This window comes from Paenarthrobacter sp. NPDC057355 (assembly GCF_042667405.1).
GTDB lineage: Bacteria > Actinomycetota > Actinomycetes > Actinomycetales > Micrococcaceae > Arthrobacter.
The window spans coordinates 1-53849 of the sequence record NZ_JBHVAL010000017.1 but is presented as its reverse complement, the minus strand read 5'-3'; the positions used below and the strand labels follow the sequence as shown (position 1 = coordinate 53849).

Genomic DNA, 53849 nt, shown 5'->3' with positions numbered 1-53849 from the left:
CTGGATCTCACACACTGGCGAGTATCCCCGTAGGGCAAGTCCGATGGCAGTGCCCACGATGCCGGACTCAGCCAGTGGGGTGTCAAGGACGCGGTCGTCGCCGAATTCCTTGATGAGGCCATCGGTCACCCGGTAGACGCCACCCAGGTGGCCGATGTCCTCGCCCATCAGGAGCGACTTGGGGTTCTTCGTCAGGGTTGCGCGGAGGCCCTCATTGACGGCCTTGGCAATGGTCATTGTCGCCATCAGTTGGCTGCCTCCTGGTCGCTCTCGAAGCCCGCCGAGTACTCCTCGAACCAGGCCAATTCCTCTGCAATCAGCGGATGCTGCTCGGCGTAGACACTGGCAAACGCTTGGCGGATGTCCGGAACTTCCAGCCCGTGCGTGGTGCTGCGAACGTACTTGGCCAATTCGTCGCCGTCGGCCTTGACCTGGTCGAAGAACGCGTCGTCGGCAAGACCTTCGGCACGAAGGTACTTTTCCAGGCGGTCCAGCGGATCCTTCTCGCGCCAGGCAGCTTCTTCGGCAGATTCCCTGTACTTGGTGGGATCATCCGCCGTGGTGTGTGCGCCAACCCGGTAGGTGTAGGCCTCAATCAGGACCGGGCCCCGCCCTTCGCGAGCGTGCTCGAGGGCCCACTCAGTGACTGCATGGACAGCTATGACATCGTTGCCGTCCACACGAATACCGGGGAAACCATAGCCCTTGGCGCGGTTGGACAGCGGGACCTTGGTTTGGACCTCAGTGGGTACCGAGATTGCCCAGTGGTTGTTTTGGCAGAAGAACACAACCGGTGCGTTGTAGGAGGCTGCGAACACCATGGACTCGTGGACATCGCCCTCGGAGCTGGCGCCATCGCCGAAGTAGGCCATGACGGCGGCTTTGGGGTCGGTTGAATCCGCAGCTGCCGCTGATTTCTGGTCGCGCTGGACGCCCATGGCATAGCCCACGGCGTGAAGCGTTTGCGCTGCGAGTACCAGCGTGTACAGGTGAAAGTTGTTTTCGCGCGGATCCCAGCCGCCGTTGGACACGCCACGGAACTGCTTCAACAACTCCGCCAGGTCCACGTTGCGGACGAGGGCCACTCCGTGCTCACGGTACGTGGGGAAAATGTAGTCCTGCGGTTGACTGGCATGACCGGAGCCGATCTGCGCGGCTTCCTGGCCCGTCAGAGGAACCCAAAGGGCGAGCTCGCCCTGGCGCTGGAGCGCGGTGGATTCCTGGTCGAAGCGACGGATCTTTGCCATGTCCGTATAGAAGACGCGGAGCTTTTCCGGATCGATCCGCTTGGCGTAGTCAGAGAAGATTGGGTCCGAGCCCAACGTCCCGTCGGGTCCGAGCAACTGCACCATGTCCGTAGCTTCGCCTGGCGCGGCTGCCAACGCGGTGGTGGCCGCGAGAGATTCTTCCGTCCCGGGGGGCAGTTGTGTCGAGCCCATTCCGTCTCCTTGCTTTGCCATGGCTGGCCGCCGGGCAATGTCTGTCGCTGGGATATATGCCCGTTCCGGAATGCATTCCGGAACGGGCATACTTTTGGCTTTCGTCCCTTACTTTATCGGCAGTAAGTTCGGATTCCGCATTTGTTAACCGCTAGGAACCCAGCGGCGCCTTTGTATAACCTGCACAGAGATTCAGGAATCGGGTGTTGGCTTCCACCTCACCGATGCTGACACGGACCCCCTCATTGGCGAAGGCACGCACAGACAACGCCTGCTCAGCAGCCAAGGCTGCAAACTCGGCACTGTTTTCACCCAGATTCAACCAAATGAAGTTGCCTTGGGCCTCGGGGACAAACCATCCCAGGTCCCGCAACCCAGCCGTTACCCGATCCCGTTCAGTCACGAGGCTTTGTACCCTTTCCACAACCTGGTCGAAATTCTCGATCGAGGTAACAGCGGCGCGTTCCGCGATTTGCGATACCGCAAAGGGCGTAGCCGTCACCCGGAGGTGTTGGGTGAGAGCCGGGCCTGACACGCTGTATCCCACGCGCAGCCCAGCAAGCCCGTGGGCCTTGGAAAATGTCCGCAGAACTATCACGTTGGGGTATTTCCGGTACAGCTTAATGCCGTCCACAGCTTCAGGGTCACGGACGAATTCCTGATAGGCCTCGTCGATAACCACCACCACATGCGGCGGAACGGAGCGGATAAAGCGCTCCGTTTCCTCAGCGGCGAGGATGGGCCCGGTGGGATTGTTGGGCGTACACAGGAGGATCACCTTTGTGCGGACAGTAACTGCCGCTGCCATGGTGTCGAGATCGTGCCGGCCGTCTGCCAGCAACGGAATCTGCACGCTGGCAGCGCCTGCGAGGCCTACACAGATGGGGTAAGCCTCGAACGAACGCCAGGCATAGATCACTTCATCGGCTTTGCCATCGTCATTTTGACCGGCGAACGTGGCAAGGATCTGGTTCAGTGCCCCGAGGCTACCGGCGCCGGTGACGACATCGTCAGCCGGGACATCCAGAAATCCTGCAAGGGCGGTCCTGAGCTTCGTCGCCAAGGGGTCGGGGTAGCGGTTGATATCGGACTGGTCCGCGATTGCCTGCAACACTGCAGGAATCGGGGGCAGCGGGTTTTCATTGGACGACAATTTGTAGCTGGTGAGGCCTTCGATGGCTGCTGGCGGTTTACCTGCAGCGTATTTGGGAAGCCTGTCCACGACCGGTCGAGGGAGTACGCCCTCCGGTGCGTTGTCAGTAGTAGTCATGGCTTCAAGCCTACTTGTACCCTTGCCGCCAGCGGAGTGGCCTGCAAAGCCGCCCAGCCACGGCACAGGTGCATGTGGAACGATGGACCCATGGGTTCATTCATCATCCGCGTCCTCATTAATGGGCTGGCTCTCTGGGTTGCTACCTGGTTGCTGCAGGGCATGGACATTACTACCAGCGCCACGGAGTCAGCCGCGGCAAATGCAGGGCTCACGCAGGGCGCCGACACCGCCGGCATCATTTTGGCGTATTTGTTCATCGGGCTCATTTTCGGCGTGGTCAACGCATTCGTTCGCCCCTTGGTGAAGATTCTTTCGCTGCCGGTGACGATCCTGACCTTGGGCCTTTTTACGATCGTGATCAACGCGGCAATGTTGTACCTCACTGCATGGTTGAGCAGTTTCACACCGGTGCACCTGACCCTTGACTCCTTCTTCTGGACTGCGATCCTGGCATCGATCATCATCAGCATCATCTCCATGGTGGCGGGACTCATTCCGGGCGCACGCAAGCGGTAGGAATCATCGGGAACCAGCCGTAGACCGTGATTCGGGAAGGCCGGGCACCGTCATGCTGTTCCGGCGATCAGGGAGCGGATCTCGGGTGAGCTTGAACCTGGTGACCTTCGCTGCGCCGCCAACTCCGACCACGCCGGCGAACGCCGCAGTGGATGCAACCAACGATGGATCGTCGCTGGCCGCGACCAGTTCGGCTCCCTTCGCATAGTTCTCTTGGTTGTGCCCAGGGCCCAAGCCTGGTCCTTCCCCTTCAGGCGTCTGAACGTGCTCGGTCAGCGTTACCGTCACCCGGTCCTTGGTGTCCGGGTTCATGTGGCCATCTGTTCCCGGGACCCAGTCCTGCACGTGCTCCAAGTGAAGGGAACTGATGCCGGGCTCTGGAACGATGCCCCCAACCGGCGCCCCCGCAGTAAGAACAAATTTGAGGTCGAACTCACTGAGAAACGCCTTGTCCCGGCTCAAGTTCATGGCGTGTACGCCGCCTTGGCTGTGCCCTACCGCCACCACCTGGTCCCCTGCCTCCGCCCCCGCTTCACGCAAGGCCTGCGCCACGGCAGGAGCGACATCCGCGGAGCGATAGCCGACTGCTTCGCCGATTCCCTGGATGTCGAAAGGATTGCTTGAGGGCGTATTGGGTTGCGTGCCCGGAATCAGGACCATCCAGGAAGATGAACCGCTGTTGTCGAACCCAATAACCTCAATCTCACCGTTGTTCCTGTCGTAGACCTTCTCAAGGCGGCGGAGACTCCCGGCCATGGAAGGCTGCACGTCCTCGGCGGTTTCTCCGACCTTCGTCACGCTGACTGGACGGGGCTGAAAAGCTGCCAGCAACGGCGAGCCCACCATCAGGCCGAGTACTTGCTCCGCTTCAAGACCCGGGCTGACTAAAAGGTTCAAGATGTCCTCAGTGAGGTCACGTCCGAGGGGGAAGAGGTGACCCGGGTCCGGGAACATCATCGCCCCTGGCCCAAGAAGATGGAGTCGTGTGTTCCCCGCTTCAGTTTCCGCATAATCCCGGTGGCTGGCCCGTACGCTTGCGCTGACGTCGCCCAGGGCCTGGCGCAACCGGCCTGCGTCTTTGCGGCTTTCGGCTACCTCGTCGATGGCGAGACAGCCTGAATCGAAGGAATCGGAGAGATACGGCATGAGTGCATCCTGAACGCGACGTGCCTCTTCTTCGATATCCAGCAGCTGCCCTGCCATGGCGTCGAGCTGATCTGCTCCGCGCACCAGTTCTTCCAGCTGGAAAGAGATGCCGCCCACTCCCCCCTGAATACGGAGGCTGCCGTCCGGCGGCGGCGGTGAAGGCCTCGGCGCTGCTCCAGCCCCAATGGGAGCTGCGTCAGCCATCACTTCCCCCTCTCACCGGAGACGGAGACATTCTGCGAATGCCGCAGGACCGCAGCTGCTGCGCCGTCAAGCCCTTCCCTGGTCCGCATCAGCGCGGAGGCATGGACGGCAACCGTGGTCCGGAAAGCCCGTCCGGCCGGGGACTGCCATTCGTCCAGCTGCAGCTTCCGCAGGGATGCGAGGACACTGTCTGCCTGGTCAACACAAGCCTTCATTCGCCATGCGAGCCTCTGGACTTCGTGGCTGCGGGAGGCGCATTCCGAAGGATCGAAAGTTGGTGGGGTGGCGGCAGGCATCAAGCCGAAGCTCATGGCGGGTGTACTCCAGTGGTCGTTCTGCTGATTGGTACCCAAAACGCTACGGATGGGCAGAGACGGAAGGAAGGAACGAAGTTGCGTATGTGGATAACCTGACGGTCATCCACATAGCGCCGTCATCGACCCCGGCCTCTGCGCCGAGCATGAAAGAATAGGGACCATGGCTGAATCCCCTCGTGTGTCCCTCGCTTCCGAACCCCTGGCCCTTGGCGCCCTTGATGGCCGCTACCGTGCCGCCGTCGCACCTCTCGTTGACTACTTGTCCGAGGCCGCGCTGAACCGCGATCGCGTTCATGTCGAAGTTGAGTGGCTCATCCACCTGACCAGCCAGTCCGTTCTTCCGGGCGCCGGCCCGCTCTCCGAGTCGCAGATTGCGCAGCTGCGGGCCATCGTCACGGAATTCGATGCTTCGTCGGTCAATGAGCTCGCCGAGATCGAGGCTGTCACGGTTCACGACGTCAAGGCCGTCGAGTACTACATCGCCCGCCGCCTGCCGGCGATTGGCATCGAGAACCTGACTGCCATGGTCCACTTCGGGTGCACCTCCGAGGACATCAACAACCTCTCCTACGCCGTGGGAATCAAGGGTGCCGTGGAGGACGTCTGGTTGCCCAACGCCACTGCATTGGTGAAGCAGATCGAGGCCATGGCGGAAGAAAACCGCTCAGTGCCCATGTTGTCCCGTACGCACGGCCAGCCCGCCACCCCCACCACGCTCGGCAAAGAACTGGCCGTCATCGCGCACCGCTTGAACCGCCAGCTCTCACGCATTGCCAAGACCGAGTTCCTTGGCAAGATCAACGGAGCCACCGGCACCTACGCCGCCCACGTCGCATCCGTGCCGGGCGCTGATTGGGAAGCTGTGGCAAAGTCCTTCGTTGAAGGCTTGGGCCTCACCTGGAACCCGCTGACCACGCAGATCGAAAGCCACGACTGGCAGGCCGAACTGTACGCCGACATCGCCCGCTTCAACCGCATCCTGCACAACGTCTGCACAGACATTTGGAGCTACATCTCCATCGGCTACTTCCGCCAGATCCCGGTCGCCGGCGCCACGGGTTCCTCCACCATGCCGCACAAGGTGAACCCGATCCGCTTCGAGAACGCCGAAGCCAACCTGGAGATCTCCAACGGCCTTCTGGACACATTGGCGGCAACGCTGGTGACTTCCCGCTGGCAGCGCGACCTGACCGACTCTTCCTCCCAGCGCAACATCGGTGTGGCTTTCGGCCACTCACTGCTTGCCATCTCCAACGTCGCCAAGGGCCTCAAGGCACTGGACGTAGCCGAGGAAGTCCTGGCAGGCGACCTCGATACCAACTGGGAAGTCCTGGGCGAAGCCATCCAGATGGTCATGCGCGCCGAAGCCATTGCCGGCGTCGAAGGCATGGAGAACCCGTACGAACGCCTCAAGGACCTCACCCGTGGGCAGCGCGTGGACGGCGCCCGCATGCAGGAATTCGTCCAGAGCCTCGGGCTTTCCGCTGACGCCGAGGCACGCTTGCTTGCGCTGACCCCGGGCAAGTACACGGGCATCGCCGACAAGCTGGTGGACCACCTGAAGTAAACACGCTTCAGCGACAAACGCTCGACGACGGCGGGCGGGGCCAGGTGCCCCGCCCGCCGTCGTGCTTTAACCGGGCCGTGGTAGCTCGAAGGCTTCCACGGTTAGCGGCCGGGTCTCCCGATGTCTTGGCTCAAGGGCTCTCGTCACGAGGCTGAGGACACGGCGTGTCGGGCTGTTTCAGGACCCCGGCGGCTGATTGGCTGGAGACTACCGGGCAGAAAAGAAGCAGCACCGGGAAGAAGCATCCCCAAAGGAACAACGTTAGGAGCGGAGCACCATGAAGCTCCTGTTGATCAGGCACGGACAAACCCCCGGCAACGTCGCAGGTGAGCTGGACACGGCCTTTCCCGGTCCAGGGTTGACTGCGCTCGGGGAACGCCAGGCGGCCGCGCTGCCGGAAGCGCTGGCAGATGAAACCATCGATGCCTTGTACACCTCTATTCTCCTCCGCACCCAGCGCACTGTGCTTCCGCTGGCAAAAGCGACCGGCCTGCACCCAACCATTCTGGCCGGAGTCCACGAGATTGAGGCCGGCAGCCTGGAGAAGAAGACAGATCACGAGTCGCACCTGCGCTACATGAACACTGTTTTCGCCTGGACTGACGGCGACTTGGACGTGCGAATGCCCGGAGCTTTCAACGGTCACGACTTCTTCGCCCGCTTCGACGCATCGGTAGAGGAGGTGGTGGCCGCCGGACACCGGACGGCGGTGATCGTCAGTCACGGCGCCGCCATCCGTTGCTGGGCCGGACGAAGGGCGACTGACATCGACACCGTATTCGCCCAAACGCACCAATTACCCAACACCGGAATCGTGGCGTTGGAAGGCGACACCAAAAACGGCTGGAAGGTGCTGCACTGGGACCAGATCCCCGTGGGCGGGATGGCTTTGGTGGACCAAACCGCCGAGGACCCCACGGGCGAGGCACTGTAGGCCAACGCTGCGAGGCCCGCTCTGCGCCCCAAACGCACGGGAAGCCCCGCAAAGCAGGCCCCACAACGCACGGGAAGCCCGCATTTCTCCGGACGCTTACGCGAAGGAAACACCACGGTAACCCCGCCTGCCTAGGGTTAAGACGCATAGACACCTCCCCGAAACCCGGCGAATCGAGGCACAAATGCAGACCAACCCCCGGCTCAATATCCGGCAGGTCACGTGGGCCAACCCCGTGGGCGCCGACCTCCGGGCCGCGCAGCAGGCAGAACTGGATACGCGCTTCGGAAGCACTGACCATGAGCCCGGGCCGCCGCCGTCGGAAGCTGACACCGCAGTCTTTGTGGTGGCGTACGAAAAATGCTCGGGCCAGCCTCTCGGCTGTGGCGGTTTGAGGATGCTTGACGAAAAGACGGCTGAGATCAAGCGCTTGTACGTGGTGCCGTATGCCCGTGGATCGGGAGTCGCGAGCTCCATCCTGGCAGCGCTTGAAGCCCAGGCCCATTCACACGGCTTCAGCGTGATCGCAGCCGAGGCGGGGTCGGCCCAGTCGGACGGACGCAGCTTCTATGAGAGCGCGGGTTTTGCTGCGGTGCCCAACTTTGGTCCCTACGTTGGCGTCGAGGAATCGTATTGCTATTCGAAGCGGCTCGATTCACACAGCGCAGCGCACACCGCAATGGCCTAGGTAAGGATCTCCGGCGCAACATCCAGCGGGGAGTTGCGCCGGTTCGATAATCTCGGATTATGGAAAAAGCAGACATCACCTTCCGCACCCGCAAATGGGTGCGGCCCGAGGACCTTAACGCCAATGGCACACTCTTCGGCGGCAGCCTGCTGAAGTGGATCGATGAAGAGGCCGCGATCTACGCCATCCTCCAATTGGGCAACGGCCGCGCGGTCACCAAGTACATCTCCGAAATCAACTTCGTGAGCTCGGCCGTCCAGGGTGACCTCATTGAGATGGGATTGACAGCCAAGCGATTCGGCCGGACGTCCCTGACCATGCGCGCAGAGGTCCGGAACATGATCACCCGGCAAGCCATCCTCACCATCGACGAGATCGTGTTCGTCAACCTTGGCTCCGACGGGCGACCCCAGCCCCATGGTTACACCGAGATCACGTACGACCGCGACCGGATCCCGACGCATCACCTGACCGAAACGCTGGACCAAGACTGAACCAGCCGCCGTCGTCATCCCGGCGAATACACATCTTAAACGGGTGCTGGCGGCCGCGAATACGCGGCCGCCAGCTTGTATTTCCGGCGACGGGAGTGAGTGCCGCCGGAACCTAAGGGGCGCGGGACCAGAAGAGGTCAGCGCCGGTCGAACACCAGACCGCCGGGGACCTGGAACGTCGGCATGAGTTCGAGCATTCCAACGTTGACGTGCCGCGGAGTTTCGATCGCGTAGTCCAGGGCGTTGACGATGTCGTCCGTGGTAAGGGATTCGTAGCCTTCGTAGTAGGTCTTCCACGCTTCTTCCATGGCCTCCGGCGTGCCGCCGAGGTTGCGGCCGAAGATCTCCGTCTCCACGCGGCCCGGGCAGATCTCCGTGACGCGGATCCGCTTGCCGACGGTGTCGTTGCGGAGCTGCCGGGAAATCTGGTGCACAGCCGCCTTGGTGGCGTGGTAAACGGTGTGGCCGTAGAAGTTGTACACGCCGGCAATCGAGCTGATGTTGATCACGTGGCCAAGGTCGCGCTCCACCATGCCGGGGAGGACCAGGCGGGTCAGCTGCAGCAGTCCCCGGAGGTTCACGTCCACCAGCTCGTCAATGTCGGCTTCCGAGGAATCCAGGATATTGCCCGGGCGGGAAACGCCGGCACAGTTCACCAGGACATCCACCTTGAGTTCACTCACGACGGCGGCCAGCGCGGCTGTGTCGGTCAGGTCCACCACATGCGGGACTGCTCCGGTACGGTCGGCAAGTTCAGTGAGGCGTTCGGCGTTGCGTGCCACGGCGTGGACGGTGAGTCCGCGCTTTGCCAGGCGCTCCGCGATGGCTGCACCCATGCCGGTGGAAGCTCCGGTAACGAGGGCGGTGGTGTAGTCGGAAAAAGACATTGGTCCTCCAAAGTGGGGAATTGGGCGGGCGCAATCCGAGTGGACTGCGCCCGCCGGTGGTCGGTGCTTCAGGCGTCGCGGAGCGGTTCGTGGGCACGGTCCTTGACGGTGCTCACCGCGATGAGCGTGCCGAGGGCGGTAATGACTGCGTAGAACGCCGGCATGTAGATGTTGTTGGTGCTGCTGATCAGCCAGGTCATGAGCAGCGGGGCGGTACCGCCGAACAGGGCCGAGGAGATGTTGTAGCCCAGGCCATAGGCGGAGTAACGGACGCGGGTGGGGAAGAGCTCCACGATCAGGATGTGGATCACCGCGGTGTGGCCGGCGAAGACGATGGCCATGATGCTGGCGCCAAGGATGGCCAGGCCCATCTCACCGGTAGCGATGAGGGCGTAGGAGGGAATTCCTAGAACAGCCATGGCGATGGCGGAACCGGCGATGACCTTCTTCCGGCCAATGCGATCGGACAGGGCACCCATGAAGGGGATGGCGATGCAAATGACAACCAGGCTGCAGGCCGTGACAAGCAGTGCCTCACCGATGGTGAAGTTGAGCTGCTTACCCTTGAGGAACGTGGGCATGTAGGAAAACAGGACGTAGTAGCCGGAGCCGTTCATCAGCGGGATGAAGAGGGCCAACAGCATGGCGCGGCGGTGTTCCTTGGACTGGAAGGCTTCCTTGAGCGGGTTCTTGGAGAGACCGCCCTCTTCCTTCAGCTTCTCGAAGTTGGGGGTATCGCTGATTGCTTTACGGATGTACCAGCCGATGATGCCCATGGGGATGGCGACCAGGAACGGAATGCGCCATGCGAACGAACCGAAGCCGCCGCCGTCGATCGCTGCCTGGGTGAGCCAGGGCGACATGGAGTAGGCCACCAAAGTACCGGTGAGCAGCGCCGCGAAGGAGGCGATCTGTGCGTAGGAGGTGATGATGCCGCGCTTGCCTTCGGGAGCGTGCTCAGCGAGGAACGTCATGGCGCCGGCAGCTTCGCCGCCAACGGAGAAGCCCTGAAGCAACCGCAGGAAGACCAGGAGAATTGGTGCGGCAATGCCAATGGCGGCGTAAGGGGGCAGCAGGCCGATGCCGGCCGTCGCAACGCTGATCAGCAGGATCACAAAGACCAGTAGCTTCTGCCTGCCGATCCGGTCGCCGAGGTAGCCGCAGACCACTGCACCCAGCGGGCGGACGAAGAACGAGACCGCATATCCGGCGAACACGAAAAGCAGGGCGTTGTCCGGGTTTCCAGGGGCCAGGAAGACGAGCGCCAGGGTTCCCGCCATGAAGGCGAAAATGCCGTTGTCGTACAGTTCCACGAAGATGCCCACACAACCCGCGGTGACAACTTTGCGGGTTTGGCGGCCCGTGAGCCGCTCATGCTGCGTTGGCGCAGCGTTGGTGCTTGCGGTCATGACTTTTCCTTACTGGGATGAGCGTAGCAACGCCTACGAGGTATTACGACAGGTTCTTTAGCTGCATGCCGCAACTGGCAGGTCCTGCCATTGGGGACGGCATCCGATGCCGAGGAGTCCGAAGACGGTGTTGACGGATTCGCGGAGGGTTTCAAGCTGGGCCCGCGAGCGCCGGTGGGCGGCAGTTGCTTCTGCCACTGTGGTTTTCCGAAAACGGACTTTGTCCCCTGGCCGCGCCTGGGCCAGGACATCCAGTCCGGTGCTGGTGACTACTGCGAGCACGGGATACCCGGCGGTGACGCCGCGTCCCCGGTGCAGTACCAGCAGTTCTTCCCTTGAGGGGACCTCGACGGCGCCCACTGGCACGCCGCGGGAAAGCACCTCACCGCTGGAGGTTCTTTCCGGTAGTTCCCCTCCGAGCCGCAGGCCGATGTGGTTGCTGCGTCCGCTGACGGTGTACTCGGAAGTGAAGAGCAGATCACCGGAGGTGCCGAACTCGGCAACGTCCGGCCCGTCGGTCACATCGACCGACAAGTCTGAACCCATGCTCGGCCGTTCAAGGCCGAGCCGGAAAAGGGGAAGGTCGAAGTACGGCTGGCGTACGGGGACGACGCTGCGCCGGGTGGCCAAGGTACTGCCCTCCCTCAGCTGAAGCCCGAAGCCCACCACTGTGTCCGGGGCTGCGCTGCCCAAAAGCGTCTCCGCCTCGAGGGAGCCATGGACGGCCAGATAGGCACGAAGGCCGCGGTTGATTCCCCGGATGGAAACCGACTCGCCTGCACGTACGGAGACCGGTTCCCACTGGCTGCAGGGCCGTCCACCCACCGTAAGGGTAAGGGGCGCACCCGTCACGGCGATCAGGAGGTCGGTGTTTGCTTTCATGCGGAAATCGAGCGCGGTGATTTCCACCAAGGGGTCATTGTCCAGGTTTCCGGCCAGGATGTTGGCTGCCCTGGCGGAGTACTGGTCGAGCGCACCGTTGACGGGGAGGCCGAAGCGTGGGCCACGGGTCCTGCCGAGGTCCGTGACCACTGCGTTCCCAGGCTGCTGAACCAGGATCCCGGCGCTCATGGCTGGCGCTCCAGGCTTTCCAGGGACCGCGGCTCCAGATCCCTGCCGACGTAGGCACTGAAGTCCTCCACGCTGATCTGCCTGAACCTGACGATGTCGCCCGGCTTATACGGGACCAGGGGTTCACGCCGGATGTTCAGGACGGACAAGGGTGTCTGGCCAATGACGCACCAACCGCCGGGGGCGACCGCGGGGGCGATGACCGCCTGTCGGCCGGCCACGGCCACCGCACCCGCCGGAACGCTGAGGCGGGGATCCTTCAGCCTGGGTACTGGCTTGGGGAAGGCTGGCCCGTCCATCATGGGTGAGCCCGCCGGGGCGCCAAGGCAGCGCACGGTGTACGTTTTTTCGCTATGGAGCCGTATGACTTCCTCGACGGAGATTCCCTGGTGCTCAGCGACGCGTTCCAGGTCCGGACCGTACTGGCCTCCGTAGACCACGGGAACATCGAACTCCCGGGGTGCTTGTGTCGTCTCATCTGCGTGGGCGAGTTCAAGGAGCCCGAGTTTGACGAAGGCGCGGACCTGGCGGGCCGATACCAGGACGGGATCGAACTCCACCAGGACGGAATCGTACGTTGGCACGGCACCGTGAAGACCTTCCGCGCCACAGCCTTCCAGCCAGTCAGCCAGGCGGTGGACTGTCAGCCAATTGGCTTCGCTGGCCTCGGAGATGGCCACCACGCGAAGTGCCGAGTCACCGGATTCGTACACTTCAGTGGGGGCCGTTGAGAGCACGGACATGTCAGGCCGCCTTCTTCTTCGCGTCCATGACCTGGGCAAGTGGGGCGATACGCACACCGGCGGAGGTGAGTTCCGTTCGGATCCGACGAGCCAGTTCAACAGCGCCCGGGTTGTCTCCGTGCAGGAGGAGGGTGTCGACGTCGATATCCATATCCATGCCGTTGGCGCAGCGGAGCTTGCCGTCAACCACCATGCGCAAGGTACGGTCGACGATTTCCGCGGGATCGTGCAGGACGGCGCCGGGCTGGCTGCGGGGAACCAGCGTGCCATCTTCCTGGTAGGCGCGGTCCACGATGCCCACGATCGCTACGTCCAGCCCTGCTTCCCGTGAAGCTGTGGCAAGTTCGCCGTCCTGGGCCACGACAATCAGCTCACGATCCACGCGCGCCGCGGCTTCGGCTACTGCCTTTGCGTAGTCGGGTCGAACAGCGACGAGGTTCCCGAGCCTGCCATGGGGAGCAAGGTGCGTGACCTTGGTGCCGTGGAAGCCGGCAAAGCCATTCAGTGCACCCAGCTGGTACAGGACATCGTTTTGGACTTCGCCTGCAGAAAGGCCCATGTCCCGGCGGCCAAATCCGCGCAGATCGGGGAAGCTGGGGTGGACCCCAATGCCTACTCCGCGTCGAACGCATTCAGCGACAGTGGCCGCCATGATGTCCGGATCGCCGGCATGGAACCCGCAGGCGATATTCGCACTTGTGACGATCTCCAGGAGTTCGGAATCGTCGCCAATGGTGTAGGCGCCAAATCCCTCTCCCAGATCCGCTACAAGATCAATTATCGCATTCACGTGCTTCTCTTTCCATGGATTATTCAGGGGAATTGAATTCCGGGTAAATGGCAAACGCCTGATGATTCCAAAGCGTTTCCTGAAGTTCTATCCAAAAGTCTCGCACCGTTCATCCATGTGGCACAAAGACCTATTAGCTATCCCGTAATAGCTCTCCGTTATGACCTGCGCCACCATGTACTGTGGCAGGGGTCGCACCCACCGCGCGACTAGAATTTTCCTACGCACGCCACCCGGGGACGTGGCTCTCCAGGAAGGCAGAAGCATGGACACTCGAAAGCTCGCATACTTTGTCCAGATCGTCGATTCGGGAAGTATCACCAAGGCTGCCGCGACGCTCCACGTAGCGCAGCCGGCACTGAGCCAGCAGGTCTCCGCACTTGAGAATGACCTCAAGCAGCGGCTCCTCATCCGCAGCAAGCAGGGCGTCGAACCCACCGCCGCGGGGCACACCTTGTACCGGCACGCGCAGTCGATCCTGCGATTGGTGGAGCAGGCACGGCAGGACGTCGCGAGCTCCGGTGCCGCACCATCCGGGCGGGTGTCCATCGCCATCGCGCCCTACAGCATGGCATCCAGCCTCACACCCCAGATCATCAGGGAAGTGGGTCGCCGCTACCCGGACATCGTGGTCCACCTGACAGAGATTTTTGGCGGTGTCCTCAGCGAAGCCATCAAGAACGGGCGCTTGGACATGGCGCTGATCTATGAGCCCGGAAAGATCCGGGGAGTGCAGTTCACCACCATGATCGTGGAGGACCTGCACTTGGTGGTCCATCCGGACCTCGATGTGAACCACGGCAAGGACACAGTCACCCTTGCCGAAGCGAGCAGCGTGGGACTCTTCCTCCCCGAGAAGAACCACACGCTGCGCCAGATCATCGAAAAGGGTCTCGCAGACCAGGACCTTCCGCTCAAACTGGTGGGCGAGGTGGAGTCCGTACCTTCTTTGACCAGGCTCATCCGCGCCAACCTCGGCGGCACGGTGCTGCCCAAGTCCGCTGCCGACGCCCTCTTCCCGGATCAGGACTTCAAAGTGCTCCGGATCGTCGAGCCCGGGTTGCAGAGCAAGATCGCCCTCTGCACCCCGGACCACGAGCCCCTGTCGGAGGCAGCCTCGGCCGTGCTCCTGGTAGTCAAGGAAATGCTGCACCAACAGCTGATCTCAAAGTACGGAACGGACCCTGTGCAGCTGCCGGCGCATCCATAAAGAAGTCTTATCCGGACAGACAGCTTTGGTCTTATTCAAAGCCGTTTTAGTTTCCTAATATCGAATTAAGAAGAAATTCGAAATACGGCCCGCGGGACACAGCGGGCCTGTTCAAAGGATAAAACGGTGAAAAAGATCAGCACCTCCGGATGGGTCTCGAATCCAACCCGCGGAACAGTCAGCGCACGTACCGGCTTCCACTGCCCCCGGAATGGCTTCTGGCGTCCGGTCGGCGGCATTGGTGAACCGCTGTTCGTGTTCGAAGGAAGTCTGATGCCGGCACACTCCGGGAACAGCATCGAGTGGCACCTGGTGGACACCCGCCCCGGGCACCCGGGCCTCGACTGACCTGCACCCCACCAGTGGCGAAGGGACCACGCAACCCGGCTCGCCGCCGTCGTACATTTACCCAAGCCGCAGCACCCCAAGGCGCCCAGCCCTCGTAGCAACCACACGAGGCAAGGCGCCTTTTGTTTTCCCCAACGGATCACGCCAAAGGGCCGGCGGCACGCCTTTTGCAGACGCACGGCCGGCCCTCAGCGAGGGGACTAGTCCTCCACAAGGAGGCCTTTCTCCTTCAGCTTCTCGGTCAGGCCGCAGAGCTCAATGGTGTTTCCGCCGTCGTGGTAGAGCTTGATGAGTTCGCGCTCGTGGTCGTCGCGCGCCTGGGACAGGGCAATGACTTCCTCGGCTTCTTCGCGGCGGACGACGACGACGCCGTCAGCGTCGCCGCGCAGGATGTCGCCCGGGTAGATGATCTCGTCGCCGAATACGATCGGGTGGTTGATCGGGCCGAGGGTTTCCTTGACCGTTCCCTTGATGGAAACGCTGCCGGAGAAGACGGGCAGGCCGAGCTCAATCAGGTCCTGGGTGTCGCGAACGCCGGAGTCGGTAACCATGGCAGCGATGCCTTTGGCCTTCATGGCGTTACCCAGGACGTCGCCGAACGTGCCTGCCTCCGCCATTTCCTGCGCACCAACCAGCACGACGTCGCCTTCTTGGGCGTAGTGGATGGCAACCTGGAGCATGAGGTTGTCCTGCGGCGCACAGGCCACGGTGACGGCAGGTCCGCAGAAGGACATGGAGCGGTCAATCGGCTTGATTTTGGAGCTCAACGCGCCGCGGCGGCCCTGGGCCTCGTGGATCGTAGCGGAGGAAAAGGCGGCGAGGCGCGCGACGACGTCTGCGTCCGGGCGCTCGAATTTGGTTTTGACGTGGATCATTTCCGGTTCCTTCTGTGAGGGCTTAGGAGAGGGCGTTGACGGCGTCGCGGATGGAGTCCACGCCGTCGTTGATGGTCTCCAGCGAGGTGGCGAAGGAGATCCTGAAGTACGGGCCCAGACCGTAGGCCGAACCCTGGATGACAGCGACGCGCGCGGCGTCCAGCAGGTAAAGGGTGAAGTCTTGGTCGTTTTCGATGACCCGGCCGTCCGGCGCGGTCTTGCCGATGACGCCTGCGCAGTTCACGTAGGCGTAGAACGCGCCTTCCGCCGGGGCCACGGACAGTCCGTCGATGGAGTTCAAACCCTCGACGGCGGCATCCCGACGCTTGCGGTAGACCTCCACGCTGTCGCGGACGAAGGACTGGTCACCGTTCAGAGCGGCGGCGGCAGCAGCCTGGCTGATCGACGACGGGCAGGACGAAGTCTGCGACTGCAGCTTGTTCATCGCCGCGACGAGCGGGGCTGGGCCCACGCCGTAACCGAGGCGCCAACCTGTCATGGCGTAGGCCTTGGAGACGCCGTTGACCAGCAGGATCCGCTCCTTCAGGGCCGGGACTGCGGTGACCAGGCTGGTTACGCGGCCTTCTCCGAAATAGACCTCGTCATAGATTTCATCGGTGAGGACGAAGACCTGCGGGTATTCTTCCAGCACGGCGCCCAGGGCCTGGAGTTCCTCGCGGGAGTAGACGGCTCCCGTGGGGTTGGATGGCGCATTGAGGATCAGCCACTTGGTCTTGGAGGTGATGGCTTGTTCAAGAGCCGCGGGGGTGAGTTTGAAACCTGTGTCTTCCGTGGTTTCGACGATCACTGGAGTGCCGTCGTTCGCCAGGACCATGTCCGGGTAGGACACCCAGTACGGGGCCGGGACAATGACTTCGTCGCCTTCATTAAGCGAGGCCATGAGTGCCACGTACAGGACCTGCTTGGCGCCGCCACCGATAGTCAGTTGATTGGCTCCATAAACGTGGCCGGTGTCGCGCTCGATCTTGGTCAGGATCGCGGCCTGCAGCTCAGGAGTGCCCGTGACTGAGGTGTACTTGGTCTCGCCGGCCTTGATCGCCTCGATGGCCGCTGCCTTGATGTGGTCCGGGGTGTCGAAGTCCGGCTCTCCGACGGTGAGGTCGATGATCCGGACACCTTCAGCTTTCAGTTCGCGGACGCGGGCGGCCGCGGCGACGCTGGCTGAGGCTTTGATGCGGGTAACCCTCGACGCCGGCAGGAACTCGGACATGTCTCCTCCAGGAATGTGGAACTCAGGACGCGCGGATTCGCGGATCCCTTTGTTCGAGACTAAGTAGGGCCGGGGTGCTCTGGATAAGACCTAATGTGCGTGGATCCATAAGGGGGTCTTATGGCTTAGGTTCAACTCATCCCGGATGGGCCCTGCAAGAAGGCTTTTGGAGGACCATCCATGCGCTTTGCTTATGGGTTCACCCGGTTTTGGTATTTCCACGGCCACCCGAACGATGCCTAGATTCGAGTGAACAGCGGTGCCCATCCGAACCGAAAGGGAGCCAATGCAAACCCGGTCAGCCACTGGACGGTACGCGTACCGGGCCAACTCCCCCACACGCCCCGCCGCGCCCTCGGACGGAGAGCACGCGAAACTGGTCCACGCCCTCGGTGTTCATCGCCAACTCCTCACCCACGCCGCCAGCTCCATCAGAACCTTGACCGCGGCAAGGAACGACCTGATCGCCCAGGCCGTGGAAGACGGGCTCACGTTGGCCACCATCGCGGCGGTAACCGGCGAGAACCTCCGCACAGTCCGAACCATCGCTTTGGCTTATGACGATCTCCATCTGAGCGGGCTCCCCCGGCAGGCACAGTTGGACGCGTTGAAGGCCAAGAGTGAAGAGCTGAAAGCCGCGGAACGGCATCGCGGGCAGATCACCGAACGCCGGGAGTCGCTCATCGTCATGGCCCTGCGGGCGCAGGTCTGCGATGATCTGGAGCTCGCATCCCTGACCGGCCTCACCCCGGAGCACATCCGCCATGCAGGCCGCGGCCACCGTTGAACCCACACCCAGCGCACGGTAGAACGGGTACATGACCAACGACGTGAACGCCTGGATGGACAACTACGAACGCGCGTGGACCTCGAACCGGCCAGAGGACATCCGTGCGTTGTTCACGGAGGACGCCGTCTACAACACCCGCCCGGACGATCCCGAAGCCTGGCACGGGCATGAGGAGATCGTAAAGGAATGGTCCGGCGATTCCTCCGACAAACCCGAAGACTGGACCTTCGAGTGGACGCTCCTGGGCAGGGATGGCGACACCGCGTTCGTGCAGGGACTCACCACGTACCTCAACGGCCAGCCCACGTACGACAACCTGTGGGTCATCCGCTTCGCCGAGGACGGCAGGGCCCGCGAATTCACGGAGTGGTACATGGCCCGGAAGGACACGCCTGCCTAGCGCGAAGCCTTGCTGATCAGCACATTGTCATGGATCTTGGTCAGGCCCTTGAACTCCGGCCGTGAGGTGTCGGCGCCGTCGTTGACCAACGTCGACTCTGAACCGTCCACACTGGTGACAGTAACGATCCGTTCACTCAACCCGGCAGCAGCGCATCCGGTCACCCATCGCTCCGGCAGTCCCTCGGGCACCACGATCAAGCAGGCGGTCCCCGCAGTGGTACTCCTGGCCGCGAAGTACTTCACGTCGTCGTACTTCGTCAGCAACCGGGCGCTCCCGGGTTCAACCTGTACGTCGACGCCGCCAAGGTTCAGGGACGCCGGAAGCGTATCTTCCGCCGTCGCCTCGCGGTCCAGGACCTTCGGGCCTGCGGGCTGCGGAGTACAGGCAACCAGGGCCCCCAGCAACGCGACCACAACCAACACACGGATCTTCATAGCTCTGCCCCCTCAGGCTGTAGATCAATCGATCCTAACGGAGGATCAGTAGCTCTCCCGCTCCGCCTTCTCCGACACCGCGATGAACTTCTCCGCGAAAGCCTCCGAAGCCCTCGCCAGCACCACCACGTCCGCCCCCACCAGCGCAAAGGCCGCACCGGCGTCGAGATAAGCCCTTGCGATCTCCTCGTTAAAGGCGTTTACGCCTGCGGGCTTGCCGGCGACGCCCGCAGCCGCGAGGCAGTGCTCGACGACGGCGCGCACCAAGGGATTCTCGTGCTGTCCCAGCAGGCCCATGGAGGCGGCAAGGTCCGCCGGGCCGAGGAAGATGCCGTCGACTCCGTCCACGGCGAGGATTTCCTCGACCGCTGCGGCTGCCGCTTCGGATTCCACTTGGACGGTAACACTCACGGTTTCGTCGGCCTGGGCGAGGTAGTCGGGGATCCGGTTCCAACGTGAGGCACGCGCCAAGGCCGAGCCAACACCACGGACACCCAACGGCGGGTACCGGACGGCTGCTACCGCTGCTTCGGCCTCCAACGCCGAATTGACCATGGGCACCAGCAGGTTCTGCACGCCCAAATCCAGGTATTGCTTAATCACCACAGGATCGTTGACCGGCGGCCGGACCATGATCTGTACCGGGTAGCCACTGACACTGTGCAGCTGGCCAAGGATCGACTCGATGCCGTTGGGACTGTGCTCAGCGTCGATCAGCAACCAGTCCAGCCCCGAGCCCGCACAGATCTCCGCCACCAGTGGGCTCCCCGAGCAGACCCACATACCCACCAGCGGTCTTGCTTCGGTTTCCAGCACTGAATAGAAAGTGGGATGTGGCACTGGCCGGATCGACATCGCTCAGCTCCCGTAGTCCGAAACCCGCAAGGTGATACCACTGTTGTACCCCTTTGCAGGCTGGCATAACAGACCGGAGCCCAGCGCTTAGTAGCTCTGTTTCACGGGCCCATCGACGGGCCGGACGAACTCGGACGCCAGCGCTTCCGAGGCCCGGGCCAGCACGGCGACATCCGCGCCAACCAGCACGAAGGAGGCACCGGCGTCGAGATACGCGCGGGCAGTTCCGGGGTTGAAGGCGTTGACGCCGGCTGGCTTGCCTGCTGCTGAGGCGGCCTGAATACAGCGTTCGACGGCGGCCCTCACCTCAGGGTGTTCCTGTTGTCCCAGCAAGCCCATCGAGGCAGCGAGGTCCGAGGGGCCGAGGAAGATGCCGTCCACGCCATCGACAGCCAGGATCTCCTCAACGGCCTCGACTGCTGCGGTGGATTCGATCTGGACGGTGACGCTGACGGTTTCACCCGCCGTCGCAAGGTAGTCCGGGACCCGGTTCCAGCGCGATGCCCTGGCCAGCGCCGAGCCGACACCCCGCACCCCGTGCGGCGGGTAGCGGACGGCGGAGACCGCAGCGGCCGCTTCCCCGGCAGAGTTGACCATCGGAATCAGCAGGTTCTGCACGCCGAGGTCCAGGTACTGCTTGATGACCACGGTGTCGTTGACCGGCGGCCGGACCATGGCTTGGACCGGATAGCCGTGCATCGCCTGGAGTTGGGCGAGGATCGATTCGAGGCCGTTGGGGCTGTGTTCGGCGTCGATCAGTACCCAGTCCAGGCCCGAACCAGCGCAGATTTCCGCCACGAGCGGGCTGCCGGAACACACCCACATGCCAGCCAATGGGCGGTTCCCCTCCCTGAGGGCGGTGTAGAACGTCGGTTCTAGTTGAAGTGGCATGTCACAACTCCCAACGGTCCGTAGTCCGCGTGGACGGTGTCGCCCTTGTAGACCCACAAGGGCCGGGTGAAGGAGCCGGCCAGGATGATGTCTCCGGCCTTCATCGAATCCCGGTGCGCTGCGATCTTGTTGGCCAGCCAGTGCACGCCGTTGGCCGGATGATCGAGGACGCCGGCGGCCACCCCGGTCTCCTCCACGGTCTGGTTCTTGTACAGGATCGCGGAGACCCAGCGGAGGTCGACGGCGTCCGGCTTCACCGGCCGTCCGCCGATCACCATGGCACCCATCGCGGCATTGTCCGAGATCGTGTCCACGATGGTCCGGCCCTCCATTTCGATCCTGGAGTCCAGGATCTCGAGGGCCGGAACTACGTAGTCGGTGGCGTTGAGGACGTCGAAAATAGTGCAGCCTGGGCCCTTCAGCCCCTCCTTGAGCACGAACGCGAGTTCCACTTCGACCCGGGGGTGGGTGTACTGGTCCCACTCCACGGAGCAGCCGGTTTCCAGGACCATGTCGTCGAAAATCGCGCCATAGTCCGGCTCCGTGATGCCCGTGGCGGCCTGCATGGCTTTGGACGTGAGGCCGATCTTCCGCCCCACCAACGTGCGTCCGGCTTCCTCGTTCCGCTGCCGCCACAACTGCTGCACGGCGTAGGAATCCTCCACCGTCATGTCCGGGTAGCGGGCGGTCAGGCGCGGCACCGGTTTGCGGTTCCGGTGGGCTTCAAGGAGTTCGTCGGCAATGGCTTCGATCGTCTTCGCGTCCAGCATTGTTTTAGACCTGCGCTCCCAGTTTGAAGCCGTCAGCTGCCGCCCCTTCGGTTGGGCGGGTGTAGGAGAAGCCGTCCGCGCCGACGGTGACAGCCATTTCGGATTTGTCTTCGCGTTCGATCACCGGCTGGGGGTTGCCGTCGAGGTCCAGGACCAGGGAGGCCTCGGTGTACCAGGACGGGACGACGGGGTTGCCCCACCAGTCGCGGCGCTGGTTGTCGTGGACGTCCCAGGTGACGGTGGGGTTGTCGGGGTCGCCGGTGTAGTAGTCCTGGGTGTAGATCTCCACGCGGTGGCCGTCCGGGTCCAGGATGTAGAGGTAGAACGCGTTGGAGACGCCGTGGCGTCCGGGCCCGCGTTCGATGCGGTCGGAGATGCGCAGGGCGCCCATCTTGTCGCAGATCTGGATGATGTTGTGCTTCTCGTGGGTGGAGAACGCGATGTGGTGCAGGCGCGGGCCGTTGCCGCCGGTCAGGGCTGTGTCGTGCACGGTCTGCTTGCGGTGCATCCACGCGGCGTAAGTGACGCCGTCGGAATCCTTGATGTCTTCGGAGACGCGGAAGCCGAGGTCCTCGAGGTACTTGCGGCCGCGCGGGACGTCCGGGGTGACCTGGTTGAAGTGGTCCAGGCGGACCAGCTCGCCGGCGGAGTAGAGGTCGTAGCGCTGGGTGAGGCGTTCGACGTGTTCGACGTCGTAGAAGAACTCGTAGGGGAAGCCCAGCGGGTCCTCGACGCGTACAGTATCGCCCACGCCCTTGGTGAAGCCTTCCTTGCGGCGCTCCACCCGGCAGCCGAGTTCGCGGTAGTAGGCCTCGGCGGCGTCGACCTCTGCCGGGGACTTCACCCGGTACGCGAAGGCAGCGGCTGCGGCGACCGGGCCCTTGCGGAGCACCAGGTTGTGGTGGATGAACTCCTCAAACGAGCGCAGGTAGATGGTGTTCTCATCCTCTTCGGTCACGTGCAGGCCCAGGAGGTCCACGTAGAACGCGCGGGACTTTTCCAGGTCAGTGACCACGAGTTCCAGGTACGCGCAGCGGACAATGTCCGGAGCCGGAACGCTCGGGGTAGGGATGGGGCCGGTGAAGTTGCTCATGATGGTCTCTCTTCGTCGAAAGCTGGGAGTTTTTGTACAGCAGATGCCCTTAAGAGGGGTTCTTAAGCTCGTTATGTGTACAAAAACTCGGGGGGGGTTAGGCGCCGAATTTGGGGGTGTGGACGGATCCGAGGGTGATGTGCACGGCCTGCTGGTCGGTGTAGAAGTCGATCGAGCGGTAGCCGCCCTCGTGGCCCAGGCCGGAAGCCTTGACTCCGCCAAATGGGGTGCGGAGGTCGCGGACGTTGTGGCTGTTGAGCCACACCATGCCGGCCTCGACGTTCTGCGAGAAGTTGTGGGCCCGGGTCAGGTTCTGGGTCCAGATGTAGGCCGCCAGGCCGTACTTGGTGTTGTTCGCCAAGGCGAGGGCCTCGTCGTCGTTCTCAAACGGCGTGATGGCTACGACGGGACCGAAGATTTCCTCCTGGAAGATCCGCGCGTCAGGTTCGACGTCGGCAAACACCGTGGGTGCGATGTAGTTGCCTTCGGGGAGGTGGTCGGGTCGGCCGCCGCCGGCCAGGAGCCGGCCTTCGGACTTGCCGATCTCCACGTAGGACGCGACCTTGGCGTAGTGCTCGGGGTGGACCAGGGCGCCTACCTGGGTCTTGGGGTCGTGGGGATCGCCCACCACGATGTTCTTGGCCCGGGCGGCGTACTTCTCGCAGAACTCGTCGTAGATGGCGCGCTCGACGAGGATGCGCGAACCGGCCGTGCAACGTTCGCCGTTGAGGGAGAACACTCCGAACAGGGCCGAATCGATCGCTGCATCCAGGTCGGCGTCGGCGAACACGACGCACGGGGACTTGCCGCCGAGCTCCATGGACAGGCCCTTGAGGTTGGCTGCGGCGTTGCGGAAGATCGTCTGGCCCGTGGTGGTCTCGCCGGTGAAGGAGATCAGCGGAACATCCGGGTGTTTCACCAGGGCATCGCCGGCTTCTTCGCCAAGGCCGTTGACCAGGTTGAACACGCCGTCGGGCAGGCCGGCGTCCTTGAAGATCTGCGCCCACAGGGAAGCGGAGAGCGGCGTAAATTCGGCCGGCTTGAGGACCACGGTGTTGCCGGTGGCCAGGGCCGGGGCCAGCTTCCAGGACTCGAGCATGAACGGGGTGTTCCACGGCGTGATCAAACCGGCGACGCCGATCGGCTTGCGGTTCACATAGTTGATCTGCGAACCCGGGACCTTCATGGCGTCGTCGAACTGGGCCACGATCAAGTCCGCGAAGAAGCGGAAGTTCTCGGCCGCGCGGAGGGCCTGACCCTTGGCCTGGGTGATCGGCAGGCCGGTATCGAAGGTTTCGAGTTCGGCCAGGCGCGCTTCCTGGGCCTCAACGGCGTCGGCGATCTTGTTCAGGACCCGTGCACGCTCACGCGGCTTCATCTTCGGCCAAGGGCCGTTGACGAACGCTTCGCGGGCTGCGGCGACGGCGAGATCGATGTCTTCCTTCTGGCCAGCAGCTGCGGTGGCGTAGTTGCCGTTCGATACCGGGTCCAGCACGTCAAAGGTCTTACCGGAGACCGAGTCAACGAACTCGCCGTTGATGTAGTGCTGGATGTGCGTGGGCAGATCCTCTGGGACGTAATGCTTGGTGGTTTCTACGGAGGTCGTCATCTTTGAGTTCCTTTAGTTGGTGGTTGCCAGGTAGGCGTCGAGGGTGGCGGCGCGGTGTTGGCGGGCTGCTTTTTCGATGGTGTCGGCGTCTGCCCCGGTCTCGATGAGTTGGAGCAGTGCCTCGTGTTCGCGCACGGATTCCTGGGCCCTGCCGGGAACGAAGCGGAACGTGGACGAGCGAAGGGACGCCAGCCGGTTCCAGCCCCGGTGCACGAGGTCGAGGATGTGCGGATTGGGGCAGTGCTCAAAGAGGACGCTGTGGAAGTCCTGGTTCAGGGCAGTAAAGCGCACGGGATCGAAATGTTCCAAGCACTCCCGCATTTCGGCGTTCACCGCACGGGCCCGGGCAATGGTGGCCCGATCGATCAGCGGGGCGGACAACGCGGTAGCCGCGCCCTCGACGATGCTCAGGGTCTGCATCGTGTACAGGTACTCGGTGGGGTCGATCCCGGACACCGTCGCGCCAACATTGCGTTCGAACTTCACCAAGCCTTCGGCCTCCAGGCGGCGGATCGCTTCGCGGACGGGCACCACGCTGAAGCCAAGGTCCTCGGCGATCTTGGCCAGCACCAGCCGGTAACCCGGCGTGTAGGTGCCCTCCACGATCCGCGCCTTCACGGCCTCATAGGCCTGCTGGGACTTGCTTTGGGCGACGCTCCCGACGGCGGTTTCAGTCACCGTTGGCTCCTTCCGTGGCTTCCCATACCTTGTAGCGTTCCTGCCATTCCTTGTTCATGGGATAAAGGCCATCCACGCTGTTGCCTTCCTGGACCATCTGGAAGATGAACATCTCCTCTTTCTCCTGGGCGATGCAGTCGTCCACGAGTTCCTCGGCAATGGCCGGCGGGATCACCAGGATGCCGTCGGAATCGGCCACGATAATGTCGCCGGGCTGCACGGTGGCCCCGCCGCACGCGATGGTGATGTCCGTGTCCCAGGGAATGTGCCTCCGCCCCAGCACGGCAGGGTGCGGGTTGGCGAAGTAGGTGGGCATCTCCAGATCGGCCACGGCCGAGTAGTCGCGGACGCCGCCGTCGGTAATAATGGCTGCGGCACCGCGGACCTGGGCGCGCAGGGCCAGGATGTCACCCACCGTGCCTGTCCCCTTTTCGCCACGGGCTTCCATCACCAGGATTTCGCCCTCGTTCAACGAGTCGATCGCACGCTTTTGGGCATTGAAGCCGCCGCCGTGGGTCTTGAAAAGGTCCTCACGGTTGGGCACGTAGCGAAGGGTCCGCGCCAGGCCCACCACTTTGCGCTCCGGGCGGGTGGCCTGCAGCCCGTCGATACTGACGTTGTTCAGCCCACGCTTGCGGAGCTGGGAGGACAGGGTCGCTGTGGCAACGGACTCGAGCTTGGCCTTCAGCCCAGGCGACAAACCCGGGGAAGCGGGTGCCAGGCCAGCGGCTTCGCGGGAACCGTACGCCTCTTCACGCTGCGTGTCATCAGTCTTGGGTTGGGCACCAAAGTCCGCGAACGGCGTCGTACCTTCCGTCACTTTGGTGGTGAGGCGGCCGGTGCTGAAATCACCGCCGGTGACTTCAATTTCGACGACGTCCCCCGGCTTGGCGACGGACGCGCCCGCCGGGGTGCCGGTGAGGATGATGTCGCCCTCTTCCAGGGTCAACAGTTGCGACAGATCGGCGACGAGCTGGGCGAAGGGGAAGAGCAGGTCTTCGGTGGTGTCGTCCTGGACCAGTTCGCCGTTATGCCAAGTGCGGATCCGCAGCTGCGTGGGATCGACGGCGTCGGCGGGGAGCAAGACCGGCCCCACCGGAGTGAAGCCGTCGCCGCCCTTGGAGCGGACGTTCGAGCCCTTGTCCGCGTAGCGGAGATCGTAAACGCCGAGATCGTTCGAAGCGGTGACCCACTCAACGTGGCTCCACGCATCCTCCAAGCCAACCCGACGGGCCGCCTTGCCGATCACCAGCGCGATCTCACCCTCATAGCCGAGCAGCTCGCAGCCTGCGGGACGTTCCACCGTGCCAGGAGCCTCGGCCGAACCCAGAGCAAGGGACGACGAGGGCTTCAGGAAGTAGGACGGCTGAGCCGGAGTGCGCCCGCGCTGGGCGGCCCGGCTGGGGTAGTTGATGTGGACCGCAATGACCTTGCGCGTCCGGTCCAGTACATCCTGGCCAAGCTCCTGCGGTCGGAACTCCAGTGTCACGAGCCGCTCCCTCCTGAATAAACCCTGATATCTGATCGCCCAGCTATCGAGTACGAAATCGTATACGAAAACTATGACTCGTGAAGTGGCGTCCGTCAACCCCTTCCCCCAAATCAACCCATCTGACTGGCAGTAGTGGTTGATATGAGCGCCCAGAACAACCGCTACTGCCAGTCAGTTGGGCCCTTACATTCTGTCGGGGGGCTCCCGTAGGGTACCGGCATGGACATCATCCTGGTACCCGGTTTCTGGTTGGACGCTTCGTCATGGGAGGAGGTAACGCCGGCACTGGCGGAGGCAGGCCACACGGTTCACCCGCTCACACTTCCCGGACTTGAATCACGGGAGAGCCCGCGCGCGGGAATAGGCCTCCGGACGCACATCGACGCCGTCATTGAAAAGGTCGATTCCCTGGAGGGCAAGGTGGTCCTGGTGGGCCACTCCGGCGGCGGCGCCATCATCCACGGCGTGGTTGATTCACGGCCCGATCGGATTGCCCGTACGGTCTACGTGGACAGTGGGCCGCTGGGTGAAGGCGGCGTGATTAACGATGAATTGCCCGACGACGGCGACGACATCCCTTTGCCACCCTGGGAAGCATTCGAGGAGGCCGACCTGGTGGATCTGACGGAGGAATTGCGGGAGAAGTTCCGCGCCCGCGCCATCCCCGAACCCAAGGGCGTCGCCTACGACCAGCAGCACCTCAACAATGTCCGGCGGTACGACGTTCCAGCGACGGTCATCGCTTGCGAATTTCCGTCGTCGATGCTCAACGAGATGATGGATGCCGGCCACCCGTTCACCGAGGAATTGGCGCGCATCAAGGATGTGGAGCTCGTGGATCTCCCCACGGGTCATTGGCCGCAGTTCACCAAACCGACCGAACTCGGCGAGGCGATCCTCGCCGCCGTCGGCCGCACGGCTTAAGTGGCGGCCCGGCGTCGAGCACTAATGCCCGACGCCGGCCGCACCACGCGTGGAACGCCTACGTCACGCCTTTGGCGGCGTGTTGGTTGCGGGGCCTTCGGGGGCAGCCCCGCCTTCGCTGGTCCAATCCGTGCCCGTGGTGTCGTCATGGGCGGGATCGGACACGACGTCACCCTTAACCGTGGACACGGTTGCAGGACGCTCGTGGCCGTTGTTGGAATCCTGCCCGTTCTTCGAATCCAGGATGCCCGGAAGCGCAGCCTCGGCTTTTTCCAGGAGTTTCTTTCCTGCGGCGAAGAGATTGTCGAGGATGTCCGGAACGGATTCCTGGACCGCATCGGCAGCCTGATGGACATTTTCCTTAACCTCAGGGTTCTTCAGAACCTTCTCGGTGCCGCCGCGGATCCGCCGATAAACCTCCGGCCAGGACTTTGACCCCCACACGTAGCCAACTGCCACGCCAACGGCGAACAATGCCTTTCCTTTCACGCCACTCACTCCTTCCGAGGTGTTTGCATTCGACCCTAGTCCCGCGCGCCGGGCCCTGTCACGCGGACAGGAAAGAGCGTCGGCGAGCCGGATCCGATAATAGTCAGGTTACTTGCTACTTGCCCTGGGAACAGCTAGCGTTGCAGATGTAGTACCGGGACCGACCCAATCGGCAGGAGTGCTTTATTGGCTGTCTATAACAAAACAACGGAGTCGAATGATTAGTTCCTCCTCCCACATTCCATAGGGCCTCCGGGGCCCGCAGCAGTCCCCGACCAGGGACAGGCCCCAGTGAACTTAGTCGCTGAATCGCGTTCATGGAATTTCCATCGACAAGAAAGCAGGAACAAAAATGGGTTTCTTTGGCTTCCTTCTGCTCGGTCTTTTGGCCGGAGCTATCGCAAAACTTATCCTTCCCGGCCGGCAGGGTGGCGGCTGGTTCGTCACCCTCATCCTGGGCGTCGTCGGCGCCCTCCTGGGCGGCTGGATCGGCAGCGTGATTTTCAACACGGGCCTGCAGGAGTTCTTCTCGCTGACCACGTGGCTGCTCGCCATCGGCGGTTCAATCATCGTGCTGCTGATCTACGGCCTGATTACCAACCGCAGGACCACCCATGGCTGATCACCAGAACCGCGACGCCAACGGCGAGGAACTCGACGGCCAGTACACCGAGGGAGATTACGGAGACGCAGGAGTGTCGCCGGAAACCCTGAAGGACGACGCAGGCGGGGACTACACCGAAGGTGACTACGCCGAGAAGACGGTACCTTCAGCGGATGCCGAACTCGACGACAAGAACACCGAGGACACCCCGCCGGGCCGGCCCTTCTCGTCCGAACCGGATGATGAAGCCTCGGGATCCAGCCGCCCGTAGTCCGCGAGAGTAGCTGCACAACTGAATCGCCGCAAGAACCCGGAGGACTGCTGTTGCAGCCTCCGGGTTCTTGCTATGCCGCGCTAGGCTGTCCGGGCGGACGCCAGGAGCAGTTGGATCTCCTCCAAGGGCAACACGTTCTGCCGGTACTCGCGGATGAGGACCCTCAGGACGGCCTCTGCAGCTTCTGCGTTTTCCGTGCCAATGGCTTCGGCCGCATAGATGACTTTGAGGTTGTGGGCGAAGGCGTCTGCAGCAGTCTGCGCGATGCAGTTATGCGCCGAGATCCCGGCCAGGACCACCGTGTCCACTCCCCAATTCCCCAGCCGCATGGCCAGATCCGTGCCAAAAAAAGCGCTGTCGCGGGTTTTGACCAACCTCGGAAAGTCGGCAGTGAGCAGCCCGGAAACGAATCCGGCCTGCTCACTGCCCCTGAAGATGAAGCCTTGGTCGTCCTCCAGCATGTTCAGGCTCCAGGTGGACTTGTCCCGCTCGTGCACCGTGCCCACCAGCAGGACCTTGGCGCCGGCCTCCACCGCGGCACTCGTCAGCGAATTGCATGCGGCGACGATCTCGTCGCGGCGGGAAGCCAGCGATGGGTCCTCAAAGTAGGCGTTCTGCATGTCGATGACCAGAACTGCGATCATCTCAGAGCCCCTTGCCACCCGTAACGGGCAGCACTGCTCCGGAAATGTAGGAGCCCTCGTCGGATGCGAGCAGAACGTAGGCGGGAGCCAGTTCCGCAGGTTGACCGGCCCGACCCAGGGGCGTGTCCTGCCCAAAGGAAGGCAACTTGTCCGGCCATTCCGTGGCGGGGATCAACGGAGTCCAGATGGGGCCCGGCGCGACTGCATTGACGCGGATTCCCTTGGGGCCAAGCTCTTGGGCCATGGCCTTGGTGAAAGCCACCTGGGCGGCCTTGGTCATGGCATAGTCCACCAACTGGGCTGAGGGGTTGAAAGCCTGGATGGAGGCCGTCACGATGATGGAAGCGCCGGGGCGAAGGTGGGGAACGGCCGCTTGGGCTGTCCAGATGAGCGAGTAAAGATTGGTCTTGAAGACCCGGTCGAACTCCTCCGTGGGGATGGTTTCCAGGCCTTCCCTGTTCTTCTGGTAAGCCGCATTCAGCACCACGATGTTGAGGCCGCCCAGCTCCTGCACTGTACGTTCCACAATGTCCGCGGCGAATCCTTCATCCCGGGCATCACCTGGCAACAGGAGGACCCGCGCCCCGCACTCCCGGATCCATTCCGCCGTCGACTGCGCGTCCTCTTCTTCCTCCGGCAGGTAACTGATGGCTACATCGGCGCCCTCGCGGGCGTAGGCGATGGCCACAGCGGCTCCGATACCGGAGTCACCGCCGGTTATGAGCGCCGTTTTACCCTGCAGACGGCCGTGACCGACGTAACTCTTCTCTCCGTGGTCAGGTTGCGGATCGAGGGGCTTGGTGAGGCCCGGCTGCTGCTGTTCCTGCTGGGGGAACTCCTCCGCGTAGTAGCCTCTGCGCGGGTCCGAGGGTGCGGACGCGAGATGGTGCCCGCCTGCTTGTGGCTGGTGGTTCCGGCCCGGATCGTCATTCGTCATGGTTCTGGCCCCTTCAGATAGCCTGCTCGGTTCGTTTGCCCTGTACCCAGCAACCGGCCACCTAAACGGCAACCGGGCCAACCCGGGTCAGGTCCGGAGGGACTTGGCTTTGACCATCAGGAAGAGTCCGTAGGCAATCAGCCCTACTGCAACTGCCGCCAGCAAGTATGGCCCATACGGTTGTTCCCGCAAAGCCTTCAAGCTCCCATCCAAGCCAGTCGACTGCTCCGGCTGGGTCCGTACAGCGGCAATTACCACCAGGAGGCCAACCAGGAACAGGGCAACGCCCTTGGCGATGTAGCCCACCATGCCCACGCCGACTTGAAACTTCCGGACTGCCTCTTCGGAGGACAACGAGATGTCCCTCTTGAAGGTCTGCCGGAAACCACGTACGGCGAAGAAGATGCCGGTGACGGCGACGCCCACACCAATGGCGACGAGCAGGAACACTCCAAACGGAGCGCTCATGAGGGTGGCAGTGAAGTCGGTGCTGGCCTCGCGGCTGTTCTTCCCCTTGCCCATAATGAACGAAACAATGGTGGCTGCCAGCGCTGCGAACACGAGCGCCTGGCCGACGGCAGAGAGCCTCTTGGTCAATTTCCTGGACGAGGTCCGTTCCCCAAGGATCGCGTTTCCAAGTTGCCACAAAGCCAGCGCCGCGCAGGCGCCAAAGCAGGCCCAGAGAAGCAGGGGCCCGACGGGCTGGCTGGCCAGCGAGGCGACCGCCCCCGAAACATCGGCTTCGCCGCCGCGCCCGAAGGCCAGCTGAAGCGCAATAACCCCGATGAGCACATGCAGCAGGCCACTGACGGCGTATCCGGCACGCGCAACGATCTCGAAGGTACGTGAATTTGAGGCTTCCTCGGCCACGTCAGCGGCCTTCCTCATCTCCTCTTTGATGACAAGCCTCCTTAGTTCCGGTGGACACCATCGTCCCACCGGAGTCACCCGAAAGCCACGACCCTTAACGACGCCGGACAGGCACCCAGGTGCCTGTCCCAACCGTCCGGCAGGGGCCTAGAATCCGACCACCGATTGGGGCCAGATGCTCCGAAGCCCAGCGGCCAGGGGGTTGAAGGGTTCGCGGACGGCCACGCCTGTACGGGCCTGGCCCGGTGCATCTTCCGGTTGGCGTGCGACCTCCGGGGAGCGGGTGTCGGCAGCGTTGGCGCCGTTGGGCCTGGCAGTGATTTGAGCAGTCATTTCGGTCGCCTTCCTGAAAGTTCCCATCAGCTCCAATGGCTGATGTTTCAACCATCAGGCAGGGCCCTCAAGAACGACGCCGGGTCATCTCAAGATTTGCTCAAGCTTCAAGGACCAGCTATCCGAGCAACTTCCCAATGTCCGCGAAACTCATCCCGGAAGCAATCGCCAGGTCCGGAAGGCCAGCTCCGGCTTCAACCGCGCTTCGCATCGCCTGGGCCAGGGATTCCTCAGCTTCATCCATTTCCCACTGGAGGCCCTCCACCCGTGCCGCCGCCGTCCACACAACATCCAAGAGGCCGGTTCTCCTCGTCGGCGTGGAAAGTGGGATTTCCTCAGCGGTTTCCGGAATCGCCCCGGCGTTCGTCCCAGACACAACTACTGCAGTCACTTGGTGCCCTTTCCGTAATGAAATAACTCGACAAACTAGTTATATGACAAACTAACTAAGCAGACCAGCGCAACCGTTCACAAGTGACATACATCACATTAATTTCCGCGTGAGGAAGCAGCGGACCAGAACGTCTTATTCATGACGGCGCACAAGAGGGCGCCGCAAGCAACGGACAGGAGCCAACGCCATGACGATCCAAACGCACACCCCCGCAGACGTACCGGCCAAGAACAAGCAGAACGCCTCCGGAACAGTGGTGGACGCACCCGTACGGGACAAGGGCAAAGACGGCCGCGGCGCCACCACGGTCGCCGACGGCGTTGTCGCCAAGATCGCCGGCATCGCCATCCAGGAGATTCCGGGAGTGCATGCCTTGGGAGGCGGCGCGGCCCGGGCCATCGGCAACCTGCGTGAAAAGGTGGGCCAGAAGGACCTCACCCAGGGAGTCAGCGTGGAAGTAGGCCAAACCCAGGTAGCCGTGGACGTGACCCTGGTTGTCGAATATCCGCATCCGCTTCAGGAAGTGGCGGACAACGCCCGCGACGCCGTGTACACCGCCATCGAGGACTTGGTGGGAATGGAAGTGACCGAGGTGAACGTGACGATCACGGACATCCACGTTCCGTCAGAGGACTCCGAATCCGATGACGTCGACCGTGAACCGAGGGTCTCGTGAGCCCCACGACCGCGGGGCTGGCCATAGGGGCGGTGCTTGCGCTGGCGGGGCTGGCCTTCGGGTTTTGGGGCCTGCTGCTCACGGCACTCTTCATGGGAGTCGGTGCGGTGTTGGGCCGCTCCGCCGAGGGAAAGCTTGACCTTCGCGGGGTGCTTGATGCTCTGCGGGGCAAGCGATCCTCCTCATGAGCAGCGGGGCGTCCGCCGGCCGGGGCTCATGCGCCGCAGAACGGATTGGACATAACCGGCTCGCCCACGCGGCGATCCGGAAAACCGTTGAATCGGTCACCGCCCACGCGTTCGGCGTGGAGACGGGCGATGTGTCAGCAAGGTTGGACGACGACGCTGGAAGGCTCGGTGTCAACGTCACAGTCAAATTGGCCCTCCCGCCGCTGCTGTTGCGACGGAGCAGTCCCGAGACGGTTTTCGAACAAGCCCAGGCTGCCCGGAAGGAAATCGTGGCCCGCGGCACGGCCATCACGGGATTGACCATAGGCCGTGTGGACATCCGCCTCACCGGAGGTAAGCCCCGGCAGCCCAAGGAAAGGAGGGTCGAATGAGCAAGGACGCCACCATCCGCCGCTTGGTCCGGCGCGAAACTCACTCCTCAAGGGCGGTCCCCTCCATCGTGACCGCAACCCTCGTGGCGGCCGTCTCCCTCTGGCTGGCTCTGGAATCCGTGCTGTGGCTGCTCAAAGACCAACCCTTGCTGGCCAGCCCGGCGCAGATGTTCCGTTGGTTGATCGAGCTTCCGGCCAACACCACTCAGGCGGGCATGGTGGCGGCTGGGGCAGGACTCGGAACGCTGGCACTGGTGCTGTTCGGAGTGGCCTTCGGAAGGGGACGACGACAACGCCGGTCCATCGCCGGCGGGCGCGCCGCCGTCGTGGTTGACCACGAGGTGATTGCGGCAGCGGTGTCCCGAAAGGTCCGGCGCGCAACGGGCCTTGCCCCCGGGCAGGTGACCACCACCGTCGGCGGACGGACCGTCCGCGTCCAAGTGCGTCCGACGTCGGGCGAACCGCTGGTGGCGGCAGACATCCAGGAAACGGTCGACGGCGAACTGGCCGCCTACGCGATGGATCGTCCGCTGCGGTCCAGCGTCCACATTCTGAACGAAGGAGCGGTGGGGCAATGAGAAAGGCAGGTCAATGAGAAACACGAACCGGACACTCAACCGGATCCTGCTCAGCGTCCTGGGGATCGTCCTGCTGGGAGCCGGAGCCGCACTGATCGCGGCCGGGACCCTGCCAGGGGTTGCAGAGTTCTGGACAACCACCGGATCAACTGCGCGGGATAGACTCCGCAATCTGGTTGGCACGGCACCCCTGCCCGACCCTGTCCGGAGCTGGTGGTTGGTGTTGGGAATCACCGTGCTGCTGGTCGGTGCCATCCTGGGCGCGGCCTGGATCGCTTCCCAAGGAGGCGGCAAAACACCTCGATTCGCGGAGGACTCGGAAGGCAGTGCGGGCCGAACCGTGGTGGATACCGGACTGGTCTCGGCAGCCGTCAGGGAAGCCCTCACTGGTCACCCTGACGTGCTGGCCACCTCTGTCTCGGCGTGGGAATCCCGGCGCGGCACGGCTCTGCGGCTCCGCTTGGAGGCCCGCAAAGGGGCGTGCCCCCGGGAGCTCGGCGACACGGCGGAACAGCTGCTCCTGGAGCTGGACGCCTGGCTGGGCCATCCGGCGCCCGCCCTGGTCCGAATCACGAGTGGTCCCGGAACCCGGGTGTCAGGCTCGCGCCGGGCCCGGTAAAGAGGCATCCCCAAGTCCCTGGCCCTCGGGGATCAAGTGCCGACTCACAACACTGGAAAGGCAGAAACGTGACTGGTTCACCTGCGGCCTCCGCCGCAGCACAGCAACACCTGGACCTCGTGCCGGACGCGTTGCTGGCGGGTCGGGCAGCAGATGGCGATACTGCCGCCTTCGAAGCACTCGCCCGGCGCCACGGACCGTTGATGAGGGCCACAGCCCGACGGTTGACGGGCACCTTGGCGGACGCGGACGACGTCGTCCAGGAGAGCCTGGTGCAGGCGTGGAAACAGCTGGACAACCTTCGGGATCCCGCCGCAGTAAGAAGTTGGCTGCTGCGTATCGTAGGCACCCGCAGCATTGACCACCTGCGCAAGCGGCGCAACCATGTGGCGTGGGACGAGGTGGAGGCCCTCGCTGATTCGGGGTCGGGGCCGCGGACCCAGGACCCGGAAAGCACCGCGGTCAATGCTTCCAGGGTGGACGCCTTGAAATCGGCGCTTCAACGGCTTCCCGAGGAGCAGCGCCGTTGTTGGGTACTCAAGGAATTCAACGAGCTGAGCTACGAGGAGATTGCACTGACCTTGAACATCAGCCCTGACAGCGTCCGTGGCCGCCTTGCCAGGGCACGGGTTGCCCTGGCACGCACAATGGAGGAGTGGCGATGAAAACCCCCGGCGATGCTTTGGAATGCGGGCACAGCCTCGCGGAACTGAGCGCTTACTTGGACACCGGATACATTACTGATCCCGCACACGTGGAGGTCTGCCCCGAATGCCAAGCCGGACTGGCTTCCCTGCGCAGGCTCTCCGAACTGGGCCATGAACTGCTTGCCTCGGACGTGGCCGCCGCCGGTTCGGGCAACGATGACTGGATGCAGGACATCCTGGCTAACCTCCACCTGGAGTTGCGTCCCGGCCGTAGCATCCCGCTCCGCACTGAAGACCCGCAAGATGCCCTCTGGGAGACCGAGGGCTCTGTGTCAGCGTTGATCCGCTCAGTGGTCGACTCGATGCCCGGAACAGCTGCCGGTAAGTGCCGCCTGACAGGCGACATTACGACGCCGGGCACCGGGATCGACGTCGACGTGGAGATCGCGGTGGTTTATGGACGCTCCATGGAAGAGCACGCGGACGCCCTCCGGAATGAACTCGCGGCGGTGCTGGGCGTGCAGACCGAACTCAACATCCAGGCCATCAACATCACGGTCACCGACGTGCTGGAGCCTTCCGCGCCAGCGATACCACCGAACACGGAGGACCAGCCATGACGGAACACCTGGAGACCAACTCCCCCACCCTTGCCGAAGAACTCCTGGGCGTCGTCCAGGGAGTTGACGGGGTTATGGCGGTCTACCCGGCACAGCCCTTCTGGCAGTCGATCGCCGGCGCAGCTGTTGCAGCAGTTACCGGAGAACAGCTGCCCCTGATCGGCCTTTCAGGGCATGGCGACGGCATCGCCGTCAAGGCCCGCATCGGCGTCGGAATCCTCCGCCCTGCACCGGAAGTTGCCCGCGAAGCAGCCGCGGCGGTCCGCAGACGCCTCGGAAACAAGAGCGCCGTCGTCGAAATTCTGGTGGTCAAGATAGGTCAGTAACCGCGCCCTGGCGTGGAGACTGGGTGTCCGGGTCTTGGGTGTCCGGGTCTTGGGTTTGTGTTTCCGCTTGGGCATAGGAGTTACTGACGCGACGGTACACGGGGGTCAGGAAGGCCAGAAGCGCGGCGGCGATCATGACCAGGCCTGCCACCAGGAAAACCAGGGCAATACCCCGCGACGTTCCTTCTCCCAACAACGGTTTCAGCTGCTGCGCGCCTTCGGCGGACCGCGCGTAGGGAATGATCCAGAACTGGGCAATGGGCGCAATGAGAAAAGCCGTGATGGGTGCAGCCGCGGATTCGAAGGCCATGGCAAAGCCAAACACCCTGCCTTGCCGGGGTAACGGCACCACCTTCTGGATGACTGTCTGTTCGGCTGCCTCCACGACGGGGACCAGCGCCATGTACAGCCAGATGCCGACGATGTAGAGCCAGGCCCACTCGCGGACAGTAAATGCAGCGCCGATTACTCCCATCACCGCGACAGCGATGAGAAGGGTCCGCAACGGATTCGAGCCGAGTCCGAACTTGCCTATCAATGCCCCACCGAGAATGAAACCCGTGGCACCCAGTGCGAACACCGCGCCCCAGATTTCCACCGGAAACATCTCAAGGCCATACGGGTCCATCAATGCCATGTAGACCCCGCCGATGAAATTGTTGAACGTGGAGAAGATAATCAGTGCGAACAATCCCGAGATGGCCATGACGGCGGCCCAGGAGCCGCGGAGATCGAAACCACCCTGTGCATCAGAGGCCGCTGCCTGCACTTCCTCGGGCAAGCGCAGAGTCAGCAAGTGCGCGAAGGCCAAGGCCGTGAGGACCAGGGCAACCACCACTGTCCACCCCATCCCCAGCAAACCCACCGAAAGTCCGGAAAGGACTGAGGTGACAATGAACATGAGTCCCTGGACCATCCCCACAAGACCGTTGGCGTTGGCTCGTTTATCAGGTTCGATCAAGATGGTGACGGTGGTGGACAGGGCGATGTTTCGCATGTTTTCCACTACCGCGCCGGCGAGGATGATCAGGGTAAAGATCCAGAACCAGGGTTGGGAAAGGTCCAAAAGGGCCGGCTCCGGTGTCAACAGGAACATCACCCCGGACAGCACGAACATCACCAGGGTGAAGGCTGCAGCGAATCGCATGACGGCGAGCTTGCGGTAGCGGTCCACAAAGGTACCGAAGCTGATGCTGGACAGGGCGATGAGGAGCATGTATGCCCCGCCAACCACACCGGTGGCGACTACGTTGCGTGTCTCCAGGTACACCCAGAAGGTCAACGCGAACCACAAGTAACTTGTGGTGATGTTGGCCAGTGCCGTGTTAATCAGGATCCCGGAAAAGGTTCGTGATTTTTCGGCAGGGGTACGTTCGGAAGGATTGACATTGCCAGTGGCACCGGCGATGGCCGGTTCCTGCTCGGTCATGCGATCCAGTAAACCACCGGGCCGGACCTGCCGGTAGTATCGGCAGGGAATTCACACAACGCTTGGGGGTTGGTTCAATGACGGAAATTCAGGGACAGCTGTCTTTCACCACGGACTTCGGCCGGGACATGGAGCTTCAGGAATACGGACTCGATCCTGCAGTGGACTCGAAGCTCCTCCCCAACGACGCCGTCATGAATGCCCTGAAGAACCTCGTGCGGCTCGCCACCGAGCTGTGTGACGCCCCGTTCGGCGTGGTCAACATCATCAGCGCCAAGTACCAGCACCAGATCGGCGCCTGGGGCGTGGAACCCGGGGTCTGCTCCCGCGAGGACTCCATGTGCGCCAAGGTCTTCCTAACCCGCGAGCGGACCGTTGTGGCCGACGCTTCCCGGGATCCGCGCTTTGCCGACAACCCATTTGTCACCGGCGAAATCGGCAATGTCCGGTTCTATGCCTCCGTGCCCCTGCAAACGGAATCCGGATTCGTGCCGGGGACGTTGTGCGTCTTCTCGGACCAGAGCAAGGAGCTGAGCCAGGAGCAGGTAGGCATGCTGGAGGTCCTGGCCAAGCAGGTGGTTGAGCTCCTGGAACTTCAGCACCGCACCGCCCAGTTGGACCGCACCTATTCCGAACTCAGGGCCAGCAACGCCAAACTTGCCGGATTTGCCGGCCGCGTCAGCCACGATCTCCGCATTCCACTGACCACCATCCTGGGATACGTGGAACTGGTGGAGGACGACCCCGATATTGAGCCCAGCAGTCCTGCTGCACGGTATCTGGACCGCATTGGTGCCAGCGGACGGCGCATGCTGGGAATGCTGGAGGATGTCCTTAGTTACTCCCGTGTTGGCGGTGGCATCCAACCGGCACGCGTCTCCCTGCGTGAGGTCACCGAAGAAGTGGTCCGGGACCTCGGGATAGAGAACGAGGGCATCGTTGATGTCCGGGACATCACCGTCCACGCCGACCCCGGGCAACTGCGGACGCTCCTGCAGAATCTCATCTCCAACGCGATGAACTACCGCAGCCCGGAGCGCGACCTCAAGGTCAGCGTCAGCGGAATTTCGAACTACCACGGCGCAACGGTGTATGTGGCGGACAACGGCAAGGGCATCAAACCCGAGGACCGCGACAAGGTCCTGGAACCATTGGTGCGCCTGCGCCGCGACGGGGACGGCCCAGGCACCGGCCTCGGGCTGGCCACCTGCAGCAGCATCGCCAAAGCCCACGGCGGGGATCTCAGCATCTCCGAAACCGCCGGCGGCGGCACCACTATCGCGATCAGCTTTCCGGCCGGGACCTAGCACCCCTGCCGAGACTACTTGCCGCCTTTGTCCTGGCCTTTATCGGGCTTCTTTTCATTCTTGCCATCGCCCTTGGTCTTGGCGCCGTCCGGGCCCTTCATATCGGACCGAGGCCGGACCGGCTGGGTTTGCACGGGCACGTTCTGGGCCGGCACGTTTTGGGCGGGGATGTTCTGGACGGGAATGTTCTGGACCGGAATGTTCTGGACCACCGGCTCCGGTGTGGTCGCCTCCGGAAGGTCGACTGCCTCTGCGGGCACGGCCCCGGCGGGCGTGGTAGCTGCCGGCGCCGGGAGGACCGGAGAGACAGGCTGCGGGTCGGCTTGGGACACCCCGTTGTTGGGAGTGTGGGAAGGATCGGTGGTACTGCCAGCCGATGAGAGCCCCTGGGTAAGAGCCAGCACGGCGAGCGGAATGGCCACCGCCGCAGCCGCAACGCCACGCGCCGTCTTGGGACGTCGCTTGCTGAAGTCGCGGATGCCGGTCAGCGTTGCCGCCCTCCTGGTCCGCGGCCGGATGGCTCCCGGCCGGGCCGCCCGCCCGCCCGCGTTGAGCGTCCGGGCCGTCGTCGCACTCAGCGGAGTCCGCTGCGGGACGGGAGGAAGGATCGCGGTCCTGCGCCCGGACTGGACGCCCTCCTCCGAAAGCGCCTGCTCCACTTCCTGGGCTGTGGGGCGCTTTTCCGGATCCATGTCCGTCATCGCTTCCAGAAGCGTACGCAGCGGTGCAGGCAGTTCAAGCGGGATCTGCGGCGCTCTGTGAAGGCGGGCAGAGGCCGTCTCCACTGGCGTTCCAGGGTATTCTGCGTGACCCGTCAGGCATTCAAGGAGCACCAGCCCCAGCGAATAGATGTCGCTCCGGGGTGACAGGTGCAATCCCTGCGCCTGCTCAGGGCTAAGGTATTGGGCCGTTCCAACGGTGAAGCCGGTGGCAGTGAGGCGGTTGTCGTTCATCACCAACGCAACCCCGAAGTCAGCCAGCTTTACCGACTGCGCCAACCCGTCGCCGTCGGACACCAAAATGTTGGCCGGCTTGATATCGCGGTGGATGACGCCCCGTTCGTGCACCTGGCACAAGGCTCCCGCTATCCGGATCCCGATGCGGGCGGTTTCGGGAACGGTGAGCGGACCGTCGGCCAGCACGGCACGCAGGTTCCGCCCCTCGGCGAGTTCCATCACCAGGTAGGCACGTTCTTCGTCGTTGCGCATATCCACGCCCGCGTCGAACGCTGCCACGAGCCCAGGATGGTCAAAGGAGGCAAGGAGCCGCATTTCGGTTTCCTGCCGCGCACGGAACGACTCGTCTCCGGAACCGGGAAGGAAGATCTTGACTGCGACCTCGCGGCCGAGCACCAGGTCCGTTGCCCTGTAGACAGCGGACATTGCGCCCCTGCCCAGGATGGGTCCCAGCTGGTAGCGGCCATCAAGCGCGCCGTTGCCCTCCGCCCCGTCCACGGAATCGGAGGCGCCTGCGCCCCCGGTTATGTCGTTGTAGCCCACGATTGTCACGTCCTTTGGGACTACCTGGCGCGTCACGGACCCAAACACTATCCGTCGGTACCAAGTAATGCCGTCAATAACATTTCACGTTGCCGCCTGACCGATTGCTTCAGCCCTGGCGGCTTGAGCAAACCAGCTCAAACAGCATCATCCGGTGTCACCAGATAAGTCATCAGGATACTGATTAAATCACACGAAGGACAATGGGGAGTTCACGTTACGTCGCGCCGGGGCCGCGTCGCCGGCCTCTCAGCCGGGCCTGAGTCCCTCTACCTCCGCGCGAAGACTGCCGGGGGCGATGCCAAGGGACCATTCGGCCACATCCGTGACAAACCGCGTGAAGGCGTCCACCTCGAACGATCCCACGTTGTTCACATAGGCCCCCACGCCGTCGATAGCCACGAGGATCCGCACGCAGGCAGCAAAAGGATCCCTCGTCGCGAACTCCCCCGCCGCTACGCCGTCTTCGATCAATGCCACCAGGCGGGACCGATCCAGATGCTCCTGGGCCTGGAGGGCTTCGTCCAAGGCCGGCATGAACCTGCAGAGATGCCTCGCGTTTAGCCACAAGCGTGAGAGCGGCGCGGCCGCACCCCCTTCCATGCGGGAGACCAGGTGCGCCATGCGCTCCAGCGGCGTACCGCCGTCGGGAAACAGCTCTTCCCGCTCTTCCGACACCGCCAGCACAAAGGCAGCAATCACCAGATCCTCGGCGGCCGGGTAGTAGTGGCTGATCAGCCCAGGCCGAACGCCCAGTCGATCAGCAACGGCACGGAGGGTAATCCGCTCCAGGCCCTCGTTCAGGGCGATCGACGCAGCCTCCGCCAGGATGTCCGCCCGCCGCTCGTCGGGTAACTTTCGGGTTCGCGTGGTCGCAGGGCTTGACACCATGCCCATCAGTCTATTGGATTAGTGACCAATAGCACGTTGGTCACGTGACCAATAGTGTTTCCCGAGGTCCGGTTCCCACTGTTGCGAGCCCGCCCCCGCCCGAGAGGAACAGCGTTGTCCCAACCCCCGCAGACCACCGTCAACCACCCCGAGCCCCTGGCCCATCCGGAAAAACGAGGCATCGAGCTCATCGACACCACCCAACGGCATGGCCGCGCCCGCGACCTCTTCCCCGTTTGGGCAGCGCCCAACGTCAGCGTCCTGAACTTCACCGTTGGCGCTTCCCTGATCCTCCTTGGCCTGGAGCTGTGGCAGGCATTCCTGGTGATCGTCGCCGGAAGCCTGCCTTGGATTCTCACGGGGATCGTGGCCACCAGCGGACCCGCAGCCGGCACATCCGGTTCAGTCATCACCCGCGCGATCTACGGGATCCGCGGCAACAGGCTGGTGGTCGCCTTCTTCGGCTGGTTCATCTCCGCCGTCTTCCTCGCCCTGAACTGGCTGGCGTCATCATTCATGGGGGCGGAGCTGCTGAATCAGCTCGGCTTTACGGACCCTGTCCTGGCGCCCATACTCGTCACCATTGCCGTGGCGGCGATCACTGTTCTCGTGGCAGTCTTCGGCCACGGGCTGATTCTCCGCAGCTATCCCGCAGTAGCGTCGGTCCTGCTGGCCATCTTCCTGCTGGTCACGGCCTTCGTTCTGCCGCACGCCCGCTGGGACTTTACGCCCGCCGCACCACTTGAAGGGGCTCCCCTGTGGTCCGCCATGACCATCGGCTTCGCGATCCTCGCTTCCACTCCGCTTTCCTACTCCAACAGCCCCGATCTGGCACGATACCTTCCCGAGTCCACCAAGCCCTCCCACATCGTTGCGGCCACGGCGCTCGGAGGAGCACTTCCCTGCATCTTCTTCACCGCAGCAGGGGCCCTGATGGCAACAGGAATCGACGCTGCGGCCAATGACCTGGGAATCGAATCGGCGCTCCTGGGACTGCTCCCAGCCTGGCTTGGGCCCATCTTCGTCATCGGAGTCATCATCAACACCATCGCCCTCAATGGCATGACGACCTACACGGCGAGCATGGCGTTCCAGTCCATCGGCGTACCGATCCGGCGCATTCCCTCGGCAGTGGTGGTCGGGGCCATCGGCACGGCACTGACCATCTACCTGGTGATGTCCACCAGTCTGCTGGAGGCAGTGAACCTGATGCTGCAGCTGCTGGTCCTGATCTCGGGCCCCACAATGACCGTCTTCGCGACCGACGTCATCCTCCGCCGCAACAGCTACAACGGCACGGAACTCTTTGACGAAAAGCCCGGCAGCCCGTTCTGGTACAGCGGCGGCTGGCACCTCCCAGGCATCCTGGCAGTGATCCTCGGTGCCGCGGCAGCATCACTGTTCCTCACCAACCCGGCGTGGACCGGGCCGATAGCAGCGGCCACGGGCTTCCTTGACCTGTCCGTTCCGGTCTCCATCGTGGTCACAGCCGGGACCTACGCAGCCTTGAGGCGACGTGCCACCAGGCGACGGCCCGGCGTCGTGCCCGCCGTCGAAGGCGCCGCAGCGTGACCGGCACCGGAACGCATCCGGACCGCTACCCCGGCGCTGCCGTCGCGCCTACGCTTGATACTTGGCAGGAGGGCCCACACAACCGCTGGACGTTCGCCCACCTGGGCGAATTGATCCCGACGGCGACCATCGGCCGCCGTTTTACGGCGGCGCCTGCTGAAGCTGTCGACCGCTTGGACGCAGTTGGGCTGGCCGGCTTGAGGCAGCGCCTGGAGGAGAGCTTCACCGACGCCTTCCTGGTCCTCCACCGCGACGAGGTGATCGCCGAGTACTACCGGCCCGGGTTTGCCCCGGATGACCTCCATCTGGTCATGAGCATCTCCAAGTCGCTGTGCGGCCTGGTGGTGGGCGCATTGGTGGAGGCGGGAAGCATCGATCCCACAGGCCGGGCAGTGGACTACGTCCCCGAGCTCAAAGGATCGGCCTACGACGGCCCCACCGTCCAGGACGTGCTGGACATGGTGGTCGCCGTCGGCTATCGCGAGGATTACCTGGATCCGGATTCGGAGGTCCAAAGCCATGACCGCTCCGCAGGGTGGAGGACCCGGCGCGACGGCGATCCCGCAGACACCTACGCCTTCCTCACCACCCTTACCGGCCCCGGCAACAGCACCGGACAAGCACCGCAGTTCCAGTACTGCTCGGCGAACACCGACGTCCTGGCGTGGATCATCGAACGCGTCACAGGCCTGAGGTATTCGGACGCGTTGTCCAAGTACCTGTGGTCCAAGATCGGGGCCGACCGGGACGCCACCATCACGGTGGACGCCGCAGGATTCGGCTTCGCCAATGGCGGCGTCTCCTGTACTGCCCGCGACCTCGCCCGCGTCGGGCAGATAATGCTCGACGACGGCGAAAGTCCAGGCGGGAGGGTGGTGTCACCGGACTGGGTCGGTGCCATCCTGGCGGGAGGCAACCAGGATGCCATGAACGATCCCTCCTTCACCGGCACCCACCCCGGCGGCTCCTACACCCGTCAATGGTGGTGTACCGGAAACGAACGCGGCAACGTCACAGCCATCGGCATCCACGGCCAATACTTGTGGCTCGATCCCGCCACGAACACCGTGATCGCGCAGCTGTCCACCTGGCCGGAGCCGGACAGCGAAGAGCTGCACGCCCTCCAGACCAGCGTGCTCTTGGACGTCAGCTGTGCCATGGACCGTATTGGCACAACCACAGGAAAAGAAAGCAAGGAAAACTCAGCGTGACCACCCAGCTCTACAGCAATGCCCGTATCTTCACCGCCGACACCCGCCCCTGGGCAGAGGCCCTCCTGGTACAGGGCGAGCGCCTCCTGTACGTAGGCGACACCGCCACCGCCGAGCGGCTCAGCCCCGGCGCCGAACGGATCGACCTGGGCGGCAAGTTGGTCCTGCCCGGATTCGTCGACGGCCACGCCCACGTGATCGGCACCGGAGAAGCCCTGGGCCAAGTGAGCCTCTGGGGCGCCAAGTCCGTGGCCGAGATCCAACAACGCATCAAGGAACGGGCCACCGCAAGCCCGGGGGCTGACCGCATCCTGGCCACAGGCTGGCTCCATGGCGCCATACCCGGTGGTGTTCCGGATGCCGGAATGCTGGACGCCGTCCTCCCCGACCGGCCCGTGTACGCCTTCGCCTACGATTTCCACTCCGTGTGGGTCAACACGGCGGCCCTGGCAGAGCTCGGCATCACGGACAGCACCAGGAATCCGCTCGGCGGCACCATCAAGCGTGATTCCCACGGCCACGCCACCGGCTACATCGATGAGAACGCGTTCTACGACATCGTGTTGCCTTTCCTGGATACCCAAGCCACCGGCAGCCAGCACGCAGAAAGCATTGCCGCCGTGCAGCAGGCCTACCGGGAAACCGGTGTAACCACCGCCTGCGACATGGGCTTCAACGAAACCGACCTTGCAGCATTCCGGCAGGCAGAGACCGACGGCACCCTGACCAGCCGGCTCATCGCGTACTGGCGGGTCAACAACAGCGGATCCGCCGAGGAGAACATCGCCCAGGTCCAGCGCGCGGCCGCGCTCGCCGTCGAACATCAATCGCCGTTGCTGCGCGTGGTGGGCATCAAGGTCATTGTGGACGGAACCATCGACGGCTGCACTGCCGCGCTGGGCATGCCCTACGCCGACGGTTCCACGGCCGAGCCCATCTGGAGCCTGGAGGAGCTCGCCCCGGTTGTTGCCGCGGCCGATGCCGCCGGCCTGAAGGTCGCCATGCATGCCATTGGGGACGAAGCGGTGCGGATTGCCATCGGAGCCGTGGAACAGGCGGTCGCAGTGAATGGACCCCGCGAGCGCCGGCACAGGATCGAGCACCTCGAGTTGGTGGACAGGGCGGACGTCGATCGCCTCGCCGCGCTGGGGATCACCGCCAGCATGCAACCGGTGCACGCCGATCCTGCCATCAGTGGAAACTGGTGCGCCAAGCTTGGCGATGAGCGCACGGAACACGGATTCGCCTGGACTTGGATGACGGCTGCGGGCGCGCGGTTGGCTTTCGGCACGGACTCCCCCACGTCCCCGCACGCGCCGCTGCCCAACATGTACGTTGCCACCACAAGGGCCTCGGCATTGGACTCCTCAGCGGGGACCAACATTCCGGACTTCGCCCTGCCGCTCGCGGAGTCCATCGAGCACGCCACCCGCGACTCAGCGTGGACGTGTGGGGCGGAGCACGAGCTCGGACGCCTTGCCGCCGGGTTGTACGCCGACTTCGTGGTCCTCGACAGGGACGTCCTGGCAGCGGAAGATCCGGCCACGCTCCTTGAGGCGAAAGTCGTCCGGACCGTGGTGGGCGGGCGCACGGTGTTCCAGGCCCCGCAGCACTGACCCCGCATTGCGCCCGACGGCGACCTCCCGCCGTCGGGCGTTTCCGCACGTGACGCACGGAACTGCGGCCGGCCGGGCTGCAGGGCACAATGGAAGGCATGACCCTTACGACTTTCGCCCTCGTCCGCCACGGCCAGACCGACTGGAACGCGGAGCGCCGGTTGCAGGGGTCCACCGATATTCCCCTGAACGACGTCGGCCGAGGCCAGGCGCGCGATGCCGTCGCTTTCCTGTCGGGCCAGCAATGGGACACCGTAGTTGCCTCGCCGCTCAGCCGGGCAGCCGAAACGGCCGAAATCATCGCCGAAGGGCTGGGGCTTTCCGTAGCCCGGCTGGTCCCCAACCTCACGGAGCGCAGCTTCGGGCCGGCAGAGGGGTTGCAGGCAGGGCCCGAACTGGAGGCGCTGCGCATCCCCGGCGGCTTCCGTGGCGGCGAGAGCGACGACGACGCTGCCGCGAGGGGGATCGAAGCACTCGAGGAATTGGCCGGGGAGTTCGCGGGCAAGCGGGTACTGGTGGTAGCCCACGGCACCCTGATCAGGCTGACCCTTAGCCGCGCAATTGGCCGCACGCTGGACAGCGTCCAGAACGCGGTGCTGAACCTTGCCCACCACCACCCGACGGACGGTTGGGAGCTGGAGTACTTCAACGGCGAGCGCGTCACCGCGGACGTTCAGGCCTGAACAGGCCTTCCTTGGGCGAGTCTCCTGACTTCCTCCAGGAGGCCGGACACCCACTCGTCCATGGCCCCGCCGAGATGGCGGCCTACGAAGGTTCCGACTCCCGGGATGTCGAAGACAGCAACGGCCTGGTCCCCGCCTTCCCCCGGCCCGGCGTAGAACGTGACTTTGCCCCGGTGGATCCCCGCGATGTCGAAGCACAGCTCCGCCCTTGAATGCAGGGACGATGCCCAGGCCGCGACCGATTCAGGTGTGTAGGTATGGATGGCCGCTACTCCCTCGAACGCCGACTGACGGGACGACGGTTAAGTAGCGGGAACGCGCCAATCGTGACGCGGAAGCACTACCGGGCTTGGAGGCGCCGCTTCAGTTGCTCGGTGTAGTCCGTGTAGGCAGCGGCTATTTCCTCCAGGTCCACGGTCTGGGGAAAGTCGATGACTGGCTGGTGCTCGGCCAGGTACGCGGTGGTTTCTTCCACGATCAGCTGCTCGTCGAAGCCTTCCAGCCCGGCTTCCGCCAGGAACTCCGGATTTGTGTGGACCAGGGATTCACCGGACTGCCCCTCGGATGACCATCGGACCAGGTACTCGTTCTGATTCACCAATTCGATGTCGAATGTCTGTTCCATGGAAGCAGCCTACGCCGTCGGGCGGCCGGGCCTGCACCTCACCCGACGCAAGAAGCGCACGACGGCGACAGCCCGCCGTCGTGCGCCTCCTCCGTTGGCGGGGCTGCTAGACCTCGGGACGCCGCTCTACTACGGTTTGGGGATCGCCGCGACGCTCCACTACCGTGCGACGGGTCCTGTTGGACATGGCGATCGAAACGATGAGGCCGATGATGCCTACCGCGATCAGGATGTAGCCAACCAGGACCTGGTCAAGGAAGGGGATGATTCCGGGGGCGAGCGCGAAAGCCAGGATAGCTCCGATGGCAATCAGGGCAATGGAAGAACCGATTCTCATAACGTGCTCCTCATGTTTGTCCGGCGCGTGGTCAGGGACTCGCCGGTGCGTGTCATCAGGATACTTACGATTTACCTCGCCCGCCAGCCGCCAAGCCGCAGGGGTTAGTGGCCGTACCGCTCAGCCACCCGGCCGATCGCCTCCTCCGGCGTGGGCGCAGGCCCGAACACCTGCTCCTGCCGGGCAGTGTCCGCGACGTACTTTCCTGTCTCGAACCACGCCACCATGCTCGCCATATCCGCTATCAGGGGAAGGACTTTGGAGGTCGCCTTCCCGAGCCCGGTAATTGCGCCAGTGGGCACGGACATCACCTTGACCGGCTTGCCGGCACGCCTTCCCGCAAGCTCCGCGGCTTCCTGCATGCTCACCGGCCGGGTCCACCCGATGTCGATGCGCTCGCCGTCAACGACGTCGGCGTCGACGGCGGCCGCCAAGTAAGCGGCAAGGTCACTCGCCAGGACGAACGTCAGCCGCGCTTCCTTGGAACCGAGCCACACAAAACGACCCTTCGCGAATGGATCGCCGCCCATCCCCACGGCCTGGTCAAAGAACGCCCCCGGCCGCAGCGCGACAAAGGGGACACCGAGCTCCTCGAACTTGTCTTCCGCCAGCTTCTTGTTCCAGAAGTGCGGGATCTGGGGTGTCTGGTCGCACGTGAGGATGCTGATCAGCACGAAACGCGGGACTGCGGCGTACTTGGCTGCGACGGCCAGGTTGCTGTTGCCGTAGCTGTCGATCAGCTTGGCGTTCCTGTCGTTCCTTGTGTAGCCGGCCGCCGTCGAGATTGCTCCGGAAACACCCGTCATGGCCGTGATCAGCGAGGCCGTGTCCAGCATGTCTCCGCGGGCAATTTCCACGCCCTTGGCCTCAAGCTTGGCGGCTTTCGATCCGGGCCTCACCAGCGCCCGCACCTTCCTGCCGCGTTTCAGTAGCTCATCCACCACTTGGCCACCCAGGAATCCTGTAGCGCCAACAACAAGGACAGGCAGGTCTTCGGCCACAACATCTCCTCAGGGTTTTGGTTCCTACGTCAGTGGTAGCACGCCCTCGGAAGCGAGGCCAGAGCCAACCCGCCAAGGCGAGTGCCGCCGTCGAGCCTGTCCCGGTGCTGCCAGCGACGCAGACTAGGATCTGTCCCATGGCAAGGATCGAGGACTACGCAATCATCGGGGATCTGAACACTGCCGCCCTGGTGGGACAAAGCGGTTCCATCGACTGGATGTGCCTGCCGCGGTTCGATTCGCCTGCCTGTTTCGCTGCGTTGCTGGACAAGCCGGAGGCGGGTCGGTGGCTATTGGCACCTGCCGGCACTCCCGACGGCGGCAACTGCACTCGCCGCCAGTACCGGGGAGACACCCTCATCCTTGAGACAGTGTGGGAAGTGGACGGCGGTTCAGTGAAGGTGATCGACTTCATGCCGGTCCGCGATGACGCCGTGGACCTGGTGCGGATCGTCGAGGGCGTGTCCGGCGAGGTGGACATGCATATGGAACTGATCCTCCGCTTCGACTACGGCAGCGTCATTCCCTGGGTACGGCACAGCAAGCACGGCATCAGCGCAGTAGCCGGGCCCGATTCGGCCTACGTGACCACCCACGCCCCGCTCGTGGGACGGGACAACCGGACCTACAGCGACTTCACGGTCCGCGCCGGAGACAAGGTCCCGTTTGTCCTTCGATGGGCTCCGAGCCATGAACGCGAGCCCCGCCGCATCGACCCTCTGCGGGCGCTCGACGCCACGGAATCGTATTGGCTGGAGTGGATCGGCCGGAGCAAGATAGCGGGCAAGTACAAGGAGCCGGTGGAGAGATCACTCATCACCCTCAAGGCCCTCACCTACGAACCCACCGGCGGCATCGTGGCCGCAGCCACCACGTCCCTGCCCGAGCAGATCGGCGGACCGCGGAACTGGGATTACCGGTTCTGCTGGCTGAGGGATGCCACACTGACGCTCCAATCGCTTCTTGCCGCCGGCTACACGGAAGAGGCCTCCGCCTGGCGGGACTGGCTGCTCCGGGCCATCGCCGGCGACCCGTCCCAACTCCAGATCGTCTACGGACTCGACGGCGCCCGGAGGCTTCCGGAGGCGAGTATCCCCTGGCTTGCCGGTTATGAAGGGTCCATGCCCGTACGCACGGGCAATGCGGCCGCTCCGCAGCTTCAGCTGGACGTCTGGGGTGAAGTCCTGGATGGCCTCTCACTGACCCGTGCCGCTTCCCCCGACGGCACGGTGGACAATTCCTGGGACATCCAGGTGGCCTTGATGGAATTCCTTGAAGGGGCTTGGAACCAGCCGGACAACGGGCTCTGGGAAATGCGCGGACCCCGGCGGCACTTCACGCACTCCAAGGTCATGGCCTGGGTGGCGGCAGACCGTATGGTCAAAGCCGTCCGGACCTCCGGCCTGCCTGGCCCGCATGACCGATGGGCGGCGCTCCGCAGCGAAATCCATAACGACGTCATGACAAAGGGGTTCGACGAGGACCTCAACAGCTTCGTTCAGTCCTACGGCAGCAAGGAACTGGACGCGAGCCTGCTGCTGGTGCCCCGTGTGGGCTTCCTGCCGCACCGGCATCCGCGCGTTGTCGGGACGGTGGAGGCGATCCAAAAAGGCCTCACGGAGGACGGCCTGGTTCTCAGGTACCGGACCCAATCCGGCCACGACGGCCTGCCTGGCGGCGAGGGCGTCTTCCTGGCCTGTTCTTTCTGGCTGGTGGATGCGCTGCTGGGCATCGGGCGAACCGACGAAGCCACCGAACTCTTCGAGCGGCTCCTAAGCCTGCGCAATGACGTGGGCCTTCTCAGTGAAGAATGGGATCCCCGCGCCCGGAGGCAGCTCGGAAACACTCCCCAGGCGTTCAGTCATTTCCCGCTGATCCACAGCGCCTTGCAGCTGCACCACGGGGAGGCCCACAAGAGCGACACCCCGTTCGGCAACGGTGGACACTCCGGCGCACCTACCCTTCGGAATAATCCTCGCGTTCAGTAGTTTCACCCTTGTGGCGGGCTTCTTCCAGGTGCAGATCCAGCTTTCGTTCGGCTTCGCGCCGGCGCTGCCCGACGGTCCGCATCTGCTGGGTAGTTGGCGCGCCCGCGTCCTCTGCCGCAATTCCTGCCGGCTCGGGGGGCTGGTGTTTCTCTTGGTCGCCCATATGGAAATCGTCCCATCGCCGCCGCATTTGCGATAGCGGCAGTTGCTTCGCGGACAGCGGTTCCAGCAGCCACCGGTGGGTTGACGTCCGACGGCGACCTGCCGCCGTCGGACGCCAACAAAGGCTTGGGTAGGCGGCACGCGCCGGGTAGCGTGAGCCGCAGACGAGTAGCCCCGCGCGAACGAATCCAAGGAGCTGGCCCATGAGCAGATCCCACCGCACGCCCCACCACGAGCCGGACACCGCCGTCGAACTCAATCCCTTGTTCAGCAGGCCCGGAGAATCCACCATCTTTCCCCGCTACACCCTGCCCGAAGGCGAATCCCTGCCAGCTACCGCCTACCAGGTGGTCCACGACGAAGCGATGCTGGACGGCAATTCCAGGCTGAACCTGGCAACATTCGTGGGGACCTGGATGGAGACCGAAGCGTCCGCCCTGTACGCCGAAACGTTCGACAAGAACATGATCGACAAGGACGAATACCCCCAAACGGCACTCATCGAGACGCGGTGCTGGCGGATGCTCGCCGACCTGTGGAACTCGCCGGATTCCGAAAAGAGCATCGGCACGTCCACCATCGGCTCTTCGGAAGCGTGCATGCTGGGCGGCCTGGCATTGAAACGCCGCTGGCAGCATGCGCGCCGTGCAGCAGGCGAGCCGACGGACAAGCCCAATCTTGTGCTCAGCTCCGCGGTCCAGGTGTGCTGGGAAAAGTTCTGCAACTACTGGGAAGTCGAACCCCGCTTTGTTCCGGTGTCCAACGAACACCCGACGCTGGACGGTCATGACCTGGACCAGTACGTCGACGAGAACACGATCGGCGTCGTCGCCATCCTGGGCGTCACCTACACAGGGCTCTACGAGCCTGTAAAGCTCATCTCGGAAGCGTTGGACGACATCCAGGCGCGCCGTGGCTTGGACATCCCCATCCACGTCGACGGGGCGTCCGGCGCCATGGTGGCACCGTTCCTGCAGCCCGAAATGGTGTGGGATTTCAGGCTTCCCCGCGTAGCGTCGATCAACACCTCCGGCCACAAATACGGCTTGGTGTACCCGGGTCTGGGCTGGGTGGTGTGGCGTGATGCGGAGGCCCTCCCGGAGGACCTGATCTTCCATGTCAGCTACCTGGGCGGAGACATGCCCACCTTCGCCCTGAACTTTTCCCGGCCGGGCGCACAGGTTCTCCTGCAGTACTACCTGTTCCTGCGGCTCGGCTTTGCCGGGTACAGGTCCGTCCAGGCCACGTCCCGCGACGTGGCGCTCTATCTCTCCAGCGAAATCGGGGCCATGGACGCCTTCACTCTGTGGAGCGACGGCTCGGACATCCCCGTGTTCGCCTGGCAGCTCGCCGAGGGTTACACAGAGCATTGGAACCTCCACCACCTGTCCGAGCGCTTGCGCATGAATGGGTGGTTGGTGCCGGCCTACCCGTTGCCTGATGGATTGAGCGAGGTGACAGTCCAGAGGATCGTCGTCAGGAACGGTTTCACCCGTGACCTCGCATCCAGCTTCCTGGCCGACCTCACCAAAGCCGTGGACTACCTGGACAGCCTCACCTCGCCCATGCCCAGCGACAAACAGCCTGAGGGCTTCCACCACTGATTCTTGCGACAGGAGGCCGCAATGTGCCGACTTTTCGGGCTGCATGCCGGTGCCGAACCGGTGCGGGCAACGTTCTGGCTGTTGAACGCGCCGGACAGCCTCTCGGTCCAGAGCCGGCGGGAACCTGATGGTGCAGGAATAGGGACCTTCGATGCCGCGGGCAATCCGCACGTGGCCAAACAACCGCTGGCGGCATGGGAAGACCATGCCTTCGCCCGCGAGGCCCGCGACCTGAAAAGCACCACCTTCCTGGCACACGTGCGGTACGCCAGCACCGGGGCCCTCACCATGGTCAACACGCACCCCTTCGAGCAGGACGGCCGGCTCTTCGCCCACAACGGGGTGCTCCGGGGCCTGGAAAATCTGGATGCACACCTGGTTGAACTCGGCGCCATGGACCTGGTGCTGGGCCAGTCGGACAGCGAGCGTCTTTTTGCCCTGATCACGGCGGAGACCCGGGCCGCAGATGGGGATGTCCGCGCCGGGATACTGGGCGCCGTCAGTTGGATTGCCGCGGAACTGGAGGTGTTCAGCCTGAATTTCATCCTGACGACAGCCACAGACATCTGGGCACTCAGGTACCCGGCGACGCACGATCTGTTCATGCTGGAACGTCACCCGGCCGAGCCCAGCCCGCTCGACGCACGAAGTGAACGGATCCGCTCCCGCAGTGCCGAGCTCTCCCGGTCGGCGCATGTCCTCTTCGCCACCGAACCCATGGACAACAACCCGGGCTGGATGCCCTTGGCGTCCGGGGAGCTGGTGCATGTTGGACCGGACCTGGTGGTCACCTCCAACGTCGCTTTCCCAGATCCCCCGGCCCATCCGCTTACACTCGCCGACCTCGAACCAGCGGCGGCGGCTTCGCAGGCGACTTAAGTCTCCGCGCCTCAGGCGAGCAACGCACGACGCCGGCCTGCCGCTGTTGGGGGTGGCGGCGTCGTGCGGTTGGGGGCCGCTTTGGGACGTCGCTCTCGGGGAGTCTTTTGTCCTGCCTCAGGCTTGCCGCGCACCAACGACGGCATTGATGGCTTCCGCAGCGGTCAGGGCGACATGGTCCGGGGCGTCTATGTGCTCGGGCCAGCTTGCGCCTCGCGAAACCCACGCCGTTTTCAGTCCCACCCGTTGACCGCCCAGGATGTCCGCGGTCGGGTGGTCACCGACCATCCAGCCCATGCCTCCCGTTGAGCCCAAGCGTGAGGCGGCGAGACGGAAGATCTCGGGGTCCGGCTTCTTCACCCCTGCGGCCTCGGAAACAATTACGGCATCCACAAGGGATTCGAGGCCGAGGGTGCGGACCTTGAGCATCTGCTGCTCCGTCGCCCCGTTGGTGACAACGCCGATCTTCCATCCAGACTCGCGGGCATTTCCCAGGGCCGCTGTGACGTTGTCGTCCAAAGTCATCAGGGGCACGTGCTCGAACAGCAACCTCTGCCTGATTTCGCCGGAATCCGGTGCGGCTTCAAATCGCTGTCCGATGGCACGTACAAGGGAATCCCGTGGCTCATAGCCGTCCTTGTCTGCATCGATGAGCCAGTCTGCGTCCGCTGCGGATCCACCTAGCGTCCCAACGAACGAACGCGCCCACGCATTGAAGGCCGCGGCCCTGTCGACGAGCGTATTGTCGAGGTCCACGAGCAGCAGCATGCCCCAAGAATACGCATCCTCGGCGTGCGGAAGTGGGGGTGGCGCCGCTTATCCACATGGGTTGGTTTGTCCACATACGGTGGGCGGGGGCTTCTGGGGTTTCTGGCGGGGTGACAGGCTTGATTCATGGATGGGATTGCGCGGCTTGGTGCACCCGGGACGATGTCTCCGGGTCGCGGAGGAGCGTCGCCGATGAAACTGCTTCAGGAACCTAAGACGGGCTCCCCCGCCCTACGCGCGCCCAACGATGTCACAGCGGGCTCCCTGCCTGCGGATGTTCCACTCGGTGCCCGCGTTCTGCCCCAGCTTGGTGACAGGGATTCGAGCAGTCTGGCCCCCGGCGGTCCTGCCTTGGATTCGGTCTCTTTCCTGGATGATGCGTCGGAGGCGTTGGGCGGTCTGCGTGGTTCTGCTGCCGCGGATGTGCTGTTGTTGGGGTTTGTGGAGGCTGCGGATTTCGCCGGCAGGGTCGAGGAACTGGCCCGGATGCTGGAGTACGTGCAGATCGTGGCGGCGCAGGCCGTGGAACGGACCCGGAACCAGGAACAACTGGCGCAGCGATCACCGGCACAGTCCCGGCAGGTTTCGGCAGCGGCCGCGCCGGAAAAGACCGGAATCCCGTGGCT

At 63.7% G+C, this 53849-nt stretch carries 63 protein-coding genes and 1 pseudogene (1 of these 64 running past the window's edge); 31 read left to right on the top strand and 33 right to left on the bottom strand.

Annotation, left to right across the window (positions count from 1 at the left end):
* From ACFUOZ_RS16920 to ACFUOZ_RS16910, 3 genes are all read right to left on the bottom strand, one after another.
* A protein-coding gene (locus ACFUOZ_RS16920) for an alpha-ketoacid dehydrogenase subunit beta (protein WP_377550216.1) crosses the window boundary here: on the bottom strand, positions 1-246 show its start. It extends 735 nt beyond the left edge of the window; 246 of the gene's 981 nt are visible here — the first part of the coding sequence; it begins with the start codon at positions 244-246; its stop codon lies beyond the left edge, outside the window.
* Positions 246-1439: a pyruvate dehydrogenase (acetyl-transferring) E1 component subunit alpha gene (gene pdhA / locus ACFUOZ_RS16915; RefSeq protein WP_377550214.1), complete on the bottom strand. Its 1194-nt coding sequence runs from the start codon at positions 1437-1439 to the stop codon at positions 246-248. Before pdhA ends, ACFUOZ_RS16920 begins: the two co-directional genes overlap by 1 nt.
* Before the next feature lie 151 nt (positions 1440-1590).
* Positions 1591-2709 carry a histidinol-phosphate transaminase gene (locus ACFUOZ_RS16910; RefSeq protein WP_377550212.1) on the bottom strand — a complete coding sequence of 373 codons (1119 nt, stop codon included), beginning with the start codon at positions 2707-2709 and terminating at the stop codon, positions 1591-1593.
* Between the two features lie 90 nt (positions 2710-2799).
* Between ACFUOZ_RS16910 and ACFUOZ_RS16905 the strand changes: the two genes are divergently transcribed.
* Positions 2800-3228: a phage holin family protein gene (locus ACFUOZ_RS16905; RefSeq protein ID WP_377550210.1), complete on the top strand. Its 429-nt coding sequence runs from the start codon at positions 2800-2802 to the stop codon at positions 3226-3228.
* A 3-nt stretch (positions 3229-3231) separates the two neighbouring features.
* Here ACFUOZ_RS16905 and ACFUOZ_RS16900 read toward each other — a convergent pair whose 3' ends face one another.
* The gene (locus ACFUOZ_RS16900) at positions 3232-4578 is read right to left on the bottom strand and encodes a hypothetical protein (RefSeq protein ID WP_377550208.1); all 1347 of its coding nucleotides are present in this window, start codon (positions 4576-4578) and stop codon (positions 3232-3234) included.
* On the bottom strand, positions 4578-4889 hold the full coding sequence (locus tag ACFUOZ_RS16895; protein WP_377550206.1) for a hypothetical protein: 312 nt from the start codon (positions 4887-4889) through the stop codon (positions 4578-4580). Before ACFUOZ_RS16895 ends, ACFUOZ_RS16900 begins: the two co-directional genes overlap by 1 nt.
* Positions 4890-5055: 166 nt before the next feature.
* Between ACFUOZ_RS16895 and purB the strand changes: the two genes are divergently transcribed.
* The 4 genes from purB to ACFUOZ_RS16875 all read left to right on the top strand — a co-directional run bounded on the left by purB (position 5056) and on the right by ACFUOZ_RS16875 (position 8578).
* Positions 5056-6462, top strand: a complete 1407-nt coding sequence (purB, locus tag ACFUOZ_RS16890; protein WP_144662089.1) for an adenylosuccinate lyase — start codon at positions 5056-5058, stop codon at positions 6460-6462.
* 277 nt (positions 6463-6739) lie between these two features.
* Complete coding sequence (locus tag ACFUOZ_RS16885; RefSeq protein ID WP_377550204.1) at positions 6740-7396, top strand: histidine phosphatase family protein; 657 nt, start codon at positions 6740-6742, stop codon at positions 7394-7396.
* Positions 7397-7580: 184 nt separating this feature from the next.
* Positions 7581-8084, top strand: a complete 504-nt coding sequence (locus ACFUOZ_RS16880) for a GNAT family N-acetyltransferase (RefSeq protein ID WP_262276433.1) — start codon at positions 7581-7583, stop codon at positions 8082-8084.
* A 59-nt stretch (positions 8085-8143) separates the two neighbouring features.
* Entirely contained in the window at positions 8144-8578 is a 435-nt protein-coding gene (locus ACFUOZ_RS16875) for an acyl-CoA thioesterase (protein ID WP_377550202.1), read from the top strand.
* A 137-nt stretch (positions 8579-8715) separates the two neighbouring features.
* Here ACFUOZ_RS16875 and ACFUOZ_RS16870 read toward each other — a convergent pair whose 3' ends face one another.
* The 5 genes from ACFUOZ_RS16870 to ACFUOZ_RS16850 all read right to left on the bottom strand — a co-directional run bounded on the left by ACFUOZ_RS16870 (position 8716) and on the right by ACFUOZ_RS16850 (position 13478).
* Positions 8716-9465: an SDR family oxidoreductase gene (locus tag ACFUOZ_RS16870; RefSeq protein WP_377550200.1), complete on the bottom strand. Its 750-nt coding sequence runs from the start codon at positions 9463-9465 to the stop codon at positions 8716-8718.
* A 68-nt stretch (positions 9466-9533) separates the two neighbouring features.
* Positions 9534-10874, bottom strand: a complete 1341-nt coding sequence (locus tag ACFUOZ_RS16865) for an MFS transporter (protein WP_377550198.1) — start codon at positions 10872-10874, stop codon at positions 9534-9536.
* A gap of 57 nt (positions 10875-10931) precedes the next feature.
* On the bottom strand, positions 10932-11945 hold the full coding sequence (locus tag ACFUOZ_RS16860; protein WP_377550196.1) for a biotin-dependent carboxyltransferase family protein: 1014 nt from the start codon (positions 11943-11945) through the stop codon (positions 10932-10934).
* Complete coding sequence (locus ACFUOZ_RS16855) at positions 11942-12688, bottom strand: allophanate hydrolase subunit 1 (RefSeq protein ID WP_377550194.1); 747 nt, start codon at positions 12686-12688, stop codon at positions 11942-11944. The genes ACFUOZ_RS16860 and ACFUOZ_RS16855 overlap by 4 nt, the downstream gene beginning before the upstream one ends.
* Before the next feature lies 1 nt (position 12689).
* Positions 12690-13478 carry a LamB/YcsF family protein gene (locus ACFUOZ_RS16850; RefSeq protein WP_377550192.1) on the bottom strand — a complete coding sequence of 263 codons (789 nt, stop codon included), beginning with the start codon at positions 13476-13478 and terminating at the stop codon, positions 12690-12692.
* 265 nt (positions 13479-13743) lie between these two features.
* Here ACFUOZ_RS16850 and ACFUOZ_RS16845 point away from each other — a divergent pair, with 265 nt between their 5' ends.
* On the top strand, positions 13744-14688 hold the full coding sequence (locus ACFUOZ_RS16845; protein ID WP_377550190.1) for a LysR substrate-binding domain-containing protein: 945 nt from the start codon (positions 13744-13746) through the stop codon (positions 14686-14688).
* 126 nt (positions 14689-14814) lie between these two features.
* Positions 14815-15036, top strand: coding sequence for a hypothetical protein (locus tag ACFUOZ_RS16840; protein WP_377550188.1), 222 nt, complete (start codon positions 14815-14817; stop codon positions 15034-15036).
* A 200-nt stretch (positions 15037-15236) separates the two neighbouring features.
* Here the strand turns inward: ACFUOZ_RS16840 and ACFUOZ_RS16835 are convergent, their stop codons facing one another.
* Together ACFUOZ_RS16835 and ACFUOZ_RS16830 are read right to left on the bottom strand one after the other, a co-directional pair.
* Positions 15237-15911: a 4-carboxy-4-hydroxy-2-oxoadipate aldolase/oxaloacetate decarboxylase gene (locus ACFUOZ_RS16835; protein WP_377550187.1), complete on the bottom strand. Its 675-nt coding sequence runs from the start codon at positions 15909-15911 to the stop codon at positions 15237-15239.
* 22 nt (positions 15912-15933) lie between these two features.
* Complete coding sequence (locus ACFUOZ_RS16830; RefSeq protein WP_377550185.1) at positions 15934-17142, bottom strand: aspartate transaminase; 1209 nt, start codon at positions 17140-17142, stop codon at positions 15934-15936.
* 286 nt (positions 17143-17428) lie between these two features.
* On the opposite strand from ACFUOZ_RS16830, the gene ACFUOZ_RS16825 reads away from it, so the two are divergent.
* Together ACFUOZ_RS16825 and ACFUOZ_RS16820 are read left to right on the top strand one after the other, a co-directional pair.
* Positions 17429-17929, top strand: a complete 501-nt coding sequence (locus tag ACFUOZ_RS16825) for a hypothetical protein (RefSeq protein WP_377550183.1) — start codon at positions 17429-17431, stop codon at positions 17927-17929.
* Positions 17930-17960: 31 nt separating this feature from the next.
* Positions 17961-18332 carry a nuclear transport factor 2 family protein gene (locus ACFUOZ_RS16820; protein ID WP_377550181.1) on the top strand — a complete coding sequence of 124 codons (372 nt, stop codon included), beginning with the start codon at positions 17961-17963 and terminating at the stop codon, positions 18330-18332.
* Here the strand turns inward: ACFUOZ_RS16820 and ACFUOZ_RS16815 are convergent.
* The 8 genes from ACFUOZ_RS16815 to ACFUOZ_RS16780 form a co-directional block, all read right to left on the bottom strand.
* Entirely contained in the window at positions 18329-18769 is a 441-nt protein-coding gene (locus ACFUOZ_RS16815) for a hypothetical protein (RefSeq protein WP_377550179.1), read from the bottom strand. The two genes, ACFUOZ_RS16820 and ACFUOZ_RS16815, sit on opposite strands and share 4 nt — an antisense overlap.
* Before the next feature lie 45 nt (positions 18770-18814).
* Positions 18815-19552, bottom strand: coding sequence for an aldolase/citrate lyase family protein (locus tag ACFUOZ_RS16810; protein WP_377550314.1), 738 nt, complete (start codon positions 19550-19552; stop codon positions 18815-18817).
* 159 nt (positions 19553-19711) lie between these two features.
* Complete coding sequence (locus ACFUOZ_RS16805; protein ID WP_377550177.1) at positions 19712-20515, bottom strand: HpcH/HpaI aldolase/citrate lyase family protein; 804 nt, start codon at positions 20513-20515, stop codon at positions 19712-19714.
* A complete protein-coding gene (gene hpaH, locus ACFUOZ_RS16800; RefSeq protein ID WP_377550175.1) occupies positions 20500-21285 on the bottom strand; it encodes a 2-oxo-hept-4-ene-1,7-dioate hydratase in 786 nt (261 codons plus the stop codon). Before hpaH ends, ACFUOZ_RS16805 begins: the two co-directional genes overlap by 16 nt.
* Before the next feature lie 4 nt (positions 21286-21289).
* Positions 21290-22378, bottom strand: coding sequence for a 3,4-dihydroxyphenylacetate 2,3-dioxygenase (gene hpaD, locus ACFUOZ_RS16795; protein WP_377550173.1), 1089 nt, complete (start codon positions 22376-22378; stop codon positions 21290-21292).
* A 97-nt stretch (positions 22379-22475) separates the two neighbouring features.
* Positions 22476-23987 (bottom strand): 5-carboxymethyl-2-hydroxymuconate semialdehyde dehydrogenase, encoded by a 1512-nt coding sequence (hpaE, locus tag ACFUOZ_RS16790; protein ID WP_377550171.1) that lies wholly within the window; start codon positions 23985-23987, stop codon positions 22476-22478.
* A gap of 12 nt (positions 23988-23999) precedes the next feature.
* Positions 24000-24665 (bottom strand): GntR family transcriptional regulator, encoded by a 666-nt coding sequence (locus ACFUOZ_RS16785; RefSeq protein ID WP_377550169.1) that lies wholly within the window; start codon positions 24663-24665, stop codon positions 24000-24002.
* Positions 24658-26154, bottom strand: coding sequence for a fumarylacetoacetate hydrolase family protein (locus tag ACFUOZ_RS16780; protein WP_377550167.1), 1497 nt, complete (start codon positions 26152-26154; stop codon positions 24658-24660). Before ACFUOZ_RS16780 ends, ACFUOZ_RS16785 begins: the two co-directional genes overlap by 8 nt.
* A gap of 222 nt (positions 26155-26376) precedes the next feature.
* Here ACFUOZ_RS16780 and ACFUOZ_RS16775 point away from each other — a divergent pair, with 222 nt between their 5' ends.
* Positions 26377-27081: an alpha/beta fold hydrolase gene (locus tag ACFUOZ_RS16775; RefSeq protein WP_377550165.1), complete on the top strand. Its 705-nt coding sequence runs from the start codon at positions 26377-26379 to the stop codon at positions 27079-27081.
* 63 nt (positions 27082-27144) lie between these two features.
* On the opposite strand, the gene ACFUOZ_RS16770 is transcribed toward ACFUOZ_RS16775, so the two are convergent.
* Positions 27145-27570, bottom strand: a complete 426-nt coding sequence (locus tag ACFUOZ_RS16770; protein WP_377550163.1) for a hypothetical protein — start codon at positions 27568-27570, stop codon at positions 27145-27147.
* Between the two features lie 352 nt (positions 27571-27922).
* Here ACFUOZ_RS16770 and ACFUOZ_RS16765 point away from each other — a divergent pair, with 352 nt between their 5' ends.
* On the top strand, positions 27923-28192 hold the full coding sequence (locus tag ACFUOZ_RS16765; protein WP_377550161.1) for a GlsB/YeaQ/YmgE family stress response membrane protein: 270 nt from the start codon (positions 27923-27925) through the stop codon (positions 28190-28192).
* Positions 28185-28445 carry a hypothetical protein gene (locus ACFUOZ_RS16760; protein WP_377550159.1) on the top strand — a complete coding sequence of 87 codons (261 nt, stop codon included), beginning with the start codon at positions 28185-28187 and terminating at the stop codon, positions 28443-28445. The genes ACFUOZ_RS16765 and ACFUOZ_RS16760 overlap by 8 nt, the downstream gene beginning before the upstream one ends.
* 83 nt (positions 28446-28528) lie before the next feature.
* Here ACFUOZ_RS16760 and ACFUOZ_RS16755 read toward each other — a convergent pair whose 3' ends face one another.
* The 5 genes from ACFUOZ_RS16755 to ACFUOZ_RS16735 all read right to left on the bottom strand — a co-directional run bounded on the left by ACFUOZ_RS16755 (position 28529) and on the right by ACFUOZ_RS16735 (position 31623).
* Complete coding sequence (locus ACFUOZ_RS16755; RefSeq protein WP_377550157.1) at positions 28529-29092, bottom strand: cysteine hydrolase family protein; 564 nt, start codon at positions 29090-29092, stop codon at positions 28529-28531.
* Between the two features lies 1 nt (position 29093).
* The gene (locus ACFUOZ_RS16750; protein WP_377550155.1) at positions 29094-30029 is read right to left on the bottom strand and encodes an SDR family oxidoreductase; all 936 of its coding nucleotides are present in this window, start codon (positions 30027-30029) and stop codon (positions 29094-29096) included.
* Between the two features lie 87 nt (positions 30030-30116).
* Positions 30117-30917, bottom strand: a complete 801-nt coding sequence (locus tag ACFUOZ_RS16745; RefSeq protein WP_377550153.1) for a DUF1206 domain-containing protein — start codon at positions 30915-30917, stop codon at positions 30117-30119.
* A gap of 129 nt (positions 30918-31046) precedes the next feature.
* Positions 31047-31232 carry a hypothetical protein gene (locus ACFUOZ_RS16740; protein ID WP_377550151.1) on the bottom strand — a complete coding sequence of 62 codons (186 nt, stop codon included), beginning with the start codon at positions 31230-31232 and terminating at the stop codon, positions 31047-31049.
* 118 nt (positions 31233-31350) lie between these two features.
* Positions 31351-31623, bottom strand: a complete 273-nt coding sequence (locus tag ACFUOZ_RS16735; RefSeq protein ID WP_377550150.1) for a hypothetical protein — start codon at positions 31621-31623, stop codon at positions 31351-31353.
* A 190-nt stretch (positions 31624-31813) separates the two neighbouring features.
* Between ACFUOZ_RS16735 and ACFUOZ_RS16730 the strand changes: the two genes are divergently transcribed.
* From ACFUOZ_RS16730 to ACFUOZ_RS16695, 8 genes are all read left to right on the top strand, one after another.
* A complete protein-coding gene (locus ACFUOZ_RS16730) occupies positions 31814-32302 on the top strand; it encodes an Asp23/Gls24 family envelope stress response protein (RefSeq protein WP_377550148.1) in 489 nt (162 codons plus the stop codon).
* Positions 32299-32490 (top strand): DUF2273 domain-containing protein, encoded by a 192-nt coding sequence (locus ACFUOZ_RS16725; RefSeq protein WP_377550146.1) that lies wholly within the window; start codon positions 32299-32301, stop codon positions 32488-32490. The genes ACFUOZ_RS16730 and ACFUOZ_RS16725 overlap by 4 nt, the downstream gene beginning before the upstream one ends.
* Positions 32487-32861, top strand: coding sequence for a hypothetical protein (locus ACFUOZ_RS16720; protein ID WP_377550144.1), 375 nt, complete (start codon positions 32487-32489; stop codon positions 32859-32861). The genes ACFUOZ_RS16725 and ACFUOZ_RS16720 overlap by 4 nt, the downstream gene beginning before the upstream one ends.
* On the top strand, positions 32858-33439 hold the full coding sequence (locus tag ACFUOZ_RS16715; protein ID WP_377550142.1) for a hypothetical protein: 582 nt from the start codon (positions 32858-32860) through the stop codon (positions 33437-33439). Before ACFUOZ_RS16720 ends, ACFUOZ_RS16715 begins: the two co-directional genes overlap by 4 nt.
* 13 nt (positions 33440-33452) lie before the next feature.
* A complete protein-coding gene (locus ACFUOZ_RS16710; protein ID WP_377550140.1) occupies positions 33453-34058 on the top strand; it encodes a hypothetical protein in 606 nt (201 codons plus the stop codon).
* Positions 34059-34126: 68 nt separating this feature from the next.
* Positions 34127-34723 carry an RNA polymerase sigma factor gene (locus ACFUOZ_RS16705; RefSeq protein ID WP_377550138.1) on the top strand — a complete coding sequence of 199 codons (597 nt, stop codon included), beginning with the start codon at positions 34127-34129 and terminating at the stop codon, positions 34721-34723.
* Positions 34720-35325: an Asp23/Gls24 family envelope stress response protein gene (locus ACFUOZ_RS16700; RefSeq protein WP_377550136.1), complete on the top strand. Its 606-nt coding sequence runs from the start codon at positions 34720-34722 to the stop codon at positions 35323-35325. Before ACFUOZ_RS16705 ends, ACFUOZ_RS16700 begins: the two co-directional genes overlap by 4 nt.
* On the top strand, positions 35322-35651 hold the full coding sequence (locus ACFUOZ_RS16695; protein WP_377550134.1) for a hypothetical protein: 330 nt from the start codon (positions 35322-35324) through the stop codon (positions 35649-35651). The genes ACFUOZ_RS16700 and ACFUOZ_RS16695 overlap by 4 nt, the downstream gene beginning before the upstream one ends.
* On the opposite strand, the gene ACFUOZ_RS16690 is transcribed toward ACFUOZ_RS16695, so the two are convergent.
* Positions 35635-37080 carry an MFS transporter gene (locus ACFUOZ_RS16690; RefSeq protein WP_377550132.1) on the bottom strand — a complete coding sequence of 482 codons (1446 nt, stop codon included), beginning with the start codon at positions 37078-37080 and terminating at the stop codon, positions 35635-35637. The genes ACFUOZ_RS16695 and ACFUOZ_RS16690 overlap by 17 nt on opposite strands.
* Positions 37081-37157: 77 nt before the next feature.
* On the opposite strand from ACFUOZ_RS16690, the gene ACFUOZ_RS16685 reads away from it, so the two are divergent.
* Positions 37158-38387: an ATP-binding protein gene (locus ACFUOZ_RS16685; RefSeq protein WP_377550130.1), complete on the top strand. Its 1230-nt coding sequence runs from the start codon at positions 37158-37160 to the stop codon at positions 38385-38387.
* Positions 38388-38401: 14 nt separating this feature from the next.
* On the opposite strand, the gene ACFUOZ_RS16680 is transcribed toward ACFUOZ_RS16685, so the two are convergent.
* Together ACFUOZ_RS16680 and ACFUOZ_RS16675 are read right to left on the bottom strand one after the other, a co-directional pair.
* Positions 38402-39922 (bottom strand): serine/threonine-protein kinase, encoded by a 1521-nt coding sequence (locus ACFUOZ_RS16680; RefSeq protein ID WP_377550128.1) that lies wholly within the window; start codon positions 39920-39922, stop codon positions 38402-38404.
* Positions 39923-40135: 213 nt separating this feature from the next.
* Positions 40136-40777 carry a TetR family transcriptional regulator gene (locus ACFUOZ_RS16675; RefSeq protein ID WP_377550126.1) on the bottom strand — a complete coding sequence of 214 codons (642 nt, stop codon included), beginning with the start codon at positions 40775-40777 and terminating at the stop codon, positions 40136-40138.
* 114 nt (positions 40778-40891) lie between these two features.
* Between ACFUOZ_RS16675 and ACFUOZ_RS16670 the strand changes: the two genes are divergently transcribed.
* The 5 genes from ACFUOZ_RS16670 to ACFUOZ_RS16650 all read left to right on the top strand — a co-directional run bounded on the left by ACFUOZ_RS16670 (position 40892) and on the right by ACFUOZ_RS16650 (position 46071).
* Positions 40892-42349, top strand: a complete 1458-nt coding sequence (locus tag ACFUOZ_RS16670) for a purine-cytosine permease family protein (RefSeq protein WP_377550124.1) — start codon at positions 40892-40894, stop codon at positions 42347-42349.
* Positions 42346-43560, top strand: coding sequence for a serine hydrolase domain-containing protein (locus ACFUOZ_RS16665; RefSeq protein WP_377550122.1), 1215 nt, complete (start codon positions 42346-42348; stop codon positions 43558-43560). Before ACFUOZ_RS16670 ends, ACFUOZ_RS16665 begins: the two co-directional genes overlap by 4 nt.
* On the top strand, positions 43557-45176 hold the full coding sequence (locus ACFUOZ_RS16660; protein ID WP_377550120.1) for an amidohydrolase: 1620 nt from the start codon (positions 43557-43559) through the stop codon (positions 45174-45176). Before ACFUOZ_RS16665 ends, ACFUOZ_RS16660 begins: the two co-directional genes overlap by 4 nt.
* An 89-nt stretch (positions 45177-45265) precedes the next feature.
* Complete coding sequence (locus ACFUOZ_RS16655) at positions 45266-45859, top strand: histidine phosphatase family protein (protein ID WP_377550118.1); 594 nt, start codon at positions 45266-45268, stop codon at positions 45857-45859.
* Positions 45860-45870: 11 nt separating this feature from the next.
* Positions 45871-46071 (top strand): hypothetical protein, encoded by a 201-nt coding sequence (locus tag ACFUOZ_RS16650; protein ID WP_377550116.1) that lies wholly within the window; start codon positions 45871-45873, stop codon positions 46069-46071.
* Positions 46072-46199: 128 nt separating this feature from the next.
* Here the strand turns inward: ACFUOZ_RS16650 and ACFUOZ_RS16645 are convergent, their stop codons facing one another.
* The 3 genes from ACFUOZ_RS16645 to ACFUOZ_RS16635 form a co-directional block, all read right to left on the bottom strand.
* On the bottom strand, positions 46200-46484 hold the full coding sequence (locus ACFUOZ_RS16645; protein WP_377550114.1) for a hypothetical protein: 285 nt from the start codon (positions 46482-46484) through the stop codon (positions 46200-46202).
* 106 nt (positions 46485-46590) lie between these two features.
* Entirely contained in the window at positions 46591-46821 is a 231-nt protein-coding gene (locus ACFUOZ_RS16640; RefSeq protein WP_377550112.1) for a DUF6458 family protein, read from the bottom strand.
* A 104-nt stretch (positions 46822-46925) separates the two neighbouring features.
* Positions 46926-47822: an SDR family oxidoreductase gene (locus ACFUOZ_RS16635; RefSeq protein WP_377550110.1), complete on the bottom strand. Its 897-nt coding sequence runs from the start codon at positions 47820-47822 to the stop codon at positions 46926-46928.
* Positions 47823-47959: 137 nt separating this feature from the next.
* Here ACFUOZ_RS16635 and ACFUOZ_RS16630 point away from each other — a divergent pair, with 137 nt between their 5' ends.
* From ACFUOZ_RS16630 to ACFUOZ_RS16615, 4 genes are all read left to right on the top strand, one after another.
* Positions 47960-49810 (top strand): glycoside hydrolase family 15 protein, encoded by a 1851-nt coding sequence (locus ACFUOZ_RS16630; protein ID WP_377550108.1) that lies wholly within the window; start codon positions 47960-47962, stop codon positions 49808-49810.
* A 10-nt stretch (positions 49811-49820) separates the two neighbouring features.
* Positions 49821-50009: a hypothetical protein gene (locus tag ACFUOZ_RS16625; RefSeq protein WP_377550106.1), complete on the top strand. Its 189-nt coding sequence runs from the start codon at positions 49821-49823 to the stop codon at positions 50007-50009.
* Positions 50010-50175: 166 nt separating this feature from the next.
* A complete protein-coding gene (locus tag ACFUOZ_RS16620; RefSeq protein ID WP_377550104.1) occupies positions 50176-51576 on the top strand; it encodes a glutamate decarboxylase in 1401 nt (466 codons plus the stop codon).
* A 21-nt stretch (positions 51577-51597) separates the two neighbouring features.
* Positions 51598-52455, top strand: coding sequence for a class II glutamine amidotransferase (locus tag ACFUOZ_RS16615; RefSeq protein ID WP_377550102.1), 858 nt, complete (start codon positions 51598-51600; stop codon positions 52453-52455).
* Between the two features lie 117 nt (positions 52456-52572).
* Here ACFUOZ_RS16615 and ACFUOZ_RS16610 read toward each other — a convergent pair whose 3' ends face one another.
* Positions 52573-53223 (bottom strand): HAD family hydrolase, encoded by a 651-nt coding sequence (locus ACFUOZ_RS16610; RefSeq protein WP_377550100.1) that lies wholly within the window; start codon positions 53221-53223, stop codon positions 52573-52575.
* 192 nt (positions 53224-53415) lie between these two features.
* Here ACFUOZ_RS16610 and ACFUOZ_RS16605 point away from each other — a divergent pair.
* Positions 53416-53849, top strand: a pseudogene (locus ACFUOZ_RS16605) (hypothetical protein); the annotation flags it as partial.

Bases quoted from the DNA above. Each gene is read 5' to 3' on its own strand.
- pdhA (WP_377550214.1), bottom strand. From the start codon at position 1,439: ATGGGCTCGACACAACTGCCCCCCGGGACGGAAGAATCTCTCGCGGCC.
- ACFUOZ_RS16910 (WP_377550212.1), bottom strand. From the start codon at position 2,709: ATGACTACTACTGACAACGCACCGGAGGGCGTACTCCCTCGACCGGTC.
- ACFUOZ_RS16905 (WP_377550210.1), top strand. From the start codon at position 2,800: ATGGGTTCATTCATCATCCGCGTCCTCATTAATGGGCTGGCTCTCTGG.
- ACFUOZ_RS16900 (WP_377550208.1), bottom strand. From the start codon at position 4,578: ATGGCTGACGCAGCTCCCATTGGGGCTGGAGCAGCGCCGAGGCCTTCA.
- ACFUOZ_RS16895 (WP_377550206.1), bottom strand. From the start codon at position 4,889: ATGAGCTTCGGCTTGATGCCTGCCGCCACCCCACCAACTTTCGATCCT.
- purB (WP_144662089.1), top strand. From the start codon at position 5,056: ATGGCTGAATCCCCTCGTGTGTCCCTCGCTTCCGAACCCCTGGCCCTT.
- ACFUOZ_RS16885 (WP_377550204.1), top strand. From the start codon at position 6,740: ATGAAGCTCCTGTTGATCAGGCACGGACAAACCCCCGGCAACGTCGCA.
- ACFUOZ_RS16880 (WP_262276433.1), top strand. From the start codon at position 7,581: ATGCAGACCAACCCCCGGCTCAATATCCGGCAGGTCACGTGGGCCAAC.
- ACFUOZ_RS16875 (WP_377550202.1), top strand. From the start codon at position 8,144: ATGGAAAAAGCAGACATCACCTTCCGCACCCGCAAATGGGTGCGGCCC.
- ACFUOZ_RS16870 (WP_377550200.1), bottom strand. From the start codon at position 9,465: ATGTCTTTTTCCGACTACACCACCGCCCTCGTTACCGGAGCTTCCACC.
- ACFUOZ_RS16865 (WP_377550198.1), bottom strand. From the start codon at position 10,874: ATGACCGCAAGCACCAACGCTGCGCCAACGCAGCATGAGCGGCTCACG.
- ACFUOZ_RS16860 (WP_377550196.1), bottom strand. From the start codon at position 11,945: ATGAGCGCCGGGATCCTGGTTCAGCAGCCTGGGAACGCAGTGGTCACG.
- ACFUOZ_RS16855 (WP_377550194.1), bottom strand. From the start codon at position 12,688: ATGTCCGTGCTCTCAACGGCCCCCACTGAAGTGTACGAATCCGGTGAC.
- ACFUOZ_RS16845 (WP_377550190.1), top strand. From the start codon at position 13,744: ATGGACACTCGAAAGCTCGCATACTTTGTCCAGATCGTCGATTCGGGA.
- ACFUOZ_RS16835 (WP_377550187.1), bottom strand. From the start codon at position 15,911: ATGATCCACGTCAAAACCAAATTCGAGCGCCCGGACGCAGACGTCGTC.
- ACFUOZ_RS16830 (WP_377550185.1), bottom strand. From the start codon at position 17,142: ATGTCCGAGTTCCTGCCGGCGTCGAGGGTTACCCGCATCAAAGCCTCA.
- ACFUOZ_RS16825 (WP_377550183.1), top strand. From the start codon at position 17,429: ATGCAAACCCGGTCAGCCACTGGACGGTACGCGTACCGGGCCAACTCC.
- ACFUOZ_RS16820 (WP_377550181.1), top strand. From the start codon at position 17,961: ATGACCAACGACGTGAACGCCTGGATGGACAACTACGAACGCGCGTGG.
- ACFUOZ_RS16815 (WP_377550179.1), bottom strand. From the start codon at position 18,769: ATGAAGATCCGTGTGTTGGTTGTGGTCGCGTTGCTGGGGGCCCTGGTT.
- ACFUOZ_RS16810 (WP_377550314.1), bottom strand. From the start codon at position 19,552: ATGTGGGTCTGCTCGGGGAGCCCACTGGTGGCGGAGATCTGTGCGGGC.
- ACFUOZ_RS16805 (WP_377550177.1), bottom strand. From the start codon at position 20,515: ATGCCACTTCAACTAGAACCGACGTTCTACACCGCCCTCAGGGAGGGG.
- hpaH (WP_377550175.1), bottom strand. From the start codon at position 21,285: ATGCTGGACGCGAAGACGATCGAAGCCATTGCCGACGAACTCCTTGAA.
- hpaD (WP_377550173.1), bottom strand. From the start codon at position 22,378: ATGAGCAACTTCACCGGCCCCATCCCTACCCCGAGCGTTCCGGCTCCG.
- hpaE (WP_377550171.1), bottom strand. From the start codon at position 23,987: ATGACGACCTCCGTAGAAACCACCAAGCATTACGTCCCAGAGGATCTG.
- ACFUOZ_RS16775 (WP_377550165.1), top strand. From the start codon at position 26,377: ATGGACATCATCCTGGTACCCGGTTTCTGGTTGGACGCTTCGTCATGG.
- ACFUOZ_RS16765 (WP_377550161.1), top strand. From the start codon at position 27,923: ATGGGTTTCTTTGGCTTCCTTCTGCTCGGTCTTTTGGCCGGAGCTATC.
- ACFUOZ_RS16760 (WP_377550159.1), top strand. From the start codon at position 28,185: ATGGCTGATCACCAGAACCGCGACGCCAACGGCGAGGAACTCGACGGC.
- ACFUOZ_RS16755 (WP_377550157.1), bottom strand. From the start codon at position 29,092: ATGATCGCAGTTCTGGTCATCGACATGCAGAACGCCTACTTTGAGGAC.
- ACFUOZ_RS16750 (WP_377550155.1), bottom strand. From the start codon at position 30,029: ATGACGAATGACGATCCGGGCCGGAACCACCAGCCACAAGCAGGCGGG.
- ACFUOZ_RS16745 (WP_377550153.1), bottom strand. From the start codon at position 30,917: ATGAGGAAGGCCGCTGACGTGGCCGAGGAAGCCTCAAATTCACGTACC.
- ACFUOZ_RS16740 (WP_377550151.1), bottom strand. From the start codon at position 31,232: ATGACTGCTCAAATCACTGCCAGGCCCAACGGCGCCAACGCTGCCGAC.
- ACFUOZ_RS16730 (WP_377550148.1), top strand. From the start codon at position 31,814: ATGACGATCCAAACGCACACCCCCGCAGACGTACCGGCCAAGAACAAG.
- ACFUOZ_RS16720 (WP_377550144.1), top strand. From the start codon at position 32,487: ATGAGCAGCGGGGCGTCCGCCGGCCGGGGCTCATGCGCCGCAGAACGG.
- ACFUOZ_RS16715 (WP_377550142.1), top strand. From the start codon at position 32,858: ATGAGCAAGGACGCCACCATCCGCCGCTTGGTCCGGCGCGAAACTCAC.
- ACFUOZ_RS16710 (WP_377550140.1), top strand. From the start codon at position 33,453: ATGAGAAACACGAACCGGACACTCAACCGGATCCTGCTCAGCGTCCTG.
- ACFUOZ_RS16700 (WP_377550136.1), top strand. From the start codon at position 34,720: ATGAAAACCCCCGGCGATGCTTTGGAATGCGGGCACAGCCTCGCGGAA.
- ACFUOZ_RS16695 (WP_377550134.1), top strand. From the start codon at position 35,322: ATGACGGAACACCTGGAGACCAACTCCCCCACCCTTGCCGAAGAACTC.
- ACFUOZ_RS16690 (WP_377550132.1), bottom strand. From the start codon at position 37,080: ATGACCGAGCAGGAACCGGCCATCGCCGGTGCCACTGGCAATGTCAAT.
- ACFUOZ_RS16685 (WP_377550130.1), top strand. From the start codon at position 37,158: ATGACGGAAATTCAGGGACAGCTGTCTTTCACCACGGACTTCGGCCGG.
- ACFUOZ_RS16675 (WP_377550126.1), bottom strand. From the start codon at position 40,777: ATGGTGTCAAGCCCTGCGACCACGCGAACCCGAAAGTTACCCGACGAG.
- ACFUOZ_RS16655 (WP_377550118.1), top strand. From the start codon at position 45,266: ATGGAAGGCATGACCCTTACGACTTTCGCCCTCGTCCGCCACGGCCAG.
- ACFUOZ_RS16645 (WP_377550114.1), bottom strand. From the start codon at position 46,484: ATGGAACAGACATTCGACATCGAATTGGTGAATCAGAACGAGTACCTG.
- ACFUOZ_RS16640 (WP_377550112.1), bottom strand. From the start codon at position 46,821: ATGAGAATCGGTTCTTCCATTGCCCTGATTGCCATCGGAGCTATCCTG.
- ACFUOZ_RS16630 (WP_377550108.1), top strand. From the start codon at position 47,960: ATGGCAAGGATCGAGGACTACGCAATCATCGGGGATCTGAACACTGCC.
- ACFUOZ_RS16620 (WP_377550104.1), top strand. From the start codon at position 50,176: ATGAGCAGATCCCACCGCACGCCCCACCACGAGCCGGACACCGCCGTC.
- ACFUOZ_RS16615 (WP_377550102.1), top strand. From the start codon at position 51,598: ATGTGCCGACTTTTCGGGCTGCATGCCGGTGCCGAACCGGTGCGGGCA.
- ACFUOZ_RS16610 (WP_377550100.1), bottom strand. From the start codon at position 53,223: ATGCTGCTGCTCGTGGACCTCGACAATACGCTCGTCGACAGGGCCGCG.